The 49,593-nt window shown below is 72.2% G+C and carries 39 protein-coding genes and 2 pseudogenes; 28 read left to right on the top strand and 13 right to left on the bottom strand.

From position 1 onward, the window contains the following. Positions 1-1,321 precede the first annotated feature (1,321 nt). Together ACZ7LB_RS09360 and ACZ7LB_RS09355 are read right to left on the bottom strand one after the other, a co-directional pair. Positions 1,322-2,719 (bottom strand): annotated as a pseudogene (locus ACZ7LB_RS09360) (NAD(P)/FAD-dependent oxidoreductase); the annotation flags it as partial. A gap of 996 nt (positions 2,720-3,715) precedes the next feature. Continuing rightward, a complete protein-coding gene (locus ACZ7LB_RS09355) occupies positions 3,716-4,234 on the bottom strand; it encodes a phage holin family protein (RefSeq protein WP_471466538.1) in 519 nt (172 codons plus the stop codon). 69 nt (positions 4,235-4,303) lie between these two features. On the opposite strand from ACZ7LB_RS09355, the gene ACZ7LB_RS09350 reads away from it, so the two are divergent. Continuing rightward, complete coding sequence (locus tag ACZ7LB_RS09350) at positions 4,304-4,654, top strand: VOC family protein (RefSeq protein ID WP_161228821.1); 351 nt, start codon at positions 4,304-4,306, stop codon at positions 4,652-4,654. Positions 4,655-4,701: 47 nt separating this feature from the next. On the opposite strand, the gene ACZ7LB_RS09345 is transcribed toward ACZ7LB_RS09350, so the two are convergent. The 7 genes from ACZ7LB_RS09345 to ACZ7LB_RS09315 all read right to left on the bottom strand — a co-directional run bounded on the left by ACZ7LB_RS09345 (position 4,702) and on the right by ACZ7LB_RS09315 (position 14,175). Next, entirely contained in the window at positions 4,702-5,253 is a 552-nt protein-coding gene (locus ACZ7LB_RS09345) for a GNAT family N-acetyltransferase (RefSeq protein WP_471466536.1), read from the bottom strand. A 183-nt stretch (positions 5,254-5,436) separates the two neighbouring features. Next, entirely contained in the window at positions 5,437-6,360 is a 924-nt protein-coding gene (locus ACZ7LB_RS09340) for a S66 peptidase family protein (protein WP_471466637.1), read from the bottom strand. A 20-nt stretch (positions 6,361-6,380) separates the two neighbouring features. Beyond that, positions 6,381-8,351 (bottom strand): prolyl oligopeptidase family serine peptidase, encoded by a 1,971-nt coding sequence (locus tag ACZ7LB_RS09335; protein WP_471466535.1) that lies wholly within the window; start codon positions 8,349-8,351, stop codon positions 6,381-6,383. A gap of 333 nt (positions 8,352-8,684) precedes the next feature. After that, positions 8,685-10,016 carry a M20/M25/M40 family metallo-hydrolase gene (locus ACZ7LB_RS09330; RefSeq protein WP_471466534.1) on the bottom strand — a complete coding sequence of 444 codons (1,332 nt, stop codon included), beginning with the start codon at positions 10,014-10,016 and terminating at the stop codon, positions 8,685-8,687. Then, complete coding sequence (locus ACZ7LB_RS09325) at positions 10,009-10,842, bottom strand: M55 family metallopeptidase (protein WP_471466533.1); 834 nt, start codon at positions 10,840-10,842, stop codon at positions 10,009-10,011. Before ACZ7LB_RS09325 ends, ACZ7LB_RS09330 begins: the two co-directional genes overlap by 8 nt. A gap of 336 nt (positions 10,843-11,178) precedes the next feature. Next, positions 11,179-13,581 carry an MFS transporter gene (locus ACZ7LB_RS09320; RefSeq protein ID WP_471466532.1) on the bottom strand — a complete coding sequence of 801 codons (2,403 nt, stop codon included), beginning with the start codon at positions 13,579-13,581 and terminating at the stop codon, positions 11,179-11,181. Positions 13,582-13,731: 150 nt separating this feature from the next. Next, positions 13,732-14,175, bottom strand: coding sequence for an SRPBCC family protein (locus ACZ7LB_RS09315; RefSeq protein ID WP_471466531.1), 444 nt, complete (start codon positions 14,173-14,175; stop codon positions 13,732-13,734). Positions 14,176-14,525: 350 nt separating this feature from the next. Between ACZ7LB_RS09315 and ACZ7LB_RS09310 the strand changes: the two genes are divergently transcribed. Beyond that, positions 14,526-15,566 carry an Rv2578c family radical SAM protein gene (locus tag ACZ7LB_RS09310; RefSeq protein ID WP_471466530.1) on the top strand — a complete coding sequence of 347 codons (1,041 nt, stop codon included), beginning with the start codon at positions 14,526-14,528 and terminating at the stop codon, positions 15,564-15,566. A gap of 66 nt (positions 15,567-15,632) precedes the next feature. Here ACZ7LB_RS09310 and ACZ7LB_RS09305 read toward each other — a convergent pair whose 3' ends face one another. The 3 genes from ACZ7LB_RS09305 to ACZ7LB_RS09295 all read right to left on the bottom strand — a co-directional run bounded on the left by ACZ7LB_RS09305 (position 15,633) and on the right by ACZ7LB_RS09295 (position 19,070). Beyond that, positions 15,633-16,751, bottom strand: a complete 1,119-nt coding sequence (locus tag ACZ7LB_RS09305; RefSeq protein ID WP_471466529.1) for an NADH:flavin oxidoreductase — start codon at positions 16,749-16,751, stop codon at positions 15,633-15,635. A 111-nt stretch (positions 16,752-16,862) separates the two neighbouring features. Further along, positions 16,863-18,440 (bottom strand): DHA2 family efflux MFS transporter permease subunit, encoded by a 1,578-nt coding sequence (locus tag ACZ7LB_RS09300; RefSeq protein WP_471466528.1) that lies wholly within the window; start codon positions 18,438-18,440, stop codon positions 16,863-16,865. 30 nt (positions 18,441-18,470) lie between these two features. After that, positions 18,471-19,070: an NADPH-dependent FMN reductase gene (locus tag ACZ7LB_RS09295; protein WP_471466527.1), complete on the bottom strand. Its 600-nt coding sequence runs from the start codon at positions 19,068-19,070 to the stop codon at positions 18,471-18,473. Between the two features lie 117 nt (positions 19,071-19,187). Here ACZ7LB_RS09295 and ACZ7LB_RS09290 point away from each other — a divergent pair, with 117 nt between their 5' ends. The 25 genes from ACZ7LB_RS09290 to ACZ7LB_RS09170 all read left to right on the top strand — a co-directional run bounded on the left by ACZ7LB_RS09290 (position 19,188) and on the right by ACZ7LB_RS09170 (position 46,913). Beyond that, complete coding sequence (locus ACZ7LB_RS09290; protein WP_471466526.1) at positions 19,188-19,925, top strand: TetR/AcrR family transcriptional regulator; 738 nt, start codon at positions 19,188-19,190, stop codon at positions 19,923-19,925. A 167-nt stretch (positions 19,926-20,092) separates the two neighbouring features. Beyond that, positions 20,093-20,953, top strand: a complete 861-nt coding sequence (locus tag ACZ7LB_RS09285) for a hypothetical protein (protein ID WP_471466525.1) — start codon at positions 20,093-20,095, stop codon at positions 20,951-20,953. 304 nt (positions 20,954-21,257) lie between these two features. Beyond that, positions 21,258-22,745 (top strand): FAD-dependent monooxygenase, encoded by a 1,488-nt coding sequence (locus tag ACZ7LB_RS09280; RefSeq protein WP_471466524.1) that lies wholly within the window; start codon positions 21,258-21,260, stop codon positions 22,743-22,745. 13 nt (positions 22,746-22,758) lie between these two features. Continuing rightward, positions 22,759-23,085 carry a TcmI family type II polyketide cyclase gene (locus ACZ7LB_RS09275; protein ID WP_471466523.1) on the top strand — a complete coding sequence of 109 codons (327 nt, stop codon included), beginning with the start codon at positions 22,759-22,761 and terminating at the stop codon, positions 23,083-23,085. Then, positions 23,082-24,362: a beta-ketoacyl-[acyl-carrier-protein] synthase family protein gene (locus tag ACZ7LB_RS09270; RefSeq protein WP_471466522.1), complete on the top strand. Its 1,281-nt coding sequence runs from the start codon at positions 23,082-23,084 to the stop codon at positions 24,360-24,362. Before ACZ7LB_RS09275 ends, ACZ7LB_RS09270 begins: the two co-directional genes overlap by 4 nt. Further along, a complete protein-coding gene (locus ACZ7LB_RS09265; protein WP_471466521.1) occupies positions 24,359-25,585 on the top strand; it encodes a ketosynthase chain-length factor in 1,227 nt (408 codons plus the stop codon). The genes ACZ7LB_RS09270 and ACZ7LB_RS09265 overlap by 4 nt, the downstream gene beginning before the upstream one ends. Positions 25,586-25,708: 123 nt before the next feature. Continuing rightward, positions 25,709-25,978, top strand: coding sequence for a phosphopantetheine-binding protein (locus ACZ7LB_RS09260; protein ID WP_471466520.1), 270 nt, complete (start codon positions 25,709-25,711; stop codon positions 25,976-25,978). 122 nt (positions 25,979-26,100) lie between these two features. Next, positions 26,101-26,886, top strand: coding sequence for a 3-oxoacyl-ACP reductase FabG (gene fabG, locus ACZ7LB_RS09255; RefSeq protein ID WP_471466519.1), 786 nt, complete (start codon positions 26,101-26,103; stop codon positions 26,884-26,886). A 38-nt stretch (positions 26,887-26,924) separates the two neighbouring features. Beyond that, complete coding sequence (locus tag ACZ7LB_RS09250) at positions 26,925-27,860, top strand: aromatase/cyclase (RefSeq protein WP_471466518.1); 936 nt, start codon at positions 26,925-26,927, stop codon at positions 27,858-27,860. Between the two features lie 2 nt (positions 27,861-27,862). Continuing rightward, positions 27,863-29,857 (top strand): SDR family oxidoreductase, encoded by a 1,995-nt coding sequence (locus ACZ7LB_RS09245; protein WP_471466516.1) that lies wholly within the window; start codon positions 27,863-27,865, stop codon positions 29,855-29,857. Further along, positions 29,854-31,089 carry an MFS transporter gene (locus tag ACZ7LB_RS09240; protein ID WP_471466514.1) on the top strand — a complete coding sequence of 412 codons (1,236 nt, stop codon included), beginning with the start codon at positions 29,854-29,856 and terminating at the stop codon, positions 31,087-31,089. Before ACZ7LB_RS09245 ends, ACZ7LB_RS09240 begins: the two co-directional genes overlap by 4 nt. Before the next feature lie 74 nt (positions 31,090-31,163). Beyond that, a complete protein-coding gene (locus tag ACZ7LB_RS09235) occupies positions 31,164-32,456 on the top strand; it encodes an activator-dependent family glycosyltransferase (RefSeq protein ID WP_471466513.1) in 1,293 nt (430 codons plus the stop codon). 36 nt (positions 32,457-32,492) lie between these two features. Next, positions 32,493-33,725: a nucleotide disphospho-sugar-binding domain-containing protein gene (locus tag ACZ7LB_RS09230; RefSeq protein ID WP_471466511.1), complete on the top strand. Its 1,233-nt coding sequence runs from the start codon at positions 32,493-32,495 to the stop codon at positions 33,723-33,725. Beyond that, positions 33,707-34,288, top strand: a complete 582-nt coding sequence (locus tag ACZ7LB_RS09225) for a dTDP-4-dehydrorhamnose 3,5-epimerase family protein (protein ID WP_471466510.1) — start codon at positions 33,707-33,709, stop codon at positions 34,286-34,288. The genes ACZ7LB_RS09230 and ACZ7LB_RS09225 overlap by 19 nt, the downstream gene beginning before the upstream one ends. Before the next feature lie 2 nt (positions 34,289-34,290). Next, positions 34,291-35,418: a nucleotide disphospho-sugar-binding domain-containing protein gene (locus ACZ7LB_RS09220; protein WP_471466635.1), complete on the top strand. Its 1,128-nt coding sequence runs from the start codon at positions 34,291-34,293 to the stop codon at positions 35,416-35,418. Between the two features lie 25 nt (positions 35,419-35,443). Continuing rightward, positions 35,444-36,511, top strand: a complete 1,068-nt coding sequence (locus ACZ7LB_RS09215; protein WP_471466508.1) for a glucose-1-phosphate thymidylyltransferase — start codon at positions 35,444-35,446, stop codon at positions 36,509-36,511. After that, positions 36,508-37,491, top strand: a complete 984-nt coding sequence (gene rfbB, locus ACZ7LB_RS09210; RefSeq protein WP_471466507.1) for a dTDP-glucose 4,6-dehydratase — start codon at positions 36,508-36,510, stop codon at positions 37,489-37,491. The genes ACZ7LB_RS09215 and rfbB overlap by 4 nt, the downstream gene beginning before the upstream one ends. Next, positions 37,481-38,539, top strand: coding sequence for an NAD-dependent epimerase/dehydratase family protein (locus ACZ7LB_RS09205; protein ID WP_471466505.1), 1,059 nt, complete (start codon positions 37,481-37,483; stop codon positions 38,537-38,539). Before rfbB ends, ACZ7LB_RS09205 begins: the two co-directional genes overlap by 11 nt. Then, a complete protein-coding gene (gene rfbH, locus ACZ7LB_RS09200; protein ID WP_471466503.1) occupies positions 38,536-39,840 on the top strand; it encodes a lipopolysaccharide biosynthesis protein RfbH in 1,305 nt (434 codons plus the stop codon). The genes ACZ7LB_RS09205 and rfbH overlap by 4 nt, the downstream gene beginning before the upstream one ends. Before the next feature lie 43 nt (positions 39,841-39,883). After that, positions 39,884-40,630: an NAD-dependent epimerase/dehydratase family protein gene (locus ACZ7LB_RS09195; RefSeq protein ID WP_471466502.1), complete on the top strand. Its 747-nt coding sequence runs from the start codon at positions 39,884-39,886 to the stop codon at positions 40,628-40,630. 95 nt (positions 40,631-40,725) lie between these two features. Continuing rightward, positions 40,726-42,126, top strand: coding sequence for an NDP-hexose 2,3-dehydratase family protein (locus ACZ7LB_RS09190; RefSeq protein WP_471466501.1), 1,401 nt, complete (start codon positions 40,726-40,728; stop codon positions 42,124-42,126). Beyond that, on the top strand, positions 42,123-43,082 hold the full coding sequence (locus tag ACZ7LB_RS09185) for a Gfo/Idh/MocA family protein (protein ID WP_471466499.1): 960 nt from the start codon (positions 42,123-42,125) through the stop codon (positions 43,080-43,082). The genes ACZ7LB_RS09190 and ACZ7LB_RS09185 overlap by 4 nt, the downstream gene beginning before the upstream one ends. 856 nt (positions 43,083-43,938) lie before the next feature. Continuing rightward, complete coding sequence (locus ACZ7LB_RS09180) at positions 43,939-44,613, top strand: DsbA family oxidoreductase (protein ID WP_471466497.1); 675 nt, start codon at positions 43,939-43,941, stop codon at positions 44,611-44,613. Positions 44,614-44,772: 159 nt separating this feature from the next. After that, on the top strand, positions 44,773-46,356 hold the full coding sequence (locus ACZ7LB_RS09175) for an FAD-binding oxidoreductase (protein WP_471466495.1): 1,584 nt from the start codon (positions 44,773-44,775) through the stop codon (positions 46,354-46,356). A 119-nt stretch (positions 46,357-46,475) separates the two neighbouring features. Next, a complete protein-coding gene (locus ACZ7LB_RS09170) occupies positions 46,476-46,913 on the top strand; it encodes a DUF6069 family protein (protein WP_471466494.1) in 438 nt (145 codons plus the stop codon). 580 nt (positions 46,914-47,493) lie between these two features. Here the strand turns inward: ACZ7LB_RS09170 and ACZ7LB_RS09165 are convergent. After that, on the bottom strand, positions 47,494-48,168 hold the full coding sequence (locus tag ACZ7LB_RS09165; protein ID WP_471466492.1) for a response regulator transcription factor: 675 nt from the start codon (positions 48,166-48,168) through the stop codon (positions 47,494-47,496). 597 nt (positions 48,169-48,765) lie between these two features. Here ACZ7LB_RS09165 and ACZ7LB_RS09160 point away from each other — a divergent pair. After that, a pseudogene (locus ACZ7LB_RS09160) lies at positions 48,766-49,458 on the top strand (2-oxoacid:acceptor oxidoreductase family protein); the annotation flags it as partial. Positions 49,459-49,593 lie beyond the last annotated feature (135 nt).

Genomic DNA, 49,593 nt, shown 5'->3' with positions numbered 1-49,593 from the left:
GAGGGGAGGGCTTCGGGTGCGCGCCGTGAGACCGGCCGGGTTGAGGGTGAGCACCGTGAGGAGGGGCCGGCTTCGGGCGCCCGTCATGAGGCTCGGCAGGCTCGGGGTGAGCGCCGTCGGGAGGGGAGGGCTTCGGGTGCGCGCCGTGAGACCGGCCGGGTTGAGGGTGAGCACCGTGAGGAGGGGCCGGCTTCGGGCGCCCGTCATGAGGCTCGGCGGGCTCGGGGTGGGCACCGGGCGGAGGGCTGGGCTCGGGGTGGGCACCAGGCGCGCCGGGCTTCGCCTCCCGACCGCGGTCGGCTCGCGGTGTCGCGGGGGTACCGGCCGCCCGGCCGGACTTCCCGGAACCGTCGGCGGGGCCGGGGCTCCCCGTGCCGTGGGCGGAACCGGGGGTCCCCGGGCGGTCGGCGGGGCCGGGCCGTGCGGAGCCGTCGCCGGGAGCCGGCGTCGCGGACCGGCCCGTGGTGCCGTGGCCCCCGGATGCGCCGACGCGACCGGACGTCCCGTGACCGCTGGTGGGGCCGGAGCCCCCAGGCCCATCCGAAGGGCCCGACATCGGAGGTGCGTGAAGACGGCCGAGCTTCCCCCGTCCACCACCGGGTCCGGGCTTCCCCGCCGAGCCGGATCTCCCGTGGCCACCGGAGGAACCGTTCGTCCCGGAAGCGCCCGTGGGCTGCCCGGGTTTTCCGGGGCCGTCGGCCCGTCCGGACGCACCGGTCGCCCCCGCCGGACCGGGCTTCGCCCGCCCGCCGCCGGTGGGTTCGGACCCTGCCGGTCCGTCATCGGTGGCAGCGCGGGACGGGTTCGCGACGTGACCGGTACCGCTCGAACGGCCGCCGGACGCCTCCCGTTCCCCGGGGACACCGGACGCACCCGGCTTCGCCGGACCTCCGGTGATCACCGACCCGGCGGCAGACGTACCCGCACCGCCCCGACCCGCCGCCCGGTCGTCGTCGGCCGCCCCCGGCTCCGGCCGCCCCGGGATCGCCGCGGGACCGGGCTTCGCCGACTCCCCTGCCCGGACCGGCCCGCCCTGAGCGGCGTCCCCCGGCGGCGCACCACCCGCGCGGGCACCGGACGCACCACCGGGCCGGCCCCCACCGGAGGCTCTTCTCGTCGGATGACCGGAGGCCGCCCGACCGGGGGTCGCACCCGCACTGGGGTGATGCCCTGCGGTACCGCCGCCCGGCCTCCGTTCACCGGACGGCTCCCGCGCTGACCCGGCAGTCCCGGCGGTCCCAACGGCCGCGGCAGTGCCGGAAGTCATAGCGGTACCTGAAGCCCCTGAAGCCCCTGAAGCCCCTGAAGCCCCTGAAGATCGTCCCCGTTCCGGTTCCGTCGCACCCGACGTGTCCCGCGCGCCCCTCGCGCCCGGTGCCTCACGGCCGCCGCCCGCACCCCGCGTCCCCTCGCCGCCCGTCGGAACCCGCGCCAGCTCCGGTGACGCCGACTCCAACGGCACCGACCAGGACCGTACGAGTCCCAACTGCACCGTCTGGCGCGGAAGTACGGTGTCCAGCACCCAGTCCGCCGCGACGCGCACCCGGTTGCCCGGCATCGCCGCGAGGTGGTACCCGCGGGTGACCGCACCCGCCAACGGGCCCGACAGCGGCACGCCCAACGGATTCGCCGCGGCCTGCGCACCACCGAGGTCGACCACGAAGCCCAGGTCCCGGTGGCGGTACGTCCGCCGCTCGCCGACGCCCAGCGACGCGGCGACGTTCCGGGCGCAGACACCGCCCTGCCGCCAGGCGTGCTGCGCGGTCATCGACGTGTACGCACCCGGCCGGTTCGGATCCGGCACGGCGGCCGCGTCCCCGCAGGCGAAGAGGTCGGGCCACCCGGGCACCTGGAGGTGGCCGTCGACGAGCAGTCGGCCGCGTTCCATGGGCAGCCCGAGGGACTCCACCAGCGGATCGGGCCGCACCCCCACGCACCAGACCACCGTGCGGGTGCCGACGGTCGTCCCGTCGGTCAGGACCACCCCGTCGTGCGTGGCCTCCCGCACCGACGTGCCCGTCCGCACGTCCACCCCGCGCCGGCGCAGCACCCGGTCGGCGGTGCGGGAGAGCCGCTCGTCCAGCTCCGGCAGGACCCTCGGCGCCACGTCCAGCAGCATCCAGCGCGGCCTGGGCCCGCCACGCCCCGGGCCGCGGCGGGCCTGCGCGTCGGTGTGGAGCTGGCCGTGCGCCGCGACCTCGGTACCCGTGTATCCCGCGCCGACCACCACGAAGGTGCGCCGCGCCCTGCGCTCGGCAGGGTCCTCGCTCGCGGCGGCCAGTTCCATCTGCCGGGTGACATGATCACGCAGGTACAGCGCCTCCGGCAGCCCGCGGAAGCCATGGGCGTGCTCCGCCACCCCGGGGATCGGCAGCAGCTTGTTGACGCTGCCCGCGGCCAGCACCAGCCGGTCGTAGGCCAGGGTGCCCGGGCGCCCCTCCGGCGAGGTGTAGCGCACGGTGTGCGCGTCGAGGTCGACCCCGTCCGCCTCCCCGAGCACCAGCCGCACCGTCGGCAACGTGTCGGTCAGGGACACTCCCACCCGGCGCGGCTCCAGCATCCCGGCGGCGACCTGGGGCAGCAGCGGCAGGTAGAGGAAGTAGTCGGTCGGGTTGAGCAGGACGATGTCGGCCCGGTGCCGGACGAGCCGGGACAGGGTGCGTGCCGTCCGGTACCCGGCGAAACCGGCACCGACGATCACGACGCGGGGTCGGCCCACGATGCGCCTCCGGACTCTCGCGTACACATGAGCCTTCCGCGTCCCCCTGGCCCGAACCGCCAAACGTCCCCCACGCCCGCCGCCCCCGCGCCACCCGCCCCTGATCCCCCGCGCCCCTCCGGTACCGCACCGGGAGCGGGGGCGACCCACCTCCGGAGGCCCGCCCGCGCGCACTCCCGAGAGCCCTCCCCACGTGCGCGTGGTCACCGACCGGCACGCCGCCGAGAACGGTGCCCCACACCGGCGGAACGCCGGTCCAGCGACTCGGACGAGACGCCGGCGAACACCACGGCGGCGGATACCCGGCGCACACGGTGCCGCGAGCGTGGTGCCGAGGCAGCCGGTCCTCGGTGGAAGCGTCGACGCCCCGGGGCGTCGACGGACGCCGCCGTTCACCGAACAGCCATCCGCCCCGACCGCATCCGCCACCCGAAAGCGCGAAGCCCCGAACCCGGGAGGCCGCAGCGAAGCCGGCCGACCGCGTCCCCGGACACTTCGGCGCCCCCAGCACCCGGCACCCGGCACCCGGCACCCGGCACGGCGGAACCCCTCACCACCCGCGCCCCCGGATCACCGCCGCACGGCGAACTGAACCCACCCCGACCCCACCACCGCCCTACGAACGGCCCCCACACCTGCCACCGGAACCACGAAACCGAAGAAACCGGATAGATCCCCCGACGAACGAACCCGGGCGACCGGCCCACAGCAGTTCAAGAACGCCGAACCCCACCGCAACCCCGAGGAGGCCGCCGGACGGGCCCGCCCCGGCACCGTCTCGCCCCGCGACCAGTGCCGAGCCTCACCCGGCGTCATACCGCACGAGTGCCCCCGGACCCGGTCCGGGGGCACTCGTCATCTCTCGACCGACAGCGCCGTCTCATCGCTGTCGCCACCGCCTCATGTCGCGCGGCACGGGCCTCGTCGCCCGACTCGGCTCCCGTCCCAAAGGACACTCCCCGACCGGCCGGACGCCCCGCCACCGGCGGAGGCGCGTCAACGACCGTTCCGTCGCGCCTCGGGGTCCAACTCGTCCTGGGACGGCTCCATCCTCGGGGCTCCCGGCACACCCGTCGCCCCGCCCGGCACCATGGGCGGCGCCGACGGTGTGGGCGGGTAGGGCAGGCCCATCCCGCTCGGCGGCGCCGCCGGTGCGCCGCCGCCGACGGTGTGCCGGTGTCCGGCGCCCTGTCCCTCGGCCTCTCCCTCGACGGACCGGTGTTCGGAGGGCCGCGCCGCCCCTCGCAGCACCTGGGCCACGACACCCAGCAGCACGGCGGTGATCAGCGCTGCGGCCCAGCCCGGCACCACACCGGCGAGAGCCAGCCCGACGGCGAGCGCCAGCGCCGCCCCGGCATACAGCGCGACGCCACCGGACGCCGCGTAGTACGCGGCCCTGCGACGCCGCTTCCGCGTCTGCTCGCGCAGTTCGTCGCGCACCGTCTCACGCGCCACCCGCGCCAGTTCGTCGACCAGTTCCCTGTCCAGTTGCTCCAGCTGTTCCCTGCGGTTCATACGATGCGGTTACCCCCGCCCCCGGCTTCCATGGGCGGACGCCCCCGATCGCCAACTAGGCTTCCCCGCATGGACATTCTCGGAGCCACCCTGCGCATCTACGTCGACGACCTGGACCGGGCGATCCCCTTCTACGAAGGACTGGCCGGTGGCCGGGCCCTCCGTTTCGAGCGCGGCGGCGTCGCGGTCGCGGCGGTCGGCTGCTTCCTGCTGATGAGCGGCCCCGAGGCCCAGCTCGAAGTACTGCGCAAGGTCACCGCCACCATCGCCGTGACCGACGTGGAGGAGACGCACCGGGTCCTGACCGGTCTCGGCGCCGACATCATCGCCGGACCGGTCCCCACGCCCGCCGGACGCAATCTGATCGCCCGCCACCCCGACGGGGTCGTGTACGAGTACGTCGACCGCCACGCCGCCTGAACCGGCGCCCGGCCGGACCCGGCCCACTCGCCCCGTTCGGCCGCCGGTCAGTCCGCGCCCACGGACTCGGCCGTGATCGCCCATCGCTCGTGGTCCCGCCACGCACCGTCGATGTGGAGCATCCTCGGCGAGAAACCCTCCCGCTGGAATCCACAGGCGCGGGCCAGGGCGATGGATGCGGTGTTGCCGGGCTGGACGTTGATCTCCAGCCGGTGCAGCCCCATCGGCCCGAAGGCGTACCGGACCACGAGCCCCAGCCCTTCGCGCATCAGGCCGCGCCCGGCCGCGTGCGCGAAGGCGCCGTACCCCAGGGCACCGCTCCGGAAGGCACCGTGCACGATGTTGTTGATGTTGACGAACCCGGCGATGGCACCGCCCTCCCTCTCGCACACCAGGAACCCCGCCTTGGCCGGATCCTCGATCAGCCGCGCCGCGTAGGGGGCGTAGTCGCGCGCGGTGTCGGGCGGGAACAGCCACGGACGGTGCAGGTCCCGGCTCTCCCGGGCCCGCGCGGCGAACTCCTCGGCGTCCCCGTGGCTGAAGTGCCGCAGGCCCACCCGGGGGCCCTCGGCGAGATAGCGGGCGGCGACGTGCGGCATACCGTCAGCCTACGCCGCCCGGCCTCCGGCCCACGGTGGCCACCATGGCCACCGGGCGGTGAGTGGCCTCGGCCAGGAGCCGTCCGCCCCGGGACCCCACGACCGTGAATCCGTTGGCGGCGGGCAGTGCAGGAGGCGGGGCGGCCGACGGTTCCGGGACCGGGACCGGCGGTCGACGGCCGGTCACCGCAGCGCCGGGGCGTCCAGGGTCAGCGTGCCGCCGTCCGCGTCGAGTTCCGCCGCCACCCCGAAGGGCAGGGTCAGAGCCCCCTCGCAGTGCCCGAACCCGAAGTCCTCGACGACCGGTATGCCCAGACCTCCGAGCCGGTCCGCCAGCAGTGGCCGCAGCCGCTCGACGGGCTCGCACCGCTCCCAGGAACCCAGCAGCACACCACCCACCCCGTCGAGCAGGCCCGCGCGCAGCAGTTGGGTCAGTGAACGGTCCAGCCGGTAGACCTCCTCCCCCACGTCCTCCAGGCACAGCAGCCCACCGCGCGCCGACCGCCGGGCATACGGTGTGCCCAGTTCGGCGGCGAGCAGGGTCAGACAGCCGCCGAGGGTGACACCCCGCGCCCGGCCCGGCACCAGGGCCCTCCCGGTAGAGGCGATGACCCGGACCGTCTCCGGGGCGAAGAGCGTGGCCCGCAGATGTTCCTGAGCCCGCGCGTTCTTGATGAAGTCGATCCCGGCGGCCATCGGTCCGTGCAGGGTGACCAGCCCCAGCCGGGTGGCGAACGCCTCGTGCAGCGCGGTGATGTCGCTGAACCCGACGAAGACCTTCGGCCCGGCCGCGCGCATCGCCTCCCAGTCGAGCAGCTCGACCACCCGCTGTGCTCCGTAGCCACCGCGGGCGCACAGCACCGCGTCCACTCCCGGATCGCACCAGGCTGCCTGGAGATCGGCGGCCCGGTCCGCGTCCTCACCGGCCAGATATCCGAGGGCGGCGTGCCGGTCCAGGACGTGGGGTGCCACCACCGGGTCGAGGTCCCAGCCGCGCAGCACATCGAGGCCGGCCTGCAACCGCTCCTCGGGCACGGGCCCACTGGGCGCGACGATCGCGACCCGCGCGCCGGGGGCGAGCCGGCCAGGACGCGTCATCTCCTCCACACCGCTGTCCCCCCGCTCCCTCATGTGCCCAGCTCCAGGGTCGGGATGCCGGGCACATCGATCCCGAAGACCTGGGCGTACAGGGAGAGTTCGGCCTCCAGGGCGCGCACCATGGTCTCCGCCCTGCGGAACCCGTGCCCCTCGCCCTCGAAGGTCAGATAGGCGTGGGGAACGCCCCTGCCCGCCAGACGGGCCAGGAACCGATCGCACTGCGCGGGCGGGCAGATCACGTCGTCGAGCCCCTGGAGCAGCAGGAACGGCGCGGTGACACCGTCGGCGTGCTCGATGGGCGACCGCTCGACGTACCGGTCGGGCACCTCGGCGAGGGGACCGATGAGGCTCTCCAGATACTGGGACTCGAAGTCGTGGGTCTCCCCGGTGCCCCAGCCGGTGAGGTCGAGAACGGGGTAGAGGATGGTGCCGCAGGCGTACACCCCGGTGGTGGCCAGCGACGCCGCGCTGGTCCAGCCGCCCGCGCTGCCGCCGCGCACGGCGAGCCGCGCCGGGTCGGCGGTGCCCTCCTCCGCGAGGGCGAGGGCGACGGCTGCGCAGTCCTCCACGTCGACCACGCCCCAGCGCTCGCGCAGCCGGTCGCGGTATTCCCTGCCGTATCCGGTGGAGCCCCCGTAGTTGACCTCCGCGACCCCGATCCCGCGCGAGGTGAAGTAGGCGATCTCCAGGTCCAGCACCAGCGGGGACCGGCTGGTGGGTCCCCCGTGCGCCCAGATGACGTACGGGGGTCGTTCGCCCTCGGGAGCGGTGCGGGAGGGGTGGTGGGGCGGGTGGATGTGGGCGTGGATGTCGCGCCCGCCGGGGCCGGTGAAGGTGCGCGCGACCGACCTCGGGTAGTGGGCGGGGTCGACGGCGTCGTCGTGCGGGGCACCGATCGCCCGGGCGTGGCCGGTGCGTGTGTCGAGTTCGACGACCTCGGGGCTCCGGTGCGGACCGGCGCCGACGGTCACCACGCGGGTGCCGTGCACGGCGAGGGTGCTCGCGCACTCCGTCCAGGGGCCGGCCGCGTCCACGACCTCCCCGGTGGCCGGGTCGAGTATGCCGAGGGCGGCGCCGCCCCGGCCGTGCAGAACGGCGATCAGTCCGTTGTCCAGCGGGGCGAACCAGCGCTGCCCGAGCTTCCAGAGCGGCCCGCCGAACTCCTCCTCACGGGGGCAGAGCGGCTCCCCGTCGCGGTACAGGTTCCACCAGCCGGTGCGGTCGGAGGAGTACAGCAGAGCCCCGTCGGGGGCCCATTCGACCTGGGTGACGGCCTCCTCGGGGCCGCCCGCGACGGTGCGGGCCCCGTGGAGTACCCCGTCGGGGCCGATGTCGGCGACGCGCAGTTCGGTGCCCTCCCAGGGCATCCGGGGATGGTCCCAGGCCAGCCAGGCGGCACGGCTCCCGTCGGCGGAGACCCGGGGACCGGTGACGAACCGGTGGCGCTCGTCGGTGAGTTCACGGATGGCCGTGCGGTCGTCGGCGGCCGAGCCGTCCAGCGGGACCGCGGCCAGGACCCGGCGCACATCGGAGGGCGCGTCTCCGGTGAACTCCTCCAGGACGCACCACACCTCGCCGCGCTCCGGCATCGGCTGCGGATCGGCCCAGCGCAGTCCGCCGCCGACCGGGGAGACGGGGGTCAGGGGACGCGGCTCCGCATCGCCGTCCGCTTCCCGAGCGTACAACCGCTGGTCGGGGAAGTGGCTGAACAGCGCCAGCGGGCCCTCGCCACCGGGGACGGCCGCCCAGGCCCGGCCGCCGTACTCCAGGACGCGGGTCCGCACGTTCCACGGGGCGGGCAGCACCGGCTCCTCGGTGCCGTCGGCACGGCGCCGGACGAGGGTGCGGCGGCCGCCCTCCTCGGGCCGGGGCGCGGTCCACCACACCTCGTCGCCGACGAACCCCACGTCGTCGGGGTGCCCGTCGTGCGCGGCGGCCAGGGCCGCGTCAATGGGCGAGGGCCACGATCCGTACGGCTGGGTCTGCACTGTCTCCCCCATCGTTCTCCTCCGGTCTCCCTACTTGTTCATCGTGGCGGGGTGCCGTTCCGGTTCACACCCTCCCGCTCCGCCGCGCCCGGTTCACTCGTCCCGGCCGGCCGTCGGACCGACCGTCCGGAGCAGCCATCACGGACGGCGGAATCAGCAGGACCATCCCGTCCATCGGGGCCGGGAGGGCCCGGCTGTCCACGGGGCCGCGTCCGGGCCGGCCCTGCTCGCGCCCCGGCCCGGCGCACCCGGACCGTACCGGGCCGTCGAACGCACGCTCCCTCACCACCCTGGCGGCGGGGAACCCGCCCCGCCGTGGCCGCCGCCTCCCCCGCCGCCGCCCCGCTAGGCCGTGCGCAGGAAGCGGTCGAGGACGCGGACGCCGAAGTGCAGGGCCTCGACGGGGACGCGCTCGTCGACGCCGTGGAAGAGGGCCTGGTAGTCGAAGCCCTCCGGAAGTCTCAGCGGGGCGAAGCCGTAGCCCGTGATGCCCAGCCGGGAGAACTGCTTGGCGTCGGTACCGCCGGACATGCAGTAGGGCACCACGTGCCCCTCGGGCTCGAACTCATGGACCGCCGCGCGCATCCGGGCGAAGACCGGGGTGTCCACGGGCGACTGGAGGGCCACCTCGTGGTGGGCGAACTCCCAGTCCACGTCGGGTCCGGTGAGCCGGTCCAGGGTGGCGCGGAACTCGTCCTCGAAACCGGGCAGGAAGCGCCCGTCGACCTGTGCGACGGCGTCCCCGGGGATGACGTTGACCTTGTAACCGGCCTCCAGCATCGTCGGGTTGGTGCTGTTGCGGACCGTCGCCTCGACCAGCCGGGCGGCGGGGCCGAGCTTGTCCAGCAGGGTGTTCACGCCGTCCACGTCGTCCAGGTCGGCCTCCATGCCGTACAGGACGGCGAGTTCGGTCAGACAGGCCCGCACGGTCGGCGTCAGGCGCAGCGGCCATTCGTGCTCCCCGAGGCGGGTGACGGCGGCGGTGAGACGGGTGACCGCGTTCTCCCGGTTCACCTTGGAGCCGTGTCCGGCGCGACCGCGCGCGGTCAGCCGGAGCCAGCCGGTGCCGCGCTCCCCGGCGGCGACGGGGTAGATCCGGCGGCCGGTGCCGTCGTGGAAGGTGAACGCCCCGGACTCGCCGACGCCCTCGGTGCATCCCTCGAACAGGGCCGCGTGCCGGTCCGCGAGGAACCCGGAGCCGTCCTCGGCGCTGGCCTCCTCGTCGGCGGTGAAGGCGATCACGATGTCCCGGCGGGGACGTGCTCCGGAGCGCGCCCAGGCACGGACGGCGGCGAGGACCATCGCGTCCATGTTCTTCATGTCGACGGCGCCCCGGCCCCAGACGACCCCGTCGCGGACCTCCCCGGAGAACGGGTGGACGCTCCACTCGGCGGCCTCGGCCGGGACGACGTCGAGATGGCCGTGGACGAGCAGCGCGTCGGCCGACGGGTCGGTGCCCTCGATCCGGGCGACCACATTGGCCCGGCCCTCGGTGCGCTCCAGCAGCACCGGTTCGAGCCCGGCCTCGGCGAGCCGCTCGGCGGCGTACTCGGCGGCGGGGCGCTCGCGGCAGTCGCCGCCGCCCCTGTTGGTGGTGTCGATCCGGATGAGGTCGGAGGTGAAGCGGACGACCTCGTCGAGTGCCCGGTCGTCGATGCTCTCCGTGTGCTCAGCCATACTGTTCCTCCACGGCGGCCGAGGCGATCGTGGTGACCGCCTTGAAGGTGCGGATGGCCTCGTACATGGTCGTGTGGGTGTAGGAGATCCGGCGCTCCGCCACACGGGCGACACCGGGGACGACGGTGCAGGCGGCCGCCAGGTGTTCGGCGTCGAACTCGACCGCCACGGTGAACGGCCCGGCGTCGACCGGCTCGTGCCGCACGGCGAGCGCCGCCCCGGTCCGGGCCGCGGCGCGGATGTCGGAGGCCGTGCGGGACGGGGTGCGGCACACGGCCGCGTACCGCGACACATGGTCCTTGACGGCGACCTTGGGTGCCCCGGGCGCGTAGCCCAGGGCGTCCTCGCAGGCCACGTCGTCGCCGGTGACGAGGACGACGGGCACCCCGTACTCGGCGACGACATGGGCGTTCAGCAGGCCCTCACTGGCTCTGACGTCGTTGAGCCAGACGCCGGTGATCTGGTTGGCGAGGTAGGTGTGGGCGAGGACGCCCTCCATGCCGGCGCCCGCGTGGTAGCCGACGAAGGCGATGCCGTCCACGTCCCCGTGCTGCACGCCCTCCACCATGGACAGCGGCTTGTGCCGCCCGGTGAGCATCTCCGTGCGCTCGTCGAGCCGCTCCAGGAGCAGGTTGCGCATGGTCCAGTGGGCCTCGTTGACGAGCACCTCGTCGGCTCCGCCGTCGAAGAAGCCCAGCACTGCGGCGTTGACGTCCGAGGTGAACATCGACCGGCACCGCTCCCACTGGGGCGTCCCCGGCAGCACGTCGGCGGGCCAGGTGACACCGGTGGCGCCTTCCATGTCGGCGCTGATGAGGATCTTCATGTCACGTCACGTTACGCGCTGGTTCCGCGTCGCAGCCAGGGCTGTGGAAAACTCTCACCGGCCCAGACCAATGGCCGGTCCTGAGGGGTGCGGGACCCGTCCGGACCGGCGGGCCGACCGTGTCCGGGGTCGTACCCGGCAAGGCCGTGCCCGGGAAGCGGGGCGGGGCACGGCTCCCGCAGCCGGGGCGCACGGCCTGCGCCACTCACGCCGTGGTGAACCGGGCCCTGCGCCGTCACACGTCCGGCTCCCGCCATCCGGGCGTCACGCGCCGGGTGCGCGGCACCCGGCCGATCCACCCGCTGCCCTCCGCCGGGCCCCGCCCCCTCACCGCGCTCAGTCCTCGTGGCCGAGCTGGAGGTCGCGTTCGGTGCGTCCGCCGCCGGCGACCCGGAGGACGGTGGCGACGGGCGGATAGCCCGCGGCGATGACGGTGTACTCGCCGGACGACAGGTCGACGAACCGGAAGCCGCCGTCGGGTCCGGTGGTCAGGGTGTCGACCACGTTCCCGGCGGCGTCCAGCAGGGTCACCCGGGCGTCCTCGACGGCCCGGCCGCCGCTCGCCCGGACGGTGCCGCGCAGGACGGCGCCCCCGGCCAGCTCGACGTCCTGCCGGGTCTCCCGGGCGGCCTGCACGCTGACCGGGAGGGCGGCCGGGCGGAAGGCGGGCGCGCTGGCGGCGAGGGTGTACTCGCCGGCCACCAGCTCGCTGATGGCGTAGCCGCCCTCGCGTCCGCTGCGGGTGCTGGCGACGACCTCGCCGTGGACGTTGGTGAGGGTGACGATGGCGTCGCGCACCGGGGTGCCGTCGGCGGTGGACACGCTGCCGGCCAGGCGTCCGGCGCCGCCGAGGACCACGTCCAGCTCGACCGGACGCTCCCCCACGGTCACGGAGACGGCCTGCGGCTGGTGCCCGCCGGCGGCAGCGATCAGGACGTAGGCGCCCGAGCCGGGCGTGGCCAGGGCGTAGCGTCCGTCGTCGCCGCTGGCGCCCCGGCCGATCTGCTGCCCGGCGACGTCGATGAGGGTGAGGGCGGCGCGGGGCACCACGGTGCCGTCGGGGTGCTGGACCGTGCCGCAGACGGCGATCCCGGCGGCGTACGGCGACCTGGCCTGCGGAACGGCGGCGTGGTGCGGCGCGGTGGTCTCCGGCTCGGTGAGGGGGGCGTTGTGGGACACCAGCGGTTTCTCCTTGAGGAAGAAGGCGATGAGCAGGCCGAGGGCGAGCACCGGCACCAGGTACAGGAAGATGCGCGGCATGGCGTCGGCGTACGCCGCGATGTAGGCGTCGCGCAGCGCGGGCGGGAGGGTGTGGACGAGCTGCGGGGTGAGGGACTCGGCGTCGGGCAGCCCGGCACCGGCCCCGGTGGGGACCCGTTCGCGGAGGGCGTCGGTGAGACGGCCCGCGAAGAGGGTGCCGAAGACGGCCGCGCCGACGCTGCCGCCGATCTGCCGGAAGTAGTTGTTGGCGCTGGTGGCGGTGCCGAGGTCGGCCGGGCGCACGGAGTTCTGCACGGCGAGCACGAGGACCGGCATCACCATGCCGATCCCGGCACCGAGCACGGCCATCCACACGCTGTACTGCGCGCGGGGGGTGTCGACGTCGAGGCGGGAGAGCAGCCACATGCCGACGACGGACAGGGCACCGCCGACGACGGGGTGTGCCTTGTAGCGGCCGGTGCGGCTGATGAGCTGGCCGGAGGCGACCGAGGCCACGACGATGCCGCCCATCATGGGGAGCATCAGCAGGCCGGATTCGGTGGCGCTGGCGCCGTCGACCATCTGGAGGAACGTCGGCAGATAGCTGGCCGCGCCGAACAGGGCGACGCCGACGACGAGTCCGGCCAGGGCGGTGACGTTGAAGACGGAGTCGCGGAAGAGCCGCAGGGGGATCAGCGGTTCGGGTGCGAGCCGCTCGGCCACCAGGAACAGGAGCGCGGCGGCCACCGCGCCGCCGCCGAGGCCGAGGATGACCCGGGAGTCCCAGGCGTACTCGGTGCCGCCCCAACTGGTCAGCAGGACCAGGCAGGTGGAGGCGGCGGCGAGCAGCACCGCGCCGGGGACGTCCAGCCGGGGCTTTGCCGTGGGCCTGGGCAGCTTCAGCACGGCCGTGACCACGGCGAGGGTGAGCAGGCCGAAGGGGACGTTGATGTAGAAGCACCAGCGCCAGGAGAGGTGGTCGGTGAAGTAGCCGCCCAGCAGGGGCCCGGCGACCGAGGCGAGGCCGAAGGCGGCGCCGATCAGGCCCATGAACCGGCCGCGCTCCCGGGGCGGCACGATGTCCGCGATGATCGCCTGCACACCGATCATCAGCCCGCCGGCGCCCACGCCCTGCACGGCGCGGAAGGCGATGAGCTGGTTCATGGTCCCCGCCCGGCCGGCCAGGGCCGAACCGATGACGAAGACCACGATGGCGAACTGGAAGACGCCCTTGCGCCCGAAGAGGTCACCGAGCTTGCCGTAGACGGGCAGCCCGATCGTGGAGGTGAGCAGGTAGGCGGTGATCGCCCAGGACATCCGGTCCAGGCCGTGCAGCTCGCCGACGATCTTCGGCAGCGCCGTGGCGACGATCATCTGCTCCAGGGCGGCCAGCAGCAGGGCCAGCATGAGCCCGACGAAGACCAGCCGCACCCGCCGGGGGGTCAGCCCCGGGTCCGCGACCGGGGCCGGAGCGGGTGGCTCCGGCCGTCGCGGTGGCGCGACGGCCGGCTCCTCCTGCACCAAGGTGACTCCGCCCATGTGCCGCTCCCCTCGTCACACCCGCTCACAACTGGCCGCCTGCGGCGACAACTACGAGCAAGTGCGACAAGTTACGGCGTACGGCGCGATCATCCGAGGATCACTCGAACCGGTGAGGCCGCCAACACCCTTCGGTGCAGGGCGTGTTGGCTACTTCTCGACCTCGGCGGCGAGCTTGGCGAGCACCGCGTCGTAGATCCGGCCCAGGCCCTTGGGGGCGAAGGTCCGCTCGAAGAAGCCGCCGATGCCGCCGGCGCCCTTCCACGCGGTGTGGACCACGACCCGGGACCGGCCCTCGCCCGCCGGGGTGACCCGCCAGGTGGTGACCATGGTGGAGTTGCGGTCCTTCTCGACGAGTTCGCCGTCGGACGGTTCGGTGACCTCCAGGAGGCAGTCCCGGACACGCTTGCTGGTGGCCTGGAGCTTCCAGTGCACCAGGGTGCCCTCGCCGTCACCGCCCTCGCGGACCTCGTACTCGCTGAAGTGCTCGGGCAGCAGCTTCGCGCGCGTGCCGCTGTAGTCGGCGATGGTGTCGAACACCGTCTCCGCGTCCGCCGCCACGATCCGCTCCGTCGTGGCCTCGACCTGCGCCATCGGGTTCCTCCAGGGCCTGGTTCTCGGGATGGCTCAAGCCAACCACCCCTCCGCCCGCCCTCCAAATCGGGGGTGGGGCAAGGGCCGGTCCGCCCCGGCCGACACACCGGTCCGGACGCCCGGAACGCGCCTCCCACCCGCGCGGCCGATCCGCAGGGTCCGCACCCCGGACCGGTCGGCCCGCGCGGCCACCCCGGACATCGGCCGACCCGCGCGCCGGACGCGCCGCCGCCGGCCGCGCGGTCGCCCGGGAGGCCGGGGCGCGCCCGCCGAGCGGCCCGGAACCTCGTTCGCACGATCATGGGAACAAGTGTTCTATTGTGTGGGCGGCAGACTACCGAGGAGGCGCCATGCGCTGGGAGGACCTCACGGACTCCGATCACGCCCGAGCCGCCGAACCCGCGCTGTTCGGCGCGGACGCGGTCACCACCCGCACCTTCGACGTTCCCGAGTTCCGGGGGGTCACCTTCCACGAGGTGCGGGCCCGCTCGATCCTCAACCGCGTGCCGGGCGCGTCCCGGATGCCGTTCGAATGGACGGTGAACCCCTACCGGGGCTGCACGCACGCGTGCGTCTACTGCTTCGCCCGCAAGACGCACAGTTATCTCGACCTCGACACCGGCCTCGGCTTCGACAGCCAGATCGTGGTGAAGGTGAACGCGCCGAGCCTGCTCCGCGCCCACCTCGGCTCCCGGCGCTGGCACGGCGAGCACATCGCGATGGGCACCAACGTGGACTGCTACCAGCGGGCCGAGGGCCGCTACCGGCTGATGCCCGGCATCATCGAGGCGCTGCGCGACTACGCGAACCCGTTCAGCATCCTCACCAAGGGCACCCTGATCCTGCGCGACCTCGACCTGCTGCGGCAGGCCGCCGATGTCACCGATGTCGGGGTCTCCGTGTCGGTCGGCTTCGTCGACCAGGAGCTGTGGCGCACGGTCGAGCCCGGCACCCCCGCCCCCGAGCGCCGTCTCGACGTCGTACGGGCCCTGACCGACGCGGGCATCGGGTGCGGGGTGCTGATGGCGCCGGTCGTCCCCTTCCTCGGCGACCGGCCCGACCAGCTGCGGGCCACCGTGGCGGCCGCGGCCCGCGCCGGGGCGACCTCGGTGACCCCGCTCGTGCTGCATCTGCGGCCGGGCGCGCGCGAGTGGTTCATGAGCTGGCTCGCGCGGACCCACCCCCACCTCGTACGCCGGTACGAGCGGCTGTACGCGGAGGGCGCCTACGCACCGAAGTGGTACCAGCGCCGGGTGACCCGTCAGGTGCACGAGCTGGCGGAGGAGTTCGGCATCGGTCCGTCACGGGCCGCGTCCTTCCGGCGTCCGCGTATGCCCGCGCGGGGCGGCGCGCCCCGGCCCGCCGAGCCGACGCAGCTGACGCTCATGTGACCTGGGGGCGTGTCCGGTCGCGTTCGGCGCCCGCGCGGCGGGCCCACCGGCCGGTGGGCGCACGGCTCAGTGGAGGCTGCCGATCAGGGTCCGGTCGAACGGGGTGAGTTCGCCGACCTGTCCGGCGAGGACCTTCCGCAGCCACTCGGGGTCCCCGAGCAGGGCCCGTCCGACCGCCACGAGGTCGAACTCCTCGCGCTCCATGCGGTCGAGCAGCTCACCGATGTCCGTGACCGCGGCCTGCGCACCCTGGAACACCTCCAGGAACTCGTTGCTGAGGCCCACCGATCCGACGCTGATGGCGGGCTTGCCGGAGAGCTTCTTCGCCCAGCCCGCGAGGTTGAGGTCGGATCCCTCGAACTCGGGGAGGTGGAACCGGCGGGTGGAGCAGTGGAAGGCGTCGGCCCCCGCGTCGGCCAGGAGACCGAGCATGGTCCGCAGTTCCTGCGGAGTCTCGGCGACCCGCGCCTGGTAGTGGTTCGGCTTCCACTGCGAGAACCGGAAGGAGATCGGGAAGTCCCCGGAGACGCTCTCCCGGCAGGCGGCCACGATCTGGGCGGCGAACCGGGTGCGGCCGACGATGTCGCCGCCGTAGGCGTCGGTGCGCCGGTTGGTGAACGCCCACAGGAACTGGTCGAGGAGATAGCCGTGGCCGCCGTGGATCTCTATGCCGTCGAAGCCGAGCGACTCGGCGGACGCCGCGGACGTGGCGTAGGCGGCGACGACGTTGTCGATGTCCGCCTGATTCATCTCCTTGCCCGACCGCGAGCCGTCCAGGGCGATGCCCGAGGGGCCGATCCGCGGGGCGTCGGGGACCGGTGGAGCGCCTGCCGCACGCTCCATGCCGACGTGCCACAGCTGCGGCATGATCCGGCCGCCCGCCGCATGGACGGCTTCGGCCACGGCCGCCCAGCCGGCGAGCGCCTCGTCGCCGTGGAACCGGGGGACGCGGGCGCTGCTTCCCGCCGAGTCGTGGCCGACGTAGGTGCCCTCGGTGATGATCAGGCCGACCCCGGCAGCCGCCCGCCGGGCGTAGTACCGCGCCACGTCCTCCCCCGGCACTCCGCCGGGGGAGAACTCGCGCGTCATCGGCGCCATCACGACACGGTTGGGCAGGGTGAGGCCTCCCAGGGAGAACGGACGGTCCAGGATGTCCCGGGCACGTTCGACGGAGTACTTGGGCATCGGCGTTCGCCTTCGATAGGGGCCGGCCGCACGGCGACGGGGGATGCGTCCGTGCGGCCGGCTGCTTGGGTGGGTACGGGGGCGATGCGGGCGGGGCCGCGCCCGGTCCCGCTAAGTGGCCGCGGCGGAGCCCTTCCCGGCCCCGGCTTCGGTCCCGGCGGCCGGCGGCCCCGCGGCAGCCGGACCGAGGGGCGGCGTGGAGCGGACGAACCACGCCGTGCCGAACGCGATCGCGGACACGACGGCCGCGCCCAGCAGCACGCCGTGCAGACCACTGCTGACGGCCTCCTTGACCGCGTCGCGCGTGGCGGTCGTCATGTCCTTCAGCTGCGCCGGGGTCAGGGCGCCGCCCGCGGTGAGCCGCTGCTGCGCGGCGGAGCCGAGCCGCTCGGTCAGCACCTCGCTCATGCGGCTGCTCTGCAGTGCGCCGAGCAGGGCGACACCGAGGGAGCCGCCGATGGTGCGCACCAGGGTGACCGTGCCGGTGGCCGCGCCCATGTCCCGCAGGTCCGCGTTGTTCATGGTGGCGACCATGGTGGCCTGGATCAGGGCGCCGATCCCCACCCCGATGACCAGGGTGTACGCGGAGGCCGCGGCGACCGGGGTGCCGGTGCCGAGCAGGAGGAGCAGCAGCGCGCCGGCGAGGGCGGTCCCGCCGCCGACGAGCGCCACGACGCGGTCCATACCGCCGCGGTCCATCAGCCGCCCGGTGGCCAGCTGGGCCGTCAGCATGCCGAACATGAGCGGCAGGATGAGCAGGCCACTGGCCGTGGACGACGAGCCCTGGACGAACTGCATGTACTGCGGGAGGTAGTTGACGACGGAGAAGAGGACGGCTCCGGCCAGGAAGCTGAGGACCTGGGCGAGGGTGAAGTCCCGACGGGCGAACAGCCGGGGCGGCGTGACCGGTTCGGCGACGCGCAGTTCCACGCGTACGAACCAGGCCACCGAGACCACCACGACCACGGCGAGTACGGCGATCTGCCAGGACGTCCAGGCGTAGGTGGTTCCGGCCCAGCCCGCCAGCAGGGTGAGGGCCAGGATGCCGGTGGTGAGCAGCGCCGTGCCGAGCCAGTCGATGCGGCCCTGGACGCGGGCGGAGGGCAGCCGTACGCCCCTGGTGATCGCCAGCAGCGCGACCAGTCCGATGGGCACGTTGACGTAGAAGGCCCAGCGCCAGCTCACGTAGTCGGTGATGAACCCGCCGAGCAGGGGGCCGCCGACGAACGCGACCGGCATCATGACACCCACCATCGACTGGATGCGGCCACGGTCCTGCGCGGGCACCACCACCCCGATGACCGAGAGCGCGCCGACCATCAGGCCGCCCGCGCCGAGGCCCTGGAGACCGCGGAAGGCGATGAGCTGCCCCATGCTCTGCGCCAGGCCGCACAGCACCGTCCCCGCCAGGAACAGTGTCACGGAACTGAGGCAGGCGCCCTTGCGGCCGTACAGGTCCCCGAGCTTGCCCCAGACGGGAGTGGACGCGGCCATGGTGAGCAGGTAGGCGGTCACCGCCCACGAGAAGTGCTCAAGGCCGCCGAGGTCGCCCACGATCGTGGGGAGCGCCGTGCTGACGAGCTGTCCGTCGAGCGTCGCCAGGAAGATGCTGAGCATCAGCCCGAAGACACCAAGGCGGGGCAGACCCGGCCGGTCGGGCGCGGGAGTGTCGGTCGCGGGGTCGTTCATCGCTGCCCCCAGGGCACGAGTGGAGGGATGTCAGACGGCGTACGGGCGGGCGTGCCGGGCCTCGCGAAGGGACTGCCCCCACCATGTGAGCTGGTCGAGCATGGCCTTGGCCGCGCCGTCGCTCCCGGGGTCGGTGGGCTTGCCGTCGGCACCGAAGATCTCGCCGTAGTTGTGGAAGCTGACGGTGTTGCGGATCGTGACCGCGTGCAGCTCCGCGAGCACGACACGGAGCTGTTCGACGGCGCGCAGGCCGCCGGCGATTCCGCCGTAGGCGACGAAGCCGACCGGCTTGGCGTGCCACTGCTCGTTGTGCCAGTCGATGGCGTTCTTCAGCGCCGCGGGGAAGCTGTGGTTGTACTCGGGCGTGACGATCACGAAGGCGTCGGCTTCGGCCAGCCGCGGTGAGACCGCGCCGACCAGGGCCACGATCTCGTCGCTGGGGGGCTGCCCGAACGCCGGGAAGACGGTGGGCAGGGGCGTCTCGACGAGGTCGATCAGATCGGCCTCCATGTCCTCGCGCTGGGCGATGTGTCCCGCGACCCAGTCCGCGACGACCGGGCCGAACCGCCCGTCCCGGGTACTGCCGATGATCACCGCGATGCGGAGGGGGCGGTCGGTCTGGTCGGCCATGGGGAGCTCCTCGGTTGTATACGCCGTATCTCTCTCGTACAACGTACACATCTGCTTGTACGCTGTCCACTCCTGATACGATGTACACCGCACCGTTCGTCGGAAGGGACCGCAGCGATGACCGCCCGGGAGAGACAAGCAGCGAGCGAGGGCAAGGACCACGTCTCCGTGTGGGAGCGCCTCGAACGGCCGGCGCCCACCCCTCGCACCGTCCTGGCCCCCCTGCGGATCGCCAAGACCGCCGTCGGCATCGCGGACGCGGAGGGACTCGACGCGGTCACCATGCGCCGCCTGGCCACCGAACTCGGCGTCGCCCCCATGGCCGCGTACCGCTACGTCACCGGCAAGGACGAACTCCTGGAGCTGATGGTCGACTTCGTCTACGCGGAGCTGGAGCTGCCCGACGGCAAGGAGGACTGGCGCACGAGCCTGCGGTCCGTCGCCCTGCGCATAAGGGAGGTCCTACTGCGGCACTCGTGGGTGACGCGGGCGACGTGGTGCGCGCCGACCCCGAACCAGCTGGCCGTGACCGAGGCCGGCCTGGCCGCGCTCGACGACCTCGGCCTCGACGCGGACGACACCATGGCGGTCTACAACACACTCATGTCCTATGTGCACGGCGCGGTGGACTCGGAGATCGGACTGACGCAGATGCTGCACGTGCGCGGCTGGTCCAACCGCGAGGAGGCCCGCGCGGGACTGGCCTCGCAGATGGCCTGGCTCATGGCCACCGGCCGGTACCCGATGTACGCGCGCTACATCACCGAGGCCCGGCGCAAGGACGACCCGCAGTGGCAGTTCGAGGCCGGCCTGGACGCCGTCCTCGACGGCATCGCGGCGCGCCTGGCGATCTGAGGTCTCCGCAGCCGGAACTTCGGGTTTCCGTGTCCGAGGACATCGCCGGGACAGGCCGCTTCAAATCATCGAAGGCCCGCTACAGAGAAAATACATGTAGCGGGCTTTCGCTTGCCCGCCCATGAATCCCGGAAATAGATTTGCCGCACTTCGAAGCGGTGGGGGAAATGACGCACGGATTCAAGGACGACACGGATACCACCCGTACGACGACCACGAGACCGATGGAGTGCGAGGGCGCCGCCTGCCTGCGCAGCGTCGCCGCGGGACGGGCCCCGGAGCTGGCCGTCGCCGGCACCCGGCTCTGCCCGAACTGCCGGCTCCGTCTCACTCACGACCTGCGGCGGCTGCCGCGCCTGCACGAGGAGTGCGGGCAGTTGCTCACCGGCGTGGACCGTCCGCGCGACCGGACGTCCGGCGGCGGCTCCATGCCCGGACTGCCCTTCAACACGGCGGCCGCCGAGGCACGTTCGCGGATCACCGGCACGCTGCGGTCGTGGGCGGCGCTGGTGGTCGAGGAGCGGGGCGTGGGCGCCCCTCGGGACACCCCGGCGCGGATCGCGGACTTCCTGCTGCTGCACTCCGCCTGGCTGCACACGCACCGGGCCGTCGGCGAGCTGTCCGACGAGGTGGCACGGTGTGTACGCCAGGCCCGTCGGGTCATCGACCCGGCTCCGCGGCGCCGGGTCCCGGTCGGCGACTGCGTCGTGCCGGGCTGCGGGGGCGCGCTCACTGCGGCCGTCCTGTCCGGCGGCGCCGGGCCCGCGGTCGAGGTCGGCTGCGACACGGAGCCCACGCACCGCTGGTCAAGGCAGGAGTGGATGCGTCGCAGCGCCCGGCCCGGCCCGGAACGCACGGAGCCGCCGGTGCGCTGGATGAGCGCCCGTGACATCGCCGCGCTGTGGGGCGTCGCGCCGGGCAGCGTCTACCGACGCGCCAGCGAGGACCAGTGGCGCCGCCGCGCGGTCAACGGCAGGACCTACTACCACGAGCAGGACGTCCACGCGTCGTCCAGTGCCCGCGCCTGACGGACACCGGCGACGGCCGCGGAGAACAACGGCTCCACCAGGGCGATCCGGCCCTGGTGGAGCTTTTTTCGTAGCTCCTGAAAATGCGATTTGACGAGACTCTGACTCAAGTATGTCGTGGAACTGGAATACAGCCATTGACATCCGCCGGGTTTCCGAAGAAGCTCTTCATTAGCTTCCGCAGAACTGTGCCGCTCACCCGGCAGGACATCACTGCGGAAAAGCGTGAAGCGGCGCACCGAGGTCCCATTCCGGTGCGCCGCTTCGTCGTTCCGACCATTCCGACGCCCCGGAGGACACATTCATGGACGCTTCCGTCATCGTCGCCGGTGCGGGTCCCACCGGACTCATGCTCGCCGGGGAGCTACGGCTCGCGGGAGTCGACGTCATCGTGCTGGACCGGCTCCGAGAGCGCACCGGCGAGTCCCGCGGCCTGGGCTTCACGACCCGGACGATGGAGGTCTTCGACCAACGCGGGCTGCTGCACCGCTTCGGCGACATGGGCACCAGCAACGCCGGCCACTTCGGCGGACTGCCGGTGGACTTCGGTGTCCTCGACAGCATCCACCAGGCGGCCAAGACCGTGCCGCAGTCCGACACCGAGACCATGCTCGAAGGCTGGGCGCGCGAGCTGGGCGTCGATCTCCGGCGCGGCCACGAGCTGATCACCCTGCGCGATCACGGCGACCACGTCGAGGCCGAGGTGCGCGGCCCCGACGGCGGGGAGACCCGGCTGGCGGCTTCCTACCTCGTGGGGTGCGACGGCGGCCGCAGCACCGTACGCAAGGCGTCCGGCTTCGACTTCCCGGGCACCGCGGCGACCATGGAGATGTTCCTGGCGGACGTCAAGGGCATCGACCTGAAACCGCGGCTGATCGGCGAGACGTACTCCGGCGGCATGGTCATGTGCGGCCCGCTCGGCGACCGCGGGGTCACGCGCATCATCGTCTGCGAACGCGGTGCGCCCGCGCGTCGGCGCACCGAGCCGCCCTCGTACGCGGAAGTGGCCGCGGCCTGGCAGCGGATCACCGGCATCGACATCTCGCACGCCGAGCACGAGTGGGTGAGTGCGTTCGGCGACGCGACCCGGCTCGCCACCGAGTACCGGCGGGGCCGGGTGCTGCTGGCCGGCGACGCCGCGCACATCCATCTGCCGGCCGGCGGCCAGGGCATGAACACCGGTGTCCAGGACGCCCTGAACCTCGGCTGGAAGCTGGCCGCCGTGATCCGCGGCACCGCGCCCGAGAAACTGCTGGACACCTACCACGACGAACGGCACGCGGTGGGCGAGCGCCTGATGATGAACACCAGGGCTCAGGGCCTGCTCTTCCTCAGCGGCGACGAGGTCCAGCCGCTGCGCGACGTGCTGGCGGAACTGATCCGCTACGAGGAGGTCAGCCGCCATCTCGCCGGCATGGTGAGCGGCCTGGAGATCCGCTACGACGTCGGCCCCGGCCGCCACCCCCTGCTGGGTCTGCGGATGCCGCACCTGGAGCTGGTGGGCGACCGGCGCAAGACCAGCAGCACCGAACTGCTGCGCGCGGCGCGGGGCGTGCTGCTCGACCTGGAGGACAACGCCGTCCTGCGCGACCGCGCGGCCGGCTGGTCGGACCGGGTGGACATCGTGACCGCGGAGCCCCACGGCGTCCTCGCCGACGGTCCGCTCTCGGGCACGTCGGCAGTGCTGGTCCGTCCGGACGGCCACGTGGCCTGGGCCGCGCCGGGCAGCCACCACGATCTGCCCATGGCACTGGAGCGCTGGTTCGGTCCGTCCCGGATACAGCAGGCCTGACAAGGAGAGACGTATGCACAGCACACTGATCGTGGCCCGGATGGAACCCCATGCGGCCGCTGACGTCACTCGCCTCTTCGGCGAGTTCGACGACACGGACATGCCGCACCTGATGGGCACCCGGCGCCGACAGCTCTTCAGCTACCGGGGCCTCTACTTCCACCTCCAGGACTTCGACTCCGAGGACGGCGGCGAGCGGATCGAGGCGGCCAGGACGGACCCGCGGTTCGTCGGCATCAGCGAGGACCTCAAGCCCTTCATCACCGCCTACGACCCCGCGACCTGGCGCTCCCCCGCCGACGCCATGGCGCAGCGCTTCTACCACTGGACCGCCCGATGAGCGGCCCGGAGGGCAGGCGGGTCGTCATCACCGGCATCGGCGTCACCGCGCCTGGCGGCGTCGGCACCAAGAACTTCTGGAGCCTGCTGGCCGACGGGCGTACCGCGACGCGGCGCATCAGCTTCTTCGACCCCACCCCGTTCCGCTCGCAGGTCGCCGCCGAGGTCGACTTCGACGCCGAACTGATGGGTCTCGGCGCCCAGGAGGTCCGGCGGATGGACCGGGCCGCGCAGTTCGCCGTGGTCACCGCGCGGGAAGCGGTGGCGGACAGCGGACTCGAGTTCGACGCCCTGGACCCGCACCGGACCGGCGTGACCATCGGCAGCGCGGTCGGCGCGACGATGGGGCTCGACGAGGAGTACCGGACCGTCAGCGATGGCGGACGGCTCGAACTGGTCGACCACGCGTACGCGGTCCCGCACCTCTACAACTACATGGTGCCCAGCTCCTTCGCGGCGGAGGTGGCGTGGGCGGTGGGCGCCGAGGGCCCCACCACGGTGGTCTCCACCGGCTGCACCTCGGGCCTCGACTCCGTGGGCTACGCCGCCGAGCTGATCCGTGAGGGGTCGGCCGACGTCATGGTGGCCGGCGCGGCGGACGCCCCGATCTCGCCCATCACCGTGGCCTGCTTCGACGCGATCAAGGCCACCACCTCGCGCAACGACGACCCGGAGCACGCGTCCCGCCCATTCGACGGGACGCGCAACGGGTTCGTGCTCGGTGAGGGCTCGGCGGTCTTCGTCCTGGAGGAACTGGACAGCGCACGGCGGCGCGGCGCCCATGTGTACGCGGAGATAGCCGGGTACGCCACGCGCAGCAACGCCTTCCACATGACGGGCCTGCGCCCCGACGGCCGGGAGATGGCCGAGGCGATCCGGGTCGCCCTGAACGAGGCCCGGCTCGCTCCGGAGGCCGTCGACTACGTCAACGCGCACGGTTCGGGCACCAAGCAGAACGACCGGCACGAGACCGCCGCGTTCAAGCGCAGCCTCGGCGAGCACGCGTATGCCGTGCCGGTCAGCTCCATCAAGTCGATGGTCGGGCACTCCCTTGGCGCCATCGGCTCGATCGAGATCGCGGCGAGCGTGCTGGCGATGGAGAACAACGTGGTGCCGCCCACCGCCAATCTGCACACCCCCGACCCCGAGTGCGATCTCGACTACGTACCACGCGCCGCGCGGGACTGGCGCACCGACGCCGTGCTCTCCGTGGGCAGCGGTTTCGGCGGCTTCCAGAGCGCCATGGTGCTCGCCCGTCCCGAGCGGAGGGCAGCGTGAGCGGGTCCGGCGTCCGGGTCGCCGTCACCGGACTGGGTGTGGTCGCCCCCAACGGCTTGGGCGCGGAGGCGTACTGGACAGCGACCCGCGAGGGAACCAGCGGCATCGGCCGCGTCTCACGCTTCGTCCCCGACCGGTACCCGGCCCAACTGGCCGGTGAGATCGAAGGGTTCGCCGCCGAGGAGCATCTGCCGGGCCGGCTGCTGCCGCAGACCGACCGGATGACCCAGCTGGCTCTCGTGGCCGCGGACTGGGCGTTCGAGGACGCCGCGGTGCGCCCCGAGGAGCTGCCCGAGTTCGAGATGGGCGTGATCACGGCCAGTTCCTCGGGCGGCTTCGAGTTCGGCCAGCGAGAGCTTCAGGCCCTGTGGAGTCAGGGGAGCCGGTACGTCAGCGCGTATCAGTCCTTCGCCTGGTTCTACGCCGTCAACAGCGGGCAGATCTCCATCCGCAACGGCATGCGAGGCCCGAGCGGTGTGGTCGTCAGCGACCAGGCCGGCGGCCTCGACGCGGTCGCCCAGGCACGGCGCCAGATCCGCAAGGGCACCCGACTGGTGATGTCGGGGGCCGTGGACGCCTCGATCTGTCCCTGGGGCTGGGTCGCGCAGATGGCGAACGGGCGGCTGAGCACCTCCACCGACCCGGAACGGGCCTATCTGCCCTTCGACCCCGCGGCGAACGGCCACGTGGCCGGCGAGGGCGGCGCCCTGCTCGTCCTGGAGGAGCTGGAGCAGGCCAGGGCCCGGGGCGCACAGCAGATCTACGGCGAGATCGCCGGGTACGGCTCCACGCTCGACCCCAGGCCGGGCAGTGGGCGTCCCCCGGGTCTGCGCAAGGCGATCGAACTGGCGCTGGCCGACGCCGGGGCCGCGCCGGACGAGATCGACGTGGTGTTCGCCGACGCGGCCGCCGTCCCCGAGCTGGACCGGATCGAGGCCGCGGCGATCACCGACGTGTTCGGGGCCGGAGCGGTGCCGGTCACGGCGCCCAAGACGATGACCGGGCGGCTCTACTCGGGGGCGGCTCCACTGGACCTGGCCGCCGCGTTCCTCGCCATGCGGGACGGGGTGATCCCGCCGTCCATCGGCGTCGCCCCCTCCCCCGAGCACGGACTCGACCTCGTCGTCGACCAGGAGCGGACCGCCGCGGTGCGCTCCGCCCTGGTGATCGCCCGCGGCCACGGCGGTTTCAACTCCGCGCTCGTGGTCCGCTCCTCCGCCTAGGGCCTGATCCCAAGCAGGCGTCGCCCCCCGGGCCCGGGCGCCGACGAGCGGACACCACGGTCTGCCGGGACGCGGAGGACCGGCTCGACCGGCTCCCCATCGCAGCAACGAAAGGACACTCCCATGACTTCTCACGATTTCACCCTGGACGACCTCAAGCGCATCCTGCGCGAGGGGGCAGGCGCGGACGAAAGCGTCGACCTCGACGGGGACATCATCGACACCGACTTCGAGTCGCTGGGCTACGAGTCCCTGGCGCTGCTGGAGACCGGTGGCCGCATCGAGCGCGAGTTCGGCGTCACCCTCGACGACGACACGCTGACCGACACCAAGACCCCGCGCGCGCTGATCGAGACCGTGAACGCCCTGCTGGTCCCCGTCGAGATCGGCTGAGCCCCGCCACGGACCCCGCCGCCGGTTCCCGTCGAGCCTCCGCCGGGTACCGGCGGCGCGCTTCCACCCTCTCGCAACCCCCTTCGCGCCTTGCGCCTCCCCCACTTCTGCAGGAGACGGACATGAAGCAGCACAACCCGAAGGTCGCCCTCGTCACCGGGGCGACCAGCGGTATCGGCCTCGCGGTGACCAGGCTGCTGGCCGAGCAGGGCCACCGGGTGTTCCTGTGCGCCCGCACCGAGGAGGGCGTGACCCGCACGGTCAAGGAACTCCTCGACGAGGGCCTGGAAGTGGACGGCGCCCCCTGCGACGTCCGCTCCGCCGACGACATACGCCGGTTCGTGCGGCAGGCCGTCGAGCGCTTCGGCACGGTCGACGTGCTCGTCAACAACGCGGGCCGGTCCGGCGGCGGAGTCACCGCCGAGATCGCCGACGACCTCTGGCACGACGTGATCGCCACCAACCTCGACAGCGTCTTCCTGATGACGCGCGAAGTGCTCACCACGGGCGGCATGCGCGACAAGGACCGCGGCCGCATCATCAACATCGCCTCCACCGCGGGCAAGCAGGGCGTGGTGCTCGGCGCCCCCTACTCGGCCTCCAAGCACGGTGTCGTCGGCTTCACCAAGGCGCTCGGCAACGAGCTGGCGCCCACCGGCATCACCGTCAACGCGGTCTGCCCCGGCTACGTCGAGACGCCGATGGCGCAGCGCGTGCGCCAGGGCTACGCGGCCGCGTACGACACCAGCGAGGACGCCATCCTCCAGAAGTTCCAGGCGAAGATCCCGCTCGGCCGCTACTCGACCCCCCAGGAGGTCGCGGGCCTGGTCGGCTACCTGGCGTCCGACACCGCCGCCTCCATCACCTCCCAGGCACTGAACGTCTGCGGGGGCCTGGGCAACTTCTGAGCCGCCGGGCACCTTCCGAGCCACGAGGAGACCACATCATGACGACCCGTCAGGTCGAGCACGCCATCACCGTCGAGGCCCCGGCCGCCGCCGTCTACCGGCTGATCGCCGAGGTGGAGAACTGGCCGCGCATCTTCCCGCCCACCATCCACGTCGACCACGTCGAGCGCGGCGCGGGCGAGGAGCGCATCCGGATCTGGGCCACCGCCAACGGCGAGGCGAAGAGCTGGACCTCACGCCGCACCCTGGACCCCGAGAGCCTGCGGATCACGTTCCGCCAGGACGTCTCCACCCCGCCGGTCGCCGCCATGGGCGGCACGTGGATCATCGAGCCGCTGTCCGGGGCGTCCTCGCGGGTACGGCTGCTGCACGACTACCGGGCCGTCGACGACGACCCGGAGGGCCTGAAGTGGATCGATCAGGCCGTCGACAGCAACTCCCGTTCGGAGCTGGCCGCGCTGAAGACCAACGTCGAACTGGCCCACGCCTCCGAGGAGATCACGTTCTCCTTCGAGGACACCGTGCGGATCGCCGGCGCGGCCAAGGACGCCTACGACTTCATCAACGAGGCCGGACTGTGGGCGGAGCGGCTCCCGCACGTGGCCTCCGTCCGCTTCGCGGAGGACACCCCCGGGCTGCAGACCCTGGAGATGGACACCCGCGCCAAGGACGGCTCGACGCACACCACCAAGTCGTTCCGGGTGGTCTTCCCGCACCACCGGATCGCGTACAAGCAGGTCACCCTGCCCGCGCTGATGACCCTGCACACCGGTTGCTGGACGTTCACGGAGAACGCCGACGGCGTCGCCGCGACCTCGCAGCACACCGTGGTCCTCAACACGGCGAACATCGCAGCGGTCCTGGGCCCGGACGCGACCGTCGCCGACGCCCGGGCGTACGTCCACGGCGCGCTGAGCACCAACAGCCGCGCCACCCTGGGCCACGCCAGGACCTACGCCGAGAACAAGCGCTGACCGTGGCCGCGCCGGACACGGACGTGCTCGTCGTGGGCGCCGGACCGGTCGGCCTGTTGCTCGCCGGGGAGCTGCGCGCCGGCGGGACGCAGGTGACGGTACTGGAGCGGCTGGCTGAGCCCACCACCGAGTCGCGGGCGTCGATCCTGCACGCCCGCACCATGGAACTGCTGCACGAGCGGGGCCTGACCGAACGGTTCAGGACCCCGCAGGGCGCCGGGCCCGGCCACTTCGGCGGTATCCCCCTCGACCTGGCCGAGGCCGGCGACAGTCCGTACGCCGGCCAGTGGAAGGCGCCGCAGACCCGCGTCGAGGCCGTTCTCGCGGACTGGGCGACCGGGCTCGGCGCCCGGGTGCGACGCGGGCACACGGTGACCGCTCTGGCCGAGGCACCCGACCGGGTCCACGTCGTCGCGACCACTCCTGGGGGCGAGCGGCTGCGGCTGACCGCCGCGTACGTCGTGGGCTGCGACGGCGAGGAGAGCACCGTACGGCGGCTGGCCGGCTTCGCGTTCCCCGGCGTCGGCCCCACCAAGGAGCTGTTGCGCGCCGACCTGAGGGGCGTCGACCTGCGGGAGCGGCGCTTCGAGCGGCACGCGCGGGGGGTGGCCAACGCCCGCCGCGGGCCGGACGGCGTCACCCGGATCATGGTCCACGCGTTCGGCCGGGTGCCCGGCGCGTCGCGGACCCCCTCCTTCGAGGTGGTCCGCGCGGTGTGGGCCCACGTCACCGGCGACGACCTCGCGGGCGCCGAGCCGGTCTGGCTCAACGCGTTCCACAACGCCCGTCGGCAGGCCGCCCGTTACCGCATCGGCCGGGTGTTCCTCGCCGGGGACGCCGCCCATGTCCAGCTGCCGGTGGGCGGGCAGGCCCTCAACCTCGGCCTGCAGGACGCGGCGGACCTCGGCGGCAAGCTCGCCGCACACCTCGCGGGCCGGGCCGGCGAGGAACTGCTCGACACCTACCACGCCGTCCGCCACCCGGTGGGCGCACGCGTGCTCGGCAACATCGAGGCTCAGGCCCAACTGCTGTTCGGCGGACCCGAGGTGGACGGCGCGCGGGCGGTGTTCCGGGAACTGCTCGGGATCCCGGCGGCCCGCCGTCATCTCGCCGCGATGATCAGCGGGCTCGACGGCGGCGGCCCGGCCGCGACACAGCCCGGCACCCCCGCCACTCACAGCGCTCGGGGCGCTCACGGACCGAATCGTCAGCACACCACGCACAGGAGGATCACCATGGGCAAACTGACCGGAAAGACCGTGCTCGTCACCGGTTCCAGCCGCGGCATCGGCCGGGCCACGGCGATCCGGCTGGCTCGCGAGGGGGCTCTCGTCGCGGTGCACAGCTCCGGCAACCGGGAGGCCGCCGACGACACCGTCGCCGCCATCGAGAAGGAGGGCGGCCGGGGCTTCGCTGTGCTCGCCGAGCTCGGAGTGCCCGGCGACGTCCACGAGCTGTTCCTGGCCCTGGAGCGGGAGCTGAAGGAGCGCACCGGAGCGGCCACCCTCGACATCCTGGTGAACAACGCCGGCGTCATGGGCGGTGTGGCCCCCGAGGACCTCACGCCCGAGGCGTTCGACCGGCTCTTCGCCGTCAACGCCAAGGCCCCGTACTTCCTGGTGCAACGCGCGCTGGACAACCTCCCCGACGGAGGCCGCGTCATCAACATCTCCTCCGGGCTGACCAGGGTCGCCAATCCGCAGGAGGTGGCGTACGCGATGACCAAGGGCGCCATCGACCAGCTCACCCTGCACTTCGCCAAGCACCTCGGCCCCCGCGGTATCACCGTGAACAGCGTGGGTCCGGGCATCACCGACAACGGCGCACCGGTCTTCGACGACCCCGAGGCGGTGGCGGCCATGGCGAACCACTCGGTCTTCGGCCGGGTCGGCGAGACCCGGGACATCGCCGACGTGGTGGCCTTCCTCGCGAGCGACGACTCCCGCTGGATCACCGGCTCCTATCTGGACGCCAGCGGCGGCACACTGCTCGGTTGAGCGGGCGGACGGCCGAGCCGATGACGACGCTCCCCTCCAACGCCTCGCCCCGCACCGGCACCGGACAGCGGGCCCTGCTCTTCGTGCTCGCCGGCAACATGCTCATCGACGCCCTCGAAGTCTCCGTCATGCTGGTCGCCCTGCCGTCCATGGGGCGGGACCTCGGGCTCTCGACGCTCGGCGGCCAGTGGGTGATGAGCGGCTTCGCCGCCGGCTTCGCGGCACTGCTGCTGCTCGGTCCGCGTCTCGTCGCCCGGTGGGGCCGGCGGCGCGTGTACCTGGCCGCCCTGCCGGTGTTCATCGCCGCCTCGGTGATCGGCGGTCTCGCCCACCAGGACGCCCTGCTGGTCGCCACCAGGGTGGTGAAGGGCATGTGCGCGGCTCTGACCGCGCCGACCGGACTCGCGATCATCAGCACCACGATCCGGCCGGGAGTCGAACAGCGCCGGGCGGTGTCGGTCTACTCGCTCTTCGGGGCGGCCGGCTTCACCGCGGGCCTGCTGTGTTCGGGAGCGCTCACCGAACTGAGCTGGCGCTGGAACCCGGTGTTCCCCGCCCCGGTCGCCCTGCTGTTGCTGGCGGCCGGTGTCCGGCTGATCCCCCGCGATGCCGCGCCGGCGCCCGCCACTCCGCTCGGCACGACCCTGGCGCGACTGCGACGCAACGCTCCGTTCCGGCGCTCGGCGGTGTGCGCGGCCACGTTCAACGGCACGTATCTGGGCCTGCTGATGCTGTTCACCCACCGGCTGCACGACCAGTGGGGGTGGAGTTCCTGGCGCACGGCGCTCGCGTTCCTCCCGGCCTGTGTGCCGCTGGCGTTCGCGCTGCCCTTCGCCGGCCGGATGGTGGCGCGCTTCGGCACCGAACGGCTGATCAGGGCCGGAAGCTGTGCCACGGCGCTCGGCTGTGTGACCGCCCTGGTCACCGGAGCGCCCACGGCGTACGCCACCGGAGTGCTGCCCGCGCTGCTCCTGGTGGAGGCCGGCTTCGTGCTGTCCTTCGCGGCCCTGAACCTCCAGGCCACGGCCGGGATCGCGGCCGAGCACCGGGCCGCCGCGGTGCCGGTCTACCAGACGGCCGTACAGCTCGGGGCGGTGCTCGCGCTGCCGGCCACGGCCGCCTTCCTCGGCAGCGGTCACCGGGCCGCTCTGGCGTTCCTCACCGCCCTGTCGGCGGCGGGCGCGCTCGTCGCCTGCACGGCCCGCCCCCGCGCGGTCGGCGCCACGCCCTGACGGCGGATCCGCACGCGCCCGGCCCCGCCCCACCGGCACACCCCGCGCACTCCCACACGAACGGAGTTTCCACGATGCGTGTCCTGTTCACCATCTTCCCGGCGACGGCACACCTGTATCCCGTCGTGCCGCTGGCCTGGGCGCTGCAGAGCGCCGGGCACGAGGTCGTCGTGGCGAGCCATGCGGGCGTCGTGGACCCGGGGGTGATCGCGAACATAGGCGCGGCCGGGCTCACGGCCGTACCGCTCGGTTCGCCGGAGGAACTGCCGGAGGCCCTGAGCAAGAACACCGGGGAAAACAAGCCGAACCGCCCCTCGCTCGCCTTCGACGCGTTCGAACCGGAGGAGTCGCAGGGCTGGCGCACGGCACGCGCGATCCTCACCGGCATGTTCCGGATGCACTACCCCGAGCCCTCGGAGCCGGGCGGCCGCAGGCCCGTGCTGGACAATCTGGTCGACTTCGCCCGCGCCTGGCAGCCCGATCTGGTGCTGTGGGACCCGCTGATGTTCCCCGCGCCCGTGGCCGCGAGGGTCACCGGCGCCGCGCATGCGCGACTGGTCTGGGGCACGGACAACATCGCCCTGATCCATGAGCGGACCAAGCGGGAGCTGGCCCGGCCCGGCGGCGAGTTGACCGAGCACCCGTGGGCGGGCTGGTACGGCCCGATCCTGGAGCAGTACGGACTGGAGTTCAGCGACGAGATGCTGCTCGGCCAGTGGACCGTGGACCTGACCCAGTCCAGGATGCGGCTGCCGCTCGACCTCACGCACGTCCCCGTACGGCGGGTCCCCTACACCGGCGCGGCCTCCCTCCCCGCCTGGCTGCACCACCAGCCGGAACGTCCGCGCGTGGTGCTCACCCTCGGGGTGAGCCGGCGCAAACTGTTCGGCAAGTACAGCGGCTTCCCCATGCGCGAGTTCTTCGACTCGGTGTCCGCACTGGACGTCGAGGTCGTCGCCACCCTCAACAGCGAGCAGCTCGCCGCGGTCGGCACCCTGCCCGACAACGTCCGTGCGGTCGAGTACGTGCCGCTCGGTCAGGTCCTGCCGACCAGTTCGGCGGTCATCCACCACGGCGGGGGCGGCACGTTCGCCGCCGCCGTCAACTTCCGGGTACCCCAGCTCGTGGTGCCACTGCCGATGTGGGACGAGATGGTCACCGCCCGGTACGTCGAGGACATGGGGGCGGGTCTGGTCGCCGACCCCGAGGCTCTGGACGTGGCCGGACTGCACAAGCAGCTCGTGCGGCTGCTCCAGGAGCCGTCGTTCTCCCTCGGCGCCCGCCGTCTGTACGACGAGATGCTCGCCGCGCCCGCACCGAAGGACATCGTGCCCCTGCTGGAGCGCCTGACCGCCGAGCACCGCTGACCGCGCCCGCAGGGGCCGGAAAGGACTGTCCGTCAGATGCGCGTACTGGTGATCACCACCCCTGTACCGTCCCACTACCTGCCTCTGGTGCCCCTGCTGTGGGCGCTGCGGTCGGCCGGCCACGAGGTGGCGGTGTTCTGCCAGCCCGATGTGCTGGGCGCTGTCCGGGCCTCCGGGCTCACCGGCGTCGAGGTGGGCAAGCCGTTCGGCGTCGACGCCATGCTGCTGCGGAACCTGCCCGCGGACCAGCGGCCCCTGCAGGCCCGGCCCCGGCCGGCGCCCGAGCTGCTCGGCGGGTACGGCAGGCTGTGGTGGGCCCACGCCACCGCCCACCTCGGCCACTACAGTGCCCTCGCCGACGACTACGGACCCGACCTGATCGTCGCCGACCCGCTGGAGTACTGCTCCCTGCTCATCGGCGCCCGGCTGGGTGTGCCGGTGGTGCACCACCGGTGGACGGTGGACGCGATCTCCGGCCCAGCCCGGCGCTTCGTGCGCGCCGACGTCCCGGCGCGGGCGGAGCGCCCCGGACCGGCCGGGCCGCCGGACCCAGCCGCTCTGCCGGACCCCACCGTACTGCTCGACCCGTGCCCGCCGGGCCTGCGGGCACCGGACGGCGAGGCGGGCATGCCGATCAGGTACGTGCCCTACAGCGGGGGCGCGGAGACGCCGGCCTGGGTGCGGGCGGGCCCCGGCCCGGGGACCGGGCGGCGACGGATCGCCGTCTCGCTCGGCAACACACCCGCCCTGCACGGCGAGCCCTTCATCCGCGGCCTGCTGCACGCCCTCGCCGCCCGTCGTGACACCGACCTCCTCGTCACGCTGCCGCAGCCGTACCGCGCGGGGGTCGGGCCGCTGCCGTGGAACGTGACGGTCGTCGACCCGCTGCCCCTGCACCTGTTCCTCGGGAGCTGCGACGCGATGGTCCACCACGGCGGCGCCGGGACGGCGATGACCGCCACCGCGTTCGGGCTCCCGCAGCTGGTGCTGCCGCAGTTGGCGGACCACTTCCCGCTGGCCGACCGGCTCACCGCGGCCGGTGCCGCACTGGCCTTCGAGACCCCGGCGCAGCAGGACGACGCGCGGCTCGTCGGCCGGGCCCTGGACGCGTTGCTGTCCGACCCGCGCTACGCCGGGTCGGCCCGCCGACTGGGCGCGGAGATGGCCGTGATGCCGTCCCCCGCCGACGTGGCCGCCGATCTGGAGCGACGGACGCGAGCAGCCACCGAACAGAGAGAGGCGAGCGTGTCGTGCACATTGAGGAAATGACCATCCCCGGGACCTACCTGATCACGCCCGACCAGATTCCGGACGAGCGCGGGGCGTTCTACGAGTCCCTGCGCAGCGACCTGCTGGAGAGCGTGACCGGAGTCGCCTTCCGGCCCCGGCAGATCAACTACTCCGTGTCGAGACGGCACACCCTGCGCGGCATCCACAGCGTGCGCATACCCCCCGGGCAGGCCAAGTACGTCACCTGTGTCCGCGGTGAACTGCGCGACATCGTGGTGGACCTGCGGATCGGCTCCCCGACCTTCGGCGAGCATCAGGTCAACGAGCTCGACGCGGACTCCGGCAGGTCCGTCTACGTCCCCGAGGGCGTGGGCCACGGCTTCCTCGCGCTCAGCGACGACGCCTGCATCTGCTACGTCGTCTCCACCGCGTACGTGCCGGGCACCCAGATCGACATCAACCCGCTCGATCCCGATCTCGCCCTGCCGTGGAACTGCCCGGAGACAGCCCTCATCTCGGACAAGGACGCGAAGGCGCCGTCCCTGGCCGAGGCCGTACGGGCAGGTCTCCTGCCCCGGTTCAGCAAGGCGGGAACAGCGTGAGAATGCTCTTCGTGGCGGCGGGCAGCCCGGCGACGGTCTTCGCCCTGGCCCCGCTGGCCACCGCCGCCCGCAACGCGGGCCATCAGGTCGTCATGGCCGCGAACGACGACATGGTCCCGGTGATCACCGCCTCGGGTCTGGCCGGCATCGCGACCACCGATCTGCCGATCCGGCACTTCATCACCACGGACCGCGCGGGCAACCCCGAGGAGATCCCCTCCGACCCGGTCGAGCAGGCGCTCTTCACCGGGCGCTGGTTCGCCCGCATGGCCGCATCCAGCCTCCCGCGGATGCTGGAGTTCGGCCGCGCCTGGCGGCCCGAGCTGATCGTCGGCGGCACGATGAGCTACGTCGCCCCGCTGCTCGCGCTGCACCTCGGCGTGCCGCATGTGCGCCAGACCTGGGACGCCATCGAGGCCGACGGCATCCATCCGGGTGCGGATGCAGAACTCCGCTCGGAACTAGCCGAGTTCGGCCTCGACCGGTTGCCCGACCCCGATGTGTTCGTGGACATCTGCCCGCCGAGTCTGCGGCCGGCCGACGCCGCCCCGGCCCGGCCGATGCGGTATGTCCCGGCCAACGCCCAGCGACTGCTCGAGCCCTGGATGTACAGCCGGGGCGAGCGCCGGCGCGTCCTCGTGACGTCCGGGAGCCGGGTCGCCAAGGAGAGTTACGACAAGAACTTCGAGTTCCTGCGCGGCCTCGCCAAGGATTTCGCCGCGTGGGACGTCGAGCTGATCGTCGCGGTACCCGACGGGGTCGCCGACGCCCTGCACGAAGACGTGCCGGGCATCCGGGCCGGCTGGGTGCCGCTCGACGTGGTGGCACCCACCTGCGACGTGCTGGTGCACCACGGGGGCGGTGTCAGCACCCTGACCGGGCTGAACGCCGGTGTACCCCAACTGCTCGTCCCGCGGGGCGCCGTGCTGGAGAATCCGGCCCGTCGCGTCGCCGACCACGGGGCCGCGATCACGCTGCTGCCCGGCGAGGACACCGCCGACACGATCGCGGACTCCTGTCGGGAACTGCTGTCCAAGGAAACCTACGGCGCGCGGGCCCGCGAACTCTCCCGGGAGATCGCCGCCATGCCCTCGCCCGCGAGCGTGATCGACGCGCTCGGACCGGCATGAACACACGAACCGAGAGGACCTCTCGATGAAGGCTCTGGTGCTCGCCGGCGGATCTGGAACCCGCCTGCGGCCTTTCAGCTATTCGATGCCCAAACAACTGATCCCCATCGCCAACACGCCCGTGCTGGTGCATGTGCTGAACAGCGTCCGGGAGCTGGGGGTGACCGAGGTCGGCGTCATCGTCGGCAACCGCGGCCCCGAGATCGAGGCCGTGCTCGGCGACGGCGCCCGGCTCGGTGTGCGCATCACCTACATCCCCCAGGACGCGCCGCGCGGACTGGCCCACACCGTGTCCGTCGCCCGCGGCTTCCTCGGCGACGACGACTTCGTGATGTACCTCGGCGACAACATGCTGCCCGACGGGGTCACCGAGATCGCCGAGGAGTTCACCCGGCAGCGCCCGGCCGCCCAGGTCGTCGTGCACAAGGTCCCCGACCCGCGCTCCTTCGGCGTCGCCGAACTCGGCCCCGACGGGGAGGTACTGCGTCTGGTGGAGAAGCCGACGCAGCCGCGCAGCGACATGGCCCTGATCGGGGTCTACTTCTTCACCGCCGCCATCCATGAGGCGGTGGCGGCCATCACGCCCAGCGGCCGCGGCGAACTGGAGATCACCGACGCCATCCAGTGGCTGGTCACCTCCGGCGCGGACGTGCGCGCCAGCCTCTACGACGGCTACTGGAAGGACACCGGGAGGGTCGAGGACGTCCTGGAGTGCAACAACCACCTCCTCGACGGTCTGATCCCGCGTGTCGACGGACAGGTCGACGCCGACAGCGTGCTCGTGGGCCGGGTCGTGATCGAGGCGGGGGCGCGCGTCGTGCGGTCGCGGATCGAGGGTCCGGCGCTCATCGGCGCGGGCACGGTCCTCCAGGACAGCCAGGTGGGCCCGTACACCTCCATCGGGCGCGACTGCACCGTGACGGACAGCCGCCTTGAGGGCTCCATCGCGCTGGACGAGGCATCGGTCACCGGCGTGCGCGGGCTGCGCGACTCGCTGATCGGGCGCGCCGCGTCCATCGGCACCACCGACCCGGGCACGGGCCATCACTGCCTGGTCGTCGGAGATCACACCCGAGTGGAGGTCGCGGCATGAGGATCCTGGTCACCGGAGCGGCCGGCTTCATCGGCTCGCACTTCGTGCGCAGCCTGCTGGCCGACCAGTACACCGGCTGGGAGGGCGCCCAGGTCACCGCCCTGGACAAGCTGACCTACGCGGGGAACCGGGAGAACCTGCCCACCTCGCACGAGCGGCTGGTGTTCGTCCGCGGCGACGTGTGCGACCGCGACCTGCTGCGCGAACTGGTGCCCGGCCACGACGCGGTGGTCCACTTCGCGGCCGAGTCGCACGTCGACCGCTCCCTGCAGGGCGCGGGCGAGTTCTTCCGTACGAACGTCCTGGGCACCCAGACCCTGCTCGACGCGGTGCTGGAGAGCGGCATCGAACGGGTCGTGCACGTCTCCACGGACGAGGTGTACGGCTCGATCGAGAAGGGATCGTGGACGGAGGAGTGGCCGCTGCTGCCCAACTCCCCCTACGCCGCCTCGAAGGCCAGCTCGGATCTGGTCGCGCGGGCCTACTGGCGCACCCACGGCGTGGACCTCTCGATCACCCGCTGCTCCAACAACTACGGGCCCTACCAGCACCCCGAGAAGGTCATCCCGCTCTTCGTCACCAACCTCCTGGAGGGCCGCCCGGTCCCGCTGTACGGCGACGGCCGCAACGTCCGCGAGTGGCTGCACGTCGACGACCACTGCCGTGGCATCCATCTGGTGCTCAACGGGGGCCGGGCGGGCGAGATCTACAACATCGGCGGCGGCAACGAGTACAGCAACCTCGCCCTGACCGAGCGCCTGCTGGAGCTGACCGGCACGGGCGAGGAGATGATCCGCCGCGTCGCGGACCGCAAGGCGCACGACCTGCGCTACTCCATCGACGAGTCGAAGATCCATGAGGAGCTCGGCTACGCCCCCTGGACCAGCTTCGAGAAGGGCCTCGCCGACACGGTCGCCTGGTACCGGGACAACCCCGACTGGTGGAAGGCCGTGAAGCACGGAACGAGCCATGCGCTCTGAGCACCGGCCGATGGCCGGCCTCTCGGTCGTGGTCCTCGGCGGCACGGGGTTCCTGGGCCGCCGCATCGGCGCGGCGTGCGCCGCGGAAGGCGCCCGGGTACATGTGGTCTCCCGCGGCGCGTCGGCACTCTCCGCGCCGGCCGTCGCACCCGGTGTGTCCGCCGTCGGCCTGGATCTGGTGACGGCGTCGCCGCGGGAGATCGCCGCGGTCCTCGCGGCGGCCGGGGCCGACGTCGTCGTCAACGCGGCCGGCCGGGCCTGGCAGGCCGACGAGGCGCAGATGGCCGCGGGCAACGCCGAACTGGTCGAGCGGGTCCTCACCGCGCTCACGGCGCTGCCCGGTCCGCCGGCACGCCTCGTCCAGCTCGGCACGGTCCACGAGTACGGGGCGGGTGCCCCGGACGCCGCCACCGGCGAGGGGCACGAACCCGCGCCGGTCACCCCGTACGGCCGCACCAAGCTCCAGGGCACGCGGGCCGTGCTGCGCGCCCGGGAGCGGGGGGTGGACGGGGTGGTGCTGCGGCTCGCCAACGTGATCGGCGCCGGGGTGCCCGAAGGCAGTCTCTTCGGGCGGGTCGCGGCGCACCTCGGGGCGGCCGCCCGGGCCGACGCGCGCGGCGAGAAGGCCGCCGAACTGCGGCTGCCCGCGCTGCGCGCGGCCCGCGATCTGGTGGACGCCCGCGACGCCACCGCGGCGGTGCTGGCCGCGATCGCCGCGCCGGCGGCGGACGTGGCCGGTGAGGTCATCAACGTGGGCCGCGGCACCGCGGTACCCATGCGTGAGCTGATCCACCGGATGATCGCACTCAGCGGCCTCGACCTCCCGGTGGCCGAGGCCACCGAGGGACCGGGCTCGCGCACCGATGTCGCACGGCAGTGCCTGGACGTCTCCCGTGCGCGGCGCCTGCTCGGCTGGCGCCCGCTCCGCGGCCTCGACGACTCCCTGCACGAGCTGCTCGCCTCCGTACTGCCGCCGGGACACCCCCTGCCCGGCACACCACTCGGGATCACGGCCGACGCACCGGCCGAAGAAAGGAATCGATCATGAGCGACCGCAAGGACATGCTCCTCGACGGCGTCCGCGCGTACCACCGGGAGACCTCCCCTGCCCGGGAATTCGTCCCCGGTACGACCGAGATCTGGCCGTCCGGCGCCGTCCTGGACGAGAACGACCGGGCGGCACTGGTGGAGGCGGCACTGGAGATGCGCATCGCCGCCGGGATCAGCTCGCGCAAGTTCGAGTCGGCCTTCGCCCGGCGCCTCAAGCGCCGTAAGGCCCATCTGACGAACTCGGGTTCGTCGGCCAATCTGCTGGCGGTGTCGGCCCTCACCTCGCACACCCTGGAGGACCGGCGGCTGAAGCCGGGCGACGAGATCATCACCGTCGCCGCGGGCTTCCCGACCACCGTCAACCCGATCCTGCAGAACGGCCTGGTCCCGGTCTTCGTGGACGTGGACCTCACCACGTACAACGCGACCGCCGACCGGGTGGCGGCGGCGATCGGCCCGAAGACGCGGGCCATCATCATCGCCCACGCGCTCGGCAACCCCTTCGAGGTCACGGAGATCGCCCAACTGGCCGAGCAACACGACCTGTTTCTCATCGAGGACAACTGTGACGCGGTCGGCTCGCTGTACGACGGCAAGCTCACCGGCACCTTCGGCGACATGACGACCGTCAGCTTCTATCCGGCCCACCACCTCACCATGGGCGAGGGCGGCTGCGTCCTGACGTCCAATCTCGCACTGGCCCGGGTCGTGGAGTCGCTGCGGGACTGGGGCCGGGACTGCTGGTGCGAGCCGGGCGAGAACGACCGGTGCCTGAAACGGTTCAAGTACCAGATGGGCACGCTGCCGGCCGGCTATGACCACAAGTACATCTTCTCGCACGTCGGTTACAACCTGAAGGCGACCGACATCCAGGCCGCGCTCGGTCTGACCCAGCTGGCCAAGCTGGACTCCTTCATCGAGGCCCGGCAGCGCAACTGGCGGCGGCTGCGAGAGGGCCTGGACGGCGTTCCGGGGCTGCTGCTGCCCGAGCCCACCCCGCGCTCCGAGCCGAGCTGGTTCGGCTTCGTGATCACCGTGGACCCCGAGGCGCCGTTCCGCCGCGCCGAACTGGTGGACTTCCTGGAGGAGCGCAGGATCGGCACCCGCCGGCTGTTCGCGGGCAACCTGACCCGCCACCCGGCCTACATCGACCAGCCGCACCGGATCGTCGGCGAGCTGACCAACAGTGACCTCATCACCGAGCACACCTTCTGGATCGGGGTCTACCCGGCGCTCACCGACGAGATGCTGGACTACGTCACCGCCTCGATCAAGGAGTTCGTGGCCGCGCGCGGCTGAGCTGAACGGCTCTCCTACCCTCCACAGATCGGGACAACGACGTATGGACATCGTGGGAACCGGCTTCCTGGCGCGGAACCTGCGCCCGCTGGCCGACCGGCATCCGGACACCGTCGCCCTGGCGGCGGGGGTGTCCTGGGCGAGCGGCACCTCGGACGCCGACTTCGCCCGCGAGGCGGCGCTCGTGGGCGAGGTCGCGAAGCAGTGCTCGGCCGAGGGGCGGCGACTGCTGTTCTTCTCCACCGCCGCGACCGGTATGTACGGGCTCGCCGAGGGACCCGGCAGGGAGGACGTCCCGGTGACGCCGTGCACCCCCTACGGCGCGCACAAACTCGCCCTGGAGGAACTGCTGCGCGGCACCGGCACCGACCATGTCATCCTCCGGCTGGGCCATCTGGTCGGCGCGCACCAGCCCGGGCACCAGCTGCTGCCCACGCTGGTGCGGCAGTTGCGCGAGGGCGTGGTCCGCGTGCACCGGGGCGCGGCCCGCGACCTGATCGACGTGGGCGACGTCATCACCGTCGTCGACCACCTGCTCGCCACGGAGCTGCGGGCCGAGACGGTCAACGTGGCGTCGGGCTTCGCGGTGCCGGTCGAGGACATCGTCGACCATCTCGCGAAGTCCATGGGGCTCAGGGCGCGCAGGGAGTACCACGACACGGGCGTCCGCCAGCACGTCATCTCCACCGAGAAGCTGCGCGTCCTGGTTCCGCAGGTCGCGCGGATGGGCTTCGGGCCCGACTACTACCGGCGGGTCCTCGGCGACTTCTCGGCATCCATGTACGTCTGACCGGGGAGCCGCCGCATCGGGCCGGCATCCGAGCCACAGGTCGCGACATCAGACATGGCTCATCCATCACCACATCGAACACAGGGAGTTCTCTGATGCCGCCACTCACCCTTCAGCCGCGCGAGGACGCGAAGCTGCTGGCGGACCGGCTCGCGCTGTCGGCCGCCACCACCCGGGGCGTCCACCTGGCGACCGCCGGCTTCGCCGACTGGCTCGCCGAGCGAGGGCGTGCCAACACCTTCCGCGTGGACCGCATTCCCTTCGCCGGTCTGGAGGGCTGGTCGTTCCACGACACCACCGGCAACCTCGGACACCGCAGCGGACGCTTCTTCACGGTCGAGGGACTGCACGTCACCGAGCGGGGCGCGCCGTTCGGTGACGGTCCGCACGCCGAATGGCACCAGCCCATCATCAAGCAGCCCGAGGTCGGCATCCTGGGCATTCTCGGCAAGGAGTTCGACGGCGTCCTGCACTTCCTGATGCAGGCGAAGATGGAGCCCGGCAACCCGAACCTGCTTCAGCTGTCCCCGACGGTGCAGGCCACCCGCAGCAACTACACCAAGGTCCACAAGGGCGCGGACGTGAAGTACCTGGAGCACTTCGTCGGTCCGGGCCGCGGCCGGGTCGTCGCGGACGTCCTGCAGTCCGAGCACGGTTCGTGGTTCTTCCACAAGTCCAACCGGAACATGATCGTACTGACGGACGACGAGGTGCCGCTTCTCGACGACTTCTGCTGGCTCACCCTCGGGCAGATAGCGGAACTCCTGCACCGGGACAATGTCGTCAACATGGACTCGCGTACGGTCCTGTCCTGTCTGCCCGTCCCGGAGAGGGCGGCCGGAGCCCTACTGCCCGACGCCCAGCTGCTGTCCTGGATCACCGCCGAGCGCTCCCGGCACGATGTGCACGCCGAGCGCGTACCGCTGGCCCATCTGCCCGGCTGGCGGCGCGACGAGATGACCGTCGAACACGAGGAGGGCCGGTACTTCAAGGTGGTCGCGGTCGCCGTGCAGGCCGGCAACCGCGAGGTCGCCGGCTGGACCCAGCCGCTGTTCGAGCCGGTGGGCCTTGGTGTCACCGCGTTCCTCACCCGCACGTTCGAGGGCGTCCGTCATGTCCTGGTGCACGCCCGGGTCGAGGGCGGCTTCCTCGACACAGTCGAACTGGGCCCCACGGTCCAGTACACGCCCGGCAACTACGCCCATCTGCCCGCGGCGGAACGCCCGCCGTTTCTCGACACCGTGCTCGCGGCGCCGGAGGACCGCATCCGGTACGAGGCCGTGCACTCGGAGGAGGGCGGCCGGTTCCTCAACGCCGAGAGCCGGTATCTGATCGTCGACGCCGACGACCACGACGTCCCGTTCGATCCGCCGGCCGGGTACGCCTGGGTCACGCCGGACCAGCTCACCTGGCTGGTGCGCCACGGCCACTATCTCAACGTCCAGGCCCGCACGCTCCTGGCCTGCCTCAACGCCACCACGGTGGCACCCCGATGAGCGGACCGGTGCGGGTCGGGGTACTCGGCTGCGCGGACATCGCGGTGCGGCGGATGCTGCCCGCGTTCGCCGCCTCCCCCGGTCTGGAGCTCGCCGCGGTCGCCAGCCGCGACCGGGCCAGAGCCGAACAGATCGGCCGCCGCTTCGGCTGCCGCCCCGTCGAGGGGTACGAAGCACTGCTCGACGCCGGCGACATCGAAGCCGTGTACGTGCCCCTGCCGGCCGCGCTGCACGCCACGTGGGTGGAGTCGGCGCTGAACGCGGGCAAGCACGTCCTGGCCGAGAAGCCCCTGACCCTGGATCCGGAGAGCACCGAGCGGCTCCTGGACCTGGCGGCGAAGCGGGGGGTGGCCCTGATGGAGAACGTCATGTTCGTCCATCATCCCCGGCACGAGGCGGTGCGACGCCTGGTCGCCGACGGACGGATCGGCGAACTGCGCTCACTGCGGGCGGAGTTCGCCGTCCCGCCGTTCCCCGGTGACGACATCAGATACTCCGCCGAGCTGGGCGGCGGCGCGCTGGCGGACGTCGGCCTCTATCCGCTGCGGGCCGCCCTGCACTTCCTGGGCCACGATCTCGACGTGGTCGGCGCCCGCCTCATCCGGGGCGCCGGGCGGGAGGTCGAGACGTCGGGTGCCGCGCTGCTGGCCACACCCGGCGGGGTCACCGCGCACCTCACGTTCGGCATGGAGCACGCGTACGCCTCCCGGTACGAACTGTGGGGCGGCGAAGGCCGGATCACCGTGGACCGGGCCTTCACCCCGCCGGCGGATCTCCCTCCCGTGATCGGCCTGCACCGGGGCGGAGAGACGGAGGAGATCCGGCTGGAGCCGGCCGATCAGGTCGCGGCCACCGTCACCGCGTTCGTCGCCGCCGTCCGCGCCGGGGCCGCCCCGCGCGCGGACACCCTGCGGCAGGCCGTCCTGCTGGACGACGTGCGCCGCCGCGCCGCATGAAGGCCACCCCCGCCCGGAGCGAACTCCCTGCTGAGTGGCGGTGACTTGACGCCGCGGCGGCTGCCGCCTCCGCAGCGGGTCCACTCGCGTTCGACGAGCTGGACGAGACCGAGCGGCGGCGCACCGACGCCATGCGGCGCCGCGGCGACCGCGCGTTGTCCGTGCCCCGCACCTCGCGCTGCGCCGACTGCTCGGCGCGTACCCGCGGACGCCGCCGAAGGAGCCGCCGTTCGCCCGTGCGGACCGTCCCGGTCTGGCAGTCCGCACGGCCGCCCGGCGCCGACCGGTGCCGGGCCCGGCACCCCGCACTCCCCGTTGTCGTACACCCGGGACCCGGTGCTCATCGGTGGTGCCCGCGCGCCGGTGGGTACCGATGCCGAGAGGGTGCCGGGCCCGGTGCGGGTCGACTTCCGCCCACGGCGCTCCAACCTTACGGAAACAGGGGGTTGGCGAACCGCCGGGTGCCGGACCTCCCGGCCCGTCTTCGCCCGGCTCCGGGCCCGCAAGGAGGTCTTCCTGAAGGGGACGGGCGCCGGAGTGGGTGGCTGGACGTCCGAGATGTACCTCGGCGGGGAGGAACGGACACGTCGCCCCGGCCGGACGGCCGGAACGTCCTCGACGTACCGTGCGGGCCCCGCCACTCGGCGGTCGCGGCCCTGACCGGCTCCCCGGGCCGTGCCGCACCAGCCAACGCTGTCCGGTCGACGGCGTCCCCGACCCGCCGGAACCCGCGAGGCGCTCATCGAGTCCCTGGCGACGCTCCGCACGAAACACGCCGACCCGCCCTCCCGCGAACACGGCAATCAGGCACAGTGAGACAGCACTTGCCCACATCAGCCCGAGGGAGACGACCACGGTGGAGAAGCAACTGCCGACGAGCACGACGACGCGTGTACGGATCGCGCTGGACGTTATCTGTGTGCATTCCTATCTCGGCTACACCCGGTTCACCCGTGCGGCGGAACAGCTCCGTGCCGAGGGCCACCAGATCCAGGTGGAGTTCCTGCCCTTCGAACTCGCGCCGGGCGCGGGCACCGAAGGGCAGCCCCTGCTTCCCGTACTGGAGCGGGTGTTCGGCCCGCAGGCCGTGCGGCAGACGCTCCAGCTGGCCGAGCACGCTCGCGCGGACGGGCTGGAACTCCGCTACGAACGCGCTGTGGCCACCGGCACCTTCGAGGCGCACCGGCTCATCGCCCGGGCCGCGCGGCAGGGCCGGGCCGAACGGATGGTGGAGCGCCTCTTTCGCGCCCACTTCACGGACGGACTGCACATCGGCGACCCGGCCACACTCGCCCGGCTCGCCGATGAGGCCGGTGTCACAAGGGACGACTCCGGCCCGGGGCAGGCGGCGCCGGCGCCGGCCGATGACACGGAGCGGCTGCAGGCCGAACTCGACCGTGTGCGGGGGCTCGGCGTCAGCGGTGTGCCGGTGTTCTACATCGACGGAGTACAGCCACTGACCGGAGCCCAGTCGGAGGCCACGCTGCTCGCGGCGCTCCGCGAGGCGCTGTCGAGCGCCTCGGGCACCTGATCTGAGAGGCCAGAACCTCAATTCTGGTACCGAGGCAGGACAGATCTATGTCAAGCGCGTGGTGACAAGTCCCGGGAACTGGTTGGCTGAACTTCACCCCCCGGAACGCATCCGCCAATGCTGTGATTTGTCCATGCCTCCGTACAGATAGGGCTCGACATGTTTTCCCGACGCAACTTTCTGGGCTCCGCGATAGCGGTGGCCGGTGCCACCGCGGGGTTCGCCGCACTGCCCGCCGCTGCCCGGACCACCGTCAGGGTCGAGCCGGAGGTGATCGTCAGGCCGGGCGACGCCCGCTACGCCGAGCTCACGCACCGCGGCTACAACACCCGCTTCGCGGCCACTCCGGACGAGATCTGGCTCGTGCACTGCGCCGCTCAGGTGGAGAAGGCCGTGAACCAGGCCGTCGCCAACAACCAGCGCATCACGGTGCGGAGTGGCGGTCATTGCTTCGAGAATCTGGTCGACGACCCCCAGTTCCGGCTTCTCGTCGACATGTCCGAGATGAAGGGCGTCACCTTCGACCAGGCGATGAACGCGTTCGCCGTTCAGGCCGGCGCCCGGTTGGGCGACGTCTACAAGGCACTGTACGAGGGCTGGGGCGTCACGGTCCCGGGTGGTCTGTGTCCCGAGGTGGGCGTCGGCGGTCACGTCACCGGTGGCGGGTACGGTCCGCTGTCCCGTCGCTTCGGTCTCGTCGTGGACCATCTGTACGCCATCGAGATCGTCGTGGCGGACGGCCACAACAAGGCCCGTACGATCGTCGCCACCCGTCAGGCGAACGACCCGCACCGCGATCTGTGGTGGGCGCACACCGGCGGTGGGGGCGGCGGGTTCGGCATCGTGACGAGATTCTGGTTCCGCAGCCCGGGTGCCACGGGCGGCCCTTCCTCGCTGCTGCCGAAGCCGCCCGCGCGGATGCGCGAGACCTACGTGACCTGGCCCTGGGCCCAGCTCACCGAGGCGGCGTTCACGCGTCTGGTGATGAACCACGGCGCCTGGCACGCCGCGCACAGCGAGCCGGGCTCCACCTATCAGGTGATGCACAGCTCGCTCAAGCTGCAGTCGTGGCTCGCGCAGGCGGTCCAGCTGGAGATCCGAATGGATGCCACGCTGGCGAACACCGCCCAGCTGCACGACGACTACATCAGCGCGGTCAACGCGGGCGTCGGGGTGCAGCCGTCGATCGAGGTGAAGGAAGGCACCTGGCTGGAGATCGCCCTGGAGCCGACCGCGGACTCCGCCGGGTACTCACGTCACAAGTCCATGGGCGGTCATCTGCGCAGACCCCTGACCGCCACTCAGATCGCTTCGATCTACCGTTCCTTGAACGACCGGACCCACAACGGCTCCGGACTGGTGTACCTGGCCGCGTACGGCTGCCAGATCAACACCCTGTCGTCGTCGGCGAGGGCGATCGCGCAGCGGGACTCCGTCATCAAGCTCTGGTACTCCAACAACTGGTCCGAGCCGGCCGACGACGCGGCCGAGGTCGAGTGGCTGCGCACGCTCCGCAAGAACGTTCACGGCGCGACCGGCGGCTTTCCGGTACCCAACGACCAGCAGGACGGCGGCTACATCAACTACCCTGACATCGACATGCGCGACCCGGCGCAGAACACGTCCGGGGTGCCCTGGTACTCGCTCATCTGGAAGGGCAACTACCCGAGGCTTCAGCGGGTGAAGAACACGTACGACCCCAAGAACGTCTTCCGGCACACTCTGTCACTGGACCCCTCCTGACCCACCGCTCAGGCGGTCCGTCCTCGCGCCGGAAGCTCGCACACCCCCATCTCCACGAACACCGCGCCGGGCCCGGGGCCGAACCCGTTCCGGCGTGGCACGACAGCCCGGAGGGCTCCATGACCAGCAGTAACCCCGCCGCCACCGATACCGCTCCAAGGCGGCGGGCGCTGCCCGCGTGGCAGGCCGTGGCGGGGGCCGCCGTCCTCGCTGCGGTCGTCAATCTGATCGTCCTGTACATCGGGGACGCCGCCGGGGCCTCGCTGGCCCTGGAGCTCAACGGCAAGTCCGACGACATCGGCGCCGGTGACGTGATCTTCATGTCGGTCCTCGCGCCGGTGATCGGCATCACGGTCATCGTGCTGCTGGCCCGCTGGAAGCGGGTGTTACTGCGGGTGGGCCAGGTCGTGAGCGGCTCGGTGGCGGTGCTCACCGCCATCGGCCCGCTCACCCTGGACACCGACGGCGGCACCGCCGCCGTGCTGATCACGATGCATCTGTTCGTCGGCTTCGTCGCGGTGGCCGCGCTGGAGGTGATCCACCGGTCGCGCGTGTGACACAGGGGCTTCGCCGGGCGGGCCCTCCGGAACCCGATGCGGGTTGCGGAGGGCCCGCCCACGTCTTGGGGGAGAGGAACCGATGACAGCAGAGGAAGACACCACGCCCGACGCCTGCCGACCGCCGACCGCCCACCCGTGGCGCATCATCAGCGGCGCACCCACGGCCGAGGAACTCGCCGCGGTCGCAGTCGTCCTCTCCACCGTGCTCACCACCCGCGCCGTCCGGACGGCGCAGGGGGCGGGTCCGGGTTCTGGGGGCAGGGCCCCTTGGCCGCGGTCCTCGGCCAGACGCAGGACGGCCACGTCGTGGGCGTCCGGCCCGCTGCCGGGATGGCGGGGCGCGGCATGAGGACGCCTCACAGAAAGACATTCGCGGAATGGTCAACCGGCCCGTCGACACTTCACGACGGGCTCCGGTCGGGGAGGAGCACCGGTCGCCGTTGACCGGGTGTCCTCGATTTCAGCCGTTGATCCGAGAGTTCCCCAGGCGGGCACGCCCGCGTCTCGAAATGCAGGGTGAATCCCATGGGAAGAGCGGTCGTCATCCAGAAAATCCGAGGGTGGCCGCCACCGTGGATCAGGCATGCCCCATGCGGAATCCGACACCGCGAGCGGTAATGATCCAGCTGCTCGATCCCAGCTTGCTCCGCAAGCTACTGACATGCGTGTCGATGGTGCGGCCCGGCTCCGACCGGGAATCCCTCCAGACCTGTGCCATGATTTGTTTACGGGTGACGACGCTGGCCGGACGCGAGGCGAGCAGGTACAGCAGGTCGAATTCCTTGCGGGTCACTTCGACCGGCCGGCCGTCGAGGCTGATCTGCCGGGTTCCCGGGTCGATACCGAGCGGGCCGACAGTAATGACCTCTTCGGCAGGGACCGGTTGCCGCAGGGCCCTGCGCATGACGGCCTCGATCCGGGCGATCAGTTCAGCGAGGCTGTAGGGCTTGGTCACGTAGTCGTCGGATCCGGCCTGCAGGCTGAGCACCCGGTCCAGTTCCGAGTCGCGGGCCGTGACAACGATGATCGGCACGTCGCAGACGGCCCGGATGCTCCGGCAGAGTTCGACCCCGTCGAGGTCCGGCAGGTCCAGGTCGACGAGGACCAGATCGGCCCTCCGGTAGTTCTGCAGCGCCTGCGCCCCGGTCGGCACGCTCTCCGCCTGGAACCCGTGACGGGACAGGTTACGGATGAGCAATCTCGCGACCTGGGGCTCACTCTCGACGGCGAGCACGCGTATCGCCTTGCGCATTCGCTTCGCTTCGTACCTGACGGAGCCTCCCCGCCCGGCAAGTTGCTGCGAAATACGCGATTCCACGAGCTTTAAGGACTGGTTCCCCATCCCTGAGATCCCCCATATTCATCCGATAAAGCAGAGCGACGCGCCAAGCCATAGAGAATACGGTCCATGTAGAGAGTACAGGCCGAACGGTCGGCCCGCAAAGATTCAACGACCGACGCCGGTTAATAGTGGAACCAACAATTGGGAAACGCCACCGAAGGAGACTGGAATTCACCCCGAAGAAACATCACTCGGACGGAGGCCGGTCACGCGCTCCGAGTTGCGGTCGTTTTCACAGGCGACAGAACGCCCGACATGCCCAGCCCGACTGGCCAACCCGCCCCCCTTCTACCTACGCAACCACTCAGGAAACACCCGATACATCGTACACGGGGGTGCGCACGCCGTATACGTGCGCCTCCGCCACCGGCCGGGAAGCACGCGGTCTTGGCCAAAAGCGCACCCTATCGAGTCCTTTTATGACGAGGCAGATATGAATCGGCCAGCCCATGGGCGGCACGCGCCCGACTTGATCCTGACATCGCCCCAGGGAGAGGGAACGAGTACATGACCTCAGCAGATCCGGTGAGCCGTGAGGCATCGGGAGCGAAGGAGGCCCGTCGGCTGGACCGGGTGATCATCCGGTTCGCGCGAGACTCCGGGGACGGCATGCAGCTCACTGGTGGCCGGTTCACCGCAGAGACCGCGTCGTTCGGCAACGACCTGTCCACGCTGCCGGACTTCCCGGCCGGGACCCGCGCTCCCACCGGCACCCAGCCCGGGGTGTCGTCGTTCCAGCCGCACTTCGCCGACCATGACATCGTCGCCCCCGGTGACGCGCCGGACGTGCTCGTGGCGATGAACCCGGCCGCGGCGAGGTCCAACGTCGGCGACCTGCCGCCCGGCTCGGAGGTCATCGTCGACACGGACGAGTTCACCGGGCGGGCGCTGCGCAAGGCCCGCCTACGACGGCGATCCACTCGAAGACCGCTCGCCGGACGGCTTCCACGTGCACCCAGCGCCGCTGACCACGGTGTCCGTGGAGGCGCTCAAGGAGTTCGACCTGTCCCGCAAGGAGGCCGAGCGCAGCAAGAACATGTTCGCGCGCGGCCACGCCAGGCAGACCTGCCGCTCTACCTCGGCTCGTACCCGATCACTCCGGCCTCCGACATCCTGCACGAACGGTCGAAGCACGAGAACTTCGGCGTGCGGACGTTCCGGGCGGAGGGCGGGATCGCGGAGACCAGCGCGGCGCTGGGCCGGCAGCCGTGCCCCGAATCAGCAGATTCCGCGGGCGCGGAGGTGCGGTGGCCCACGTACTGGGCCGGCCGCCAGCCGTTCCTCCGACCCACCGGCCCGAGCCGGCCCTGCACGTGGGCCCGCGTCCGCCGCCGC

Source organism: Streptomyces sp. NPDC107521, assembly GCF_055598485.1.
This window is presented reverse-complemented; position numbering and strand designations above follow the sequence as displayed.

Bases quoted from the DNA above. Each gene is read 5' to 3' on its own strand.
- ACZ7LB_RS09355 (WP_471466538.1), bottom strand. From the start codon at position 4,234: ATGAACCGCAGGGAACAGCTGGAGCAACTGGACAGGGAACTGGTCGAC.
- ACZ7LB_RS09350 (WP_161228821.1), top strand. From the start codon at position 4,304: ATGGACATTCTCGGAGCCACCCTGCGCATCTACGTCGACGACCTGGAC.
- ACZ7LB_RS09345 (WP_471466536.1), bottom strand. From the start codon at position 5,253: ATGCCGCACGTCGCCGCCCGCTATCTCGCCGAGGGCCCCCGGGTGGGC.
- ACZ7LB_RS09335 (WP_471466535.1), bottom strand. From the start codon at position 8,351: ATGGGGGAGACAGTGCAGACCCAGCCGTACGGATCGTGGCCCTCGCCC.
- ACZ7LB_RS09330 (WP_471466534.1), bottom strand. From the start codon at position 10,016: ATGGCTGAGCACACGGAGAGCATCGACGACCGGGCACTCGACGAGGTC.
- ACZ7LB_RS09325 (WP_471466533.1), bottom strand. From the start codon at position 10,842: ATGAAGATCCTCATCAGCGCCGACATGGAAGGCGCCACCGGTGTCACC.
- ACZ7LB_RS09320 (WP_471466532.1), bottom strand. From the start codon at position 13,581: ATGGGCGGAGTCACCTTGGTGCAGGAGGAGCCGGCCGTCGCGCCACCG.
- ACZ7LB_RS09315 (WP_471466531.1), bottom strand. From the start codon at position 14,175: ATGGCGCAGGTCGAGGCCACGACGGAGCGGATCGTGGCGGCGGACGCG.
- ACZ7LB_RS09310 (WP_471466530.1), top strand. From the start codon at position 14,526: ATGCGCTGGGAGGACCTCACGGACTCCGATCACGCCCGAGCCGCCGAA.
- ACZ7LB_RS09305 (WP_471466529.1), bottom strand. From the start codon at position 16,751: ATGCCCAAGTACTCCGTCGAACGTGCCCGGGACATCCTGGACCGTCCG.
- ACZ7LB_RS09300 (WP_471466528.1), bottom strand. From the start codon at position 18,440: ATGAACGACCCCGCGACCGACACTCCCGCGCCCGACCGGCCGGGTCTG.
- ACZ7LB_RS09295 (WP_471466527.1), bottom strand. From the start codon at position 19,070: ATGGCCGACCAGACCGACCGCCCCCTCCGCATCGCGGTGATCATCGGC.
- ACZ7LB_RS09290 (WP_471466526.1), top strand. From the start codon at position 19,188: ATGACCGCCCGGGAGAGACAAGCAGCGAGCGAGGGCAAGGACCACGTC.
- ACZ7LB_RS09285 (WP_471466525.1), top strand. From the start codon at position 20,093: ATGACGCACGGATTCAAGGACGACACGGATACCACCCGTACGACGACC.
- ACZ7LB_RS09280 (WP_471466524.1), top strand. From the start codon at position 21,258: ATGGACGCTTCCGTCATCGTCGCCGGTGCGGGTCCCACCGGACTCATG.
- ACZ7LB_RS09275 (WP_471466523.1), top strand. From the start codon at position 22,759: ATGCACAGCACACTGATCGTGGCCCGGATGGAACCCCATGCGGCCGCT.
- ACZ7LB_RS09270 (WP_471466522.1), top strand. From the start codon at position 23,082: ATGAGCGGCCCGGAGGGCAGGCGGGTCGTCATCACCGGCATCGGCGTC.
- ACZ7LB_RS09260 (WP_471466520.1), top strand. From the start codon at position 25,709: ATGACTTCTCACGATTTCACCCTGGACGACCTCAAGCGCATCCTGCGC.
- fabG (WP_471466519.1), top strand. From the start codon at position 26,101: ATGAAGCAGCACAACCCGAAGGTCGCCCTCGTCACCGGGGCGACCAGC.
- ACZ7LB_RS09250 (WP_471466518.1), top strand. From the start codon at position 26,925: ATGACGACCCGTCAGGTCGAGCACGCCATCACCGTCGAGGCCCCGGCC.
- ACZ7LB_RS09235 (WP_471466513.1), top strand. From the start codon at position 31,164: ATGCGTGTCCTGTTCACCATCTTCCCGGCGACGGCACACCTGTATCCC.
- ACZ7LB_RS09230 (WP_471466511.1), top strand. From the start codon at position 32,493: ATGCGCGTACTGGTGATCACCACCCCTGTACCGTCCCACTACCTGCCT.
- ACZ7LB_RS09220 (WP_471466635.1), top strand. From the start codon at position 34,291: ATGCTCTTCGTGGCGGCGGGCAGCCCGGCGACGGTCTTCGCCCTGGCC.
- ACZ7LB_RS09215 (WP_471466508.1), top strand. From the start codon at position 35,444: ATGAAGGCTCTGGTGCTCGCCGGCGGATCTGGAACCCGCCTGCGGCCT.
- rfbB (WP_471466507.1), top strand. From the start codon at position 36,508: ATGAGGATCCTGGTCACCGGAGCGGCCGGCTTCATCGGCTCGCACTTC.
- ACZ7LB_RS09205 (WP_471466505.1), top strand. From the start codon at position 37,481: ATGCGCTCTGAGCACCGGCCGATGGCCGGCCTCTCGGTCGTGGTCCTC.
- rfbH (WP_471466503.1), top strand. From the start codon at position 38,536: ATGAGCGACCGCAAGGACATGCTCCTCGACGGCGTCCGCGCGTACCAC.
- ACZ7LB_RS09195 (WP_471466502.1), top strand. From the start codon at position 39,884: ATGGACATCGTGGGAACCGGCTTCCTGGCGCGGAACCTGCGCCCGCTG.
- ACZ7LB_RS09190 (WP_471466501.1), top strand. From the start codon at position 40,726: ATGCCGCCACTCACCCTTCAGCCGCGCGAGGACGCGAAGCTGCTGGCG.
- ACZ7LB_RS09185 (WP_471466499.1), top strand. From the start codon at position 42,123: ATGAGCGGACCGGTGCGGGTCGGGGTACTCGGCTGCGCGGACATCGCG.
- ACZ7LB_RS09175 (WP_471466495.1), top strand. From the start codon at position 44,773: ATGTTTTCCCGACGCAACTTTCTGGGCTCCGCGATAGCGGTGGCCGGT.
- ACZ7LB_RS09170 (WP_471466494.1), top strand. From the start codon at position 46,476: ATGACCAGCAGTAACCCCGCCGCCACCGATACCGCTCCAAGGCGGCGG.
- ACZ7LB_RS09165 (WP_471466492.1), bottom strand. From the start codon at position 48,168: ATGCGCAAGGCGATACGCGTGCTCGCCGTCGAGAGTGAGCCCCAGGTC.